Annotated in this window: 44 protein-coding genes and 1 riboswitch (1 of these 45 running past the window's edge); of the genes, 18 read left to right on the top strand and 26 right to left on the bottom strand. The window is 45.6% G+C overall.

Annotated elements, in window-relative coordinates:
• The 11 genes from H3V12_RS10895 to H3V12_RS10845 all read right to left on the bottom strand — a co-directional run.
• Positions 1-682: the 5' portion of an ABC transporter permease gene (locus H3V12_RS10895; RefSeq protein ID WP_075869152.1), read on the bottom strand. The gene continues 65 nt to the left of window position 1, outside the view; the window shows 682 of its 747 coding nt (coding positions 1-682); the start codon lies at positions 680-682; its stop codon lies off the left edge, out of view.
• A gap of 16 nt (positions 683-698) precedes the next feature.
• The gene (locus H3V12_RS10890) at positions 699-1886 is read right to left on the bottom strand and encodes an ABC transporter substrate-binding protein (protein WP_198214683.1); all 1188 of its coding nucleotides are present in this window, start codon (positions 1884-1886) and stop codon (positions 699-701) included.
• Positions 1883-2668 carry an ABC transporter ATP-binding protein gene (locus H3V12_RS10885; protein ID WP_198214682.1) on the bottom strand — a complete coding sequence of 262 codons (786 nt, stop codon included), beginning with the start codon at positions 2666-2668 and terminating at the stop codon, positions 1883-1885. The genes H3V12_RS10890 and H3V12_RS10885 overlap by 4 nt, the downstream gene beginning before the upstream one ends.
• Positions 2669-2693: 25 nt before the next feature.
• The gene (locus H3V12_RS10880) at positions 2694-3752 is read right to left on the bottom strand and encodes an acyl-CoA dehydrogenase family protein (RefSeq protein ID WP_198214681.1); all 1059 of its coding nucleotides are present in this window, start codon (positions 3750-3752) and stop codon (positions 2694-2696) included.
• A gap of 1015 nt (positions 3753-4767) precedes the next feature.
• On the bottom strand, positions 4768-5904 hold the full coding sequence (gene lldD, locus H3V12_RS10875) for an FMN-dependent L-lactate dehydrogenase LldD (protein ID WP_075869142.1): 1137 nt from the start codon (positions 5902-5904) through the stop codon (positions 4768-4770).
• A gap of 251 nt (positions 5905-6155) precedes the next feature.
• The gene (locus tag H3V12_RS10870) at positions 6156-7799 is read right to left on the bottom strand and encodes a lactate permease LctP family transporter (RefSeq protein ID WP_198214680.1); all 1644 of its coding nucleotides are present in this window, start codon (positions 7797-7799) and stop codon (positions 6156-6158) included.
• 680 nt (positions 7800-8479) lie between these two features.
• A complete protein-coding gene (locus H3V12_RS10865; protein WP_198214679.1) occupies positions 8480-9334 on the bottom strand; it encodes a siderophore-interacting protein in 855 nt (284 codons plus the stop codon).
• A gap of 446 nt (positions 9335-9780) precedes the next feature.
• A complete protein-coding gene (locus H3V12_RS10860; RefSeq protein ID WP_198214678.1) occupies positions 9781-11583 on the bottom strand; it encodes an ABC transporter ATP-binding protein in 1803 nt (600 codons plus the stop codon).
• Entirely contained in the window at positions 11580-13454 is a 1875-nt protein-coding gene (locus H3V12_RS10855) for an ABC transporter ATP-binding protein (protein ID WP_198214677.1), read from the bottom strand. Before H3V12_RS10855 ends, H3V12_RS10860 begins: the two co-directional genes overlap by 4 nt.
• A gap of 533 nt (positions 13455-13987) precedes the next feature.
• Positions 13988-16108, bottom strand: coding sequence for a TonB-dependent copper receptor (locus H3V12_RS10850; RefSeq protein WP_246787567.1), 2121 nt, complete (start codon positions 16106-16108; stop codon positions 13988-13990).
• A 494-nt stretch (positions 16109-16602) separates the two neighbouring features.
• Positions 16603-17046 carry a hypothetical protein gene (locus H3V12_RS10845; RefSeq protein WP_198214675.1) on the bottom strand — a complete coding sequence of 148 codons (444 nt, stop codon included), beginning with the start codon at positions 17044-17046 and terminating at the stop codon, positions 16603-16605.
• 505 nt (positions 17047-17551) lie between these two features.
• On the opposite strand from H3V12_RS10845, the gene H3V12_RS10840 reads away from it, so the two are divergent.
• On the top strand, positions 17552-18313 hold the full coding sequence (locus tag H3V12_RS10840) for a dihydrofolate reductase family protein (RefSeq protein ID WP_198214674.1): 762 nt from the start codon (positions 17552-17554) through the stop codon (positions 18311-18313).
• A gap of 313 nt (positions 18314-18626) precedes the next feature.
• On the opposite strand, the gene H3V12_RS10835 is transcribed toward H3V12_RS10840, so the two are convergent.
• From H3V12_RS10835 to H3V12_RS10825, 3 genes are all read right to left on the bottom strand, one after another.
• Positions 18627-19457 carry an SDR family oxidoreductase gene (locus tag H3V12_RS10835; RefSeq protein WP_198214673.1) on the bottom strand — a complete coding sequence of 277 codons (831 nt, stop codon included), beginning with the start codon at positions 19455-19457 and terminating at the stop codon, positions 18627-18629.
• Positions 19458-19869: 412 nt separating this feature from the next.
• Entirely contained in the window at positions 19870-20766 is an 897-nt protein-coding gene (locus tag H3V12_RS10830; protein ID WP_198214672.1) for a LysR family transcriptional regulator, read from the bottom strand.
• A 407-nt stretch (positions 20767-21173) separates the two neighbouring features.
• Entirely contained in the window at positions 21174-21938 is a 765-nt protein-coding gene (locus H3V12_RS10825; protein WP_198215820.1) for a GntR family transcriptional regulator, read from the bottom strand.
• A 123-nt stretch (positions 21939-22061) separates the two neighbouring features.
• Here H3V12_RS10825 and H3V12_RS10820 point away from each other — a divergent pair, with 123 nt between their 5' ends.
• From H3V12_RS10820 to H3V12_RS10770, 11 genes are all read left to right on the top strand, one after another.
• Positions 22062-22823: a 5-oxoprolinase subunit PxpA gene (locus H3V12_RS10820; protein ID WP_198214670.1), complete on the top strand. Its 762-nt coding sequence runs from the start codon at positions 22062-22064 to the stop codon at positions 22821-22823.
• A gap of 17 nt (positions 22824-22840) precedes the next feature.
• On the top strand, positions 22841-24811 hold the full coding sequence (gene pxpB, locus H3V12_RS10815) for a 5-oxoprolinase subunit PxpB (RefSeq protein ID WP_198214669.1): 1971 nt from the start codon (positions 22841-22843) through the stop codon (positions 24809-24811).
• 114 nt (positions 24812-24925) lie between these two features.
• Complete coding sequence (locus tag H3V12_RS10810) at positions 24926-26674, top strand: biotin carboxylase N-terminal domain-containing protein (protein WP_198214698.1); 1749 nt, start codon at positions 24926-24928, stop codon at positions 26672-26674.
• 272 nt (positions 26675-26946) lie between these two features.
• Positions 26947-27234: a DeoR/GlpR transcriptional regulator gene (locus H3V12_RS10805; RefSeq protein WP_198214668.1), complete on the top strand. Its 288-nt coding sequence runs from the start codon at positions 26947-26949 to the stop codon at positions 27232-27234.
• A 147-nt stretch (positions 27235-27381) separates the two neighbouring features.
• Positions 27382-28398, top strand: coding sequence for a P1 family peptidase (locus H3V12_RS10800; RefSeq protein ID WP_343211718.1), 1017 nt, complete (start codon positions 27382-27384; stop codon positions 28396-28398).
• A gap of 410 nt (positions 28399-28808) precedes the next feature.
• Positions 28809-30710: a dipeptide ABC transporter ATP-binding protein gene (locus H3V12_RS10795; RefSeq protein ID WP_075869121.1), complete on the top strand. Its 1902-nt coding sequence runs from the start codon at positions 28809-28811 to the stop codon at positions 30708-30710.
• Positions 30707-32239, top strand: a complete 1533-nt coding sequence (locus H3V12_RS10790; RefSeq protein ID WP_198214667.1) for a glutathione ABC transporter substrate-binding protein — start codon at positions 30707-30709, stop codon at positions 32237-32239. Before H3V12_RS10795 ends, H3V12_RS10790 begins: the two co-directional genes overlap by 4 nt.
• 88 nt (positions 32240-32327) lie before the next feature.
• Positions 32328-33857: a glutathione ABC transporter substrate-binding protein gene (locus H3V12_RS10785; protein ID WP_198214666.1), complete on the top strand. Its 1530-nt coding sequence runs from the start codon at positions 32328-32330 to the stop codon at positions 33855-33857.
• Positions 33858-33974: 117 nt separating this feature from the next.
• A complete protein-coding gene (gene gsiC, locus H3V12_RS10780) occupies positions 33975-34895 on the top strand; it encodes a glutathione ABC transporter permease GsiC (RefSeq protein WP_198214665.1) in 921 nt (306 codons plus the stop codon).
• A complete protein-coding gene (locus H3V12_RS10775) occupies positions 34892-35779 on the top strand; it encodes an ABC transporter permease subunit (protein ID WP_075869114.1) in 888 nt (295 codons plus the stop codon). Before gsiC ends, H3V12_RS10775 begins: the two co-directional genes overlap by 4 nt.
• Positions 35780-35838: 59 nt before the next feature.
• Entirely contained in the window at positions 35839-36768 is a 930-nt protein-coding gene (locus tag H3V12_RS10770; RefSeq protein ID WP_198214664.1) for an isoaspartyl peptidase/L-asparaginase, read from the top strand.
• A gap of 354 nt (positions 36769-37122) precedes the next feature.
• On the opposite strand, the gene H3V12_RS10765 is transcribed toward H3V12_RS10770, so the two are convergent.
• The 3 genes from H3V12_RS10765 to H3V12_RS10755 all read right to left on the bottom strand — a co-directional run bounded on the left by H3V12_RS10765 (position 37123) and on the right by H3V12_RS10755 (position 39143).
• Positions 37123-37902, bottom strand: a complete 780-nt coding sequence (locus H3V12_RS10765; RefSeq protein ID WP_343211717.1) for a M55 family metallopeptidase — start codon at positions 37900-37902, stop codon at positions 37123-37125.
• Between the two features lie 281 nt (positions 37903-38183).
• Positions 38184-38912 (bottom strand): CbtA family protein, encoded by a 729-nt coding sequence (locus H3V12_RS10760; RefSeq protein WP_198214696.1) that lies wholly within the window; start codon positions 38910-38912, stop codon positions 38184-38186.
• 9 nt (positions 38913-38921) lie between these two features.
• Positions 38922-39143, bottom strand: coding sequence for a CbtB-domain containing protein (locus H3V12_RS10755; RefSeq protein WP_198214663.1), 222 nt, complete (start codon positions 39141-39143; stop codon positions 38922-38924).
• A gap of 57 nt (positions 39144-39200) precedes the next feature.
• Positions 39201-39271: riboswitch (cobalamin riboswitch) on the bottom strand.
• A 135-nt stretch (positions 39272-39406) separates the two neighbouring features.
• Between H3V12_RS10755 and H3V12_RS10750 the strand changes: the two genes are divergently transcribed.
• The 3 genes from H3V12_RS10750 (at position 39407) to H3V12_RS11235 (ending at position 40796) form a co-directional block, all read left to right on the top strand.
• The gene (locus H3V12_RS10750) at positions 39407-39961 is read left to right on the top strand and encodes a histidine phosphatase family protein (protein ID WP_198214662.1); all 555 of its coding nucleotides are present in this window, start codon (positions 39407-39409) and stop codon (positions 39959-39961) included.
• Positions 39962-40242: 281 nt separating this feature from the next.
• Positions 40243-40515, top strand: a complete 273-nt coding sequence (locus H3V12_RS11240) for an NAD(P)H-dependent oxidoreductase (RefSeq protein ID WP_246787563.1) — start codon at positions 40243-40245, stop codon at positions 40513-40515.
• On the top strand, positions 40458-40796 hold the full coding sequence (locus H3V12_RS11235) for a hypothetical protein (RefSeq protein WP_246787562.1): 339 nt from the start codon (positions 40458-40460) through the stop codon (positions 40794-40796). The genes H3V12_RS11240 and H3V12_RS11235 overlap by 58 nt, the downstream gene beginning before the upstream one ends.
• 392 nt (positions 40797-41188) lie before the next feature.
• Here the strand turns inward: H3V12_RS11235 and H3V12_RS10740 are convergent, their stop codons facing one another.
• From H3V12_RS10740 to H3V12_RS10700, 9 genes are all read right to left on the bottom strand, one after another.
• Positions 41189-45010 carry an SIR2 family protein gene (locus H3V12_RS10740; RefSeq protein ID WP_198214661.1) on the bottom strand — a complete coding sequence of 1274 codons (3822 nt, stop codon included), beginning with the start codon at positions 45008-45010 and terminating at the stop codon, positions 41189-41191.
• Between the two features lie 559 nt (positions 45011-45569).
• Positions 45570-46520 (bottom strand): cysteine synthase family protein, encoded by a 951-nt coding sequence (locus tag H3V12_RS10735; RefSeq protein WP_198214660.1) that lies wholly within the window; start codon positions 46518-46520, stop codon positions 45570-45572.
• A gap of 15 nt (positions 46521-46535) precedes the next feature.
• On the bottom strand, positions 46536-47420 hold the full coding sequence (locus H3V12_RS10730) for an ABC transporter substrate-binding protein (RefSeq protein WP_246787565.1): 885 nt from the start codon (positions 47418-47420) through the stop codon (positions 46536-46538).
• 154 nt (positions 47421-47574) lie between these two features.
• Positions 47575-48525: an ABC transporter substrate-binding protein gene (locus tag H3V12_RS10725; protein WP_198214658.1), complete on the bottom strand. Its 951-nt coding sequence runs from the start codon at positions 48523-48525 to the stop codon at positions 47575-47577.
• 49 nt (positions 48526-48574) lie between these two features.
• Positions 48575-50428 (bottom strand): amino acid ABC transporter permease/ATP-binding protein, encoded by a 1854-nt coding sequence (locus tag H3V12_RS11300; protein ID WP_198214657.1) that lies wholly within the window; start codon positions 50426-50428, stop codon positions 48575-48577.
• Positions 50429-50440: 12 nt separating this feature from the next.
• Positions 50441-51013 (bottom strand): GNAT family N-acetyltransferase, encoded by a 573-nt coding sequence (locus tag H3V12_RS10715; protein WP_198214656.1) that lies wholly within the window; start codon positions 51011-51013, stop codon positions 50441-50443.
• 13 nt (positions 51014-51026) lie between these two features.
• Positions 51027-51641 (bottom strand): FMN reductase, encoded by a 615-nt coding sequence (gene msuE, locus H3V12_RS10710; RefSeq protein WP_198214655.1) that lies wholly within the window; start codon positions 51639-51641, stop codon positions 51027-51029.
• 18 nt (positions 51642-51659) lie between these two features.
• Positions 51660-52991, bottom strand: a complete 1332-nt coding sequence (locus tag H3V12_RS10705; protein WP_198214654.1) for an LLM class flavin-dependent oxidoreductase — start codon at positions 52989-52991, stop codon at positions 51660-51662.
• A 21-nt stretch (positions 52992-53012) separates the two neighbouring features.
• The gene (locus H3V12_RS10700; protein ID WP_198214653.1) at positions 53013-54017 is read right to left on the bottom strand and encodes an MsnO8 family LLM class oxidoreductase; all 1005 of its coding nucleotides are present in this window, start codon (positions 54015-54017) and stop codon (positions 53013-53015) included.
• A gap of 231 nt (positions 54018-54248) precedes the next feature.
• Between H3V12_RS10700 and H3V12_RS10695 the strand changes: the two genes are divergently transcribed.
• The 3 genes from H3V12_RS10695 to H3V12_RS10685 form a co-directional block, all read left to right on the top strand.
• Complete coding sequence (locus H3V12_RS10695) at positions 54249-54593, top strand: DUF3088 domain-containing protein (protein WP_198214652.1); 345 nt, start codon at positions 54249-54251, stop codon at positions 54591-54593.
• A 1083-nt stretch (positions 54594-55676) separates the two neighbouring features.
• Positions 55677-56450: an acetoin reductase gene (locus tag H3V12_RS10690; RefSeq protein ID WP_246787561.1), complete on the top strand. Its 774-nt coding sequence runs from the start codon at positions 55677-55679 to the stop codon at positions 56448-56450.
• 668 nt (positions 56451-57118) lie between these two features.
• The coding region (locus H3V12_RS10685; protein WP_198214651.1) for a BapA prefix-like domain-containing protein at positions 57119-57671 on the top strand (553 nt) is incomplete at its 3' end.

The following is a 57671-nucleotide window of genomic DNA, read 5'->3' as shown; positions in this document are numbered from 1 at the left end:
GCAATATGGTTGACATCAGCTCAGGATAAGCAAGCCGGTCACGTGTATCAAGAATGAAATAGCCAAGGCCTGCCGAGACGCCCAACATTTCACAAGGGACAATGATAATCCACGCAATGCCGATCGCCAGCCGGATTCCCGTCATCATATGGCTCAAAATTCCCGGAAAAACCACATAGAGCAATGTTTCACTTTGTGTTGCAGCAAGGCTTTTTGCAACCAGCAGAAAATGCCGGTCAAGTTGTTTGACACCTGCTGCTGTGTTGAACATAATCGGCCAGACTGTTGCAAAGGTGAGAAGAAAGTAAATCGGCTTGTCGCCGATGCCGAAAACCATGACGGCAATCGGCATCCACGACAATGGCGAGATCATGCGCAGAAACTGGAATGCGGGACCAGTTGCTCTTTCCACCCACGGCTTGGCGCCGATCAAAAGTCCGACAGGCACACCGATGATGAGCGCAAAAAGCAAACCGACAACAATGCGTTTAAGGCTGATGAGAGCGTGAAGAGTCAAGTCGGAGCTGGTCAACAAGTGCCAGAAAGTGGGCAATGTTTCCTCAACCGAAAAGCGGCTTGCAAAGCTGTTTTTGGCACTCAAAACATCTGTTCCAAGCCACCAGAGGAAAAGAAGCACGACAAGTCCTGACAAACCGGACAAATGGCGAAGACAGCTTTTCATCACGCTCTTCTCCCCGTTAAACTTCAATCTCTTCATTGCGCACGAAACTGTCTTTCATGCCGAAAGCGGGAAGTCCGCCAACTGCGCTTAAGGCGCGTTTGACAAATTGGTCATCGACAAGGTCTTTGGCCGCAAAAGCCGGATCAAGTGTTTGAAGAAACGCGTTATCACCTTCGATCAAAGTGTCTTTCAGCCGTCTTACCAGTTCTTCCGTGTAGCTCGGATAGGGATAGGGTTGAAAATCTATGCGCTTCTCAAGCCAGTCGGGGTGGATAATTGCACCCGATTTTTCATAAAACCGGTTATCATCCTCGCTTGAAACAAGAACACGTTTGAGAACATCGGAACCGAAAGGCATATATTTGTTCGGATTTTCTTTGGAAAGGAGAAGCGCTGTTTCTTCGCGGTTCTTTGCTGTCCACAATTGTGCTTTGACCATGGCCGAAACCACTTTTTGCGACCATTCTGGGCGCTCTTTCAGGTCTTTTTCCTGCATACAGACAAGACAGCAGGCATGGTCACGCCAGACATCGGCCGTAAATCTTGCAAGCTTTGAAACTTTGGCAGCTTCACCTGCCGCATTGAAGGGTTCTGCAACGATAAAGCCCGAAACCTGACCATTGGCAACCGCCGGTATCATATCCGACGGGGCCATGATCACCATATTGACTTCATTTTTTTCAATTGTGCCGCTTTTTCTGGAAACCGGGGTCAGGCCGTTTTTGCGCAAGATCATTTGCAAAACGACAGTGTGGATTGAATACCAGAATGGAATAGCAACGTTTTTGCCGCCAAGATCGGAAATGGAATTGATGTCATTGGCAACAGAAAAACCGGAGCCGCTCATATGGTTCCATGCAACGACTTTAAGCGGCGCTTTGCTTGAATAGCGTGCCCAGATAGCGATTGGCGAAAGAACATGCATCACATTGATCTGGCCGGCAAAAAAAGCTTCTACAATTTGTGACCAGCTCCGAAAGAGAACCGGTTTTTCGGCTTTCAAACCTTCATTTTCAAAAAAACCTTTACCATGAGCCACAAGCAAAGCTGTTGCGTCGGTGATAGGCAAATAGCCGACTTTTACCGGCTCATCCTTTTCCTGTGACCGTGCTCTTCCGATATTTAAAAACGGCAAAGCGCCACTTGCCGTCAATAAAGCTGATAGCCGCAAAATGTCGCGGCGGGAAAAATACTCATCTTTCATATTTCATCTCTTTTTTTAAGTCCTGCATCTCTCAAAGCTGCAAGTATTTCGATACGGATTTTGCCAAGTTCTTCGACAAAATTATTGCGTGGCTTGGGGAAATTGATTGTCCACGTGCCGATAATGTTTGCCGGTTTTCCGCCAAGCAGAATAATGCGTTCGCTAACAAGCAATGCCTCGTCAATATCGTGAGTGACAAGAAGTGTTGAAGCGGAGAATTCTTTAACGAGTTTAATCAGCAGATTTTGCATATCCTGCCGCGTCAATTCATCAAGTGCGCCGAACGGTTCATCCAGAAAAAGCACTTCCGGATTTCTTGCAAAACAACGCGCTAATCCTGCCCGTTGTGCCATGCCGCCGGAAAGCTCGGATGGTCTCAATTTACGTGCATAATCAAGCCCAACTTCATGGATCGCTTTATTCACCCGATTTTGCCGTTCGCTTTTTTCAAGCTTCTCGCGGTTTTTGAAATCAAGGCCAAAGGCCACATTTTTTTCCAATGTCAGCCACGGCAATAAACCCGGATTTTGAAAGGCCACAGCAATATTCGGGTCAACACGGGTAAGCTCTTTGCCGTGAACAAAAATATGTCCGCCATTCGGCTTTTGCAGGCCGGAAAGCACACGTAAAAGGCTTGATTTTCCGACACCACTTGGCCCCAGAATGGAAACAGTTTCATTCTTTCCGATTGCAAGGTTGAAATTCTCAAGAATAGCGGGTGCATCGTCGCGATATCGCAAAACGATGTTTTTTGCTTCAAGAAGGGGGGCTTTTTCTGTCATGAATTTGAACGGATAAACGGGTTAATCATGCCAAGGCTTTTTTAAGCTGCGTGACACTGGGGGTAATAATGGGAACAAAACTTGCCTCGCGCAAACGACGGGGAAAACCTTCGGCAGTCTCAATGAGATAGGCACCACCGCCACGGGTTTCCAATTCAAGCAGAACCGCTTTCCAGAGCCAGTCGGTCAAGCTGATACGTAGCCTGAATAGGTCTTCGGGAGCGTCGACAAAATGGTGATTGTTTACTCCTTTGAAAAGTGCGTCGCGCAAGTTTGAAAGTTCTTTTTCTGTCTCGTCTATATCGCCTTTGAGCGACACTCTTCGGGCATTGAAATGTTTTTTGGCTTCGTCGATAAAGCGCGCTGCCAATCCTGAAAATAGCCCGCATTGAAGTGCGATAAAAGCCGGACGCAGTGTTTTTAACCATTCGGCAATATTGTCATGCAAAATCCGGTCAGCCGTCAAAGCAACTTTATCCATGGTGATCGCTTTTGTACCGCTTGAGCGCAAAGCCAATAAATCGAGCGATTGGACATTCACCCCTTTGTCGCTATTTTCGAGACTAAAAACTACGGCGCGTCCGTTATCAAGTTCCGCTGCACAGGCTGCAAAAAAGCCTTGGCAGTCGATATTGGTAATCCATGGCATTTTACCGGTAAGGTGATAAATGCCATTGTCAAGCGAGGCAAAATTTTCCATTTTTTCAAGGCCGCAAAGATGTTTCATCAAATTGGAAAGACCGGCAGAACCGGCCATTTTCCCTGATGTCAGTAACGGCAATTGACGGCTTTTGAGCGTTTCATTCGGGCTTTGCAAAACGCATTCGATATAAGCGCGGTGCGCCCATAAGACGAAGGCAGCAGTGAACGAGGAATAGGCAATGTCGGAAATTGTCAAAATAGCATGGGCAATAGTTTTGCCATCGCCACCGAATTTTTCCGGCACACCTACGCCGGTCAATTTTTCTTTTGCCAAGCGCTCCAATATAATTTTCGAGGATTGAAACGTGGTGTCCCATTCCTCTGCATGGGCTTCAGCCCATGGATAGAGCTTATTGAAGCCCTTCAAACAAGGGGATAACATTTTTAAAATTGCCTGTTGATGAGGTGGTAAGCAAAGGACAAGCACCGCTTTTTCTCGCCGCTCTTCAAGAAAGGCGCGATTGAAAAAACGTTGAATTGTAAAGGAAGAGACATTTTAATTCCCCGCAAACTTGCTATGGACAAGCCTAATATTTCTTCTTTTTACGAATTGTTCAACCTTTTATTTTTTTATTTGCAAAAAATATTTTTCTCTTTTTAAAAAATTTTAAATAAATTTTTTAACGAGTTTTTTGGGCATAATGTGAAAAATAACCGGTTTTCACTCAGGAAAACGAGCTGATTTCCCCTGATTTTTGAAGGCAGAATTTTTCTTTTGTTGAACAATTCTCGTTCAGTGACGTAAAAAATTTTAAAAAATAAATTTGTTTAAAAACTATTTGGATAAGGCATGAAATACAAATTTTCATAATTTATCACGAGTAGCATAAAAGGCGATAGTGACAGGCAAGATCGCCAAGAACAAAGCTGAAAACGCTTTTTCAGTTTATCATTCAAACGGGTGCAGGCAAATTGTGGTGAATAAATTGTGCAGGTCGAAGAGAGCGCCATAGTCGCTTGAATTTTGCCGTCTGCCATAATTTGAGGATAATGCTGCAAGGTTTAACATCTTCACCACTTGGAAGGTCGTGAAAGATAGATGAAAAAGGTCACAAAGAGGTGCGATCGGGGGAGTGAGATCGGGAAGCAGGCGAAAAGAATAACCAGCCTCCCAAAAATAGGCATGGCAGCAGTGGTAGGATTGGCATGGTGTGGGAGAGTTTCCGGACAACAGCCGGTAAGCGGTTTTATAAAGGGAATGAAGTTCGAAAATCTTGCAAGTCATTTTCGCAGGTCATGATAGCAAACTAAAGGGCTGCAAGCGTGATGTTGCCACACTCACAGTCCTTTTTATCAAAAGCATTTTTAAAACCCAAAAGAGAACAAGCCGCTTTGTGCGGTTCATGGAAAATCGACTTGTTTCATGCTTTTGCAATGTCGATTTTCAAGGCTGTTTTTCAATCTTTGACGAGCATATCCGCATTGATATCGGCAATTTTTTTGGCGCCTGTCAATGTCATTGCAACACGCATCTCCTTGGCTATGAGATCAAGCATATTGGCTACGCCTTTTTCACCATCGGTTGCCAAGGCATAAGCAAATGCACGGCCAAGCATAACTGTATCTGCTCCAAGTGCAATCATGCGCACAACATCAAGGCCTGAACGCACGCCGCTATCAACAAGAACTTTGAGATCGGGTTTTAAAACTTCTGCAATTTTTGGTAATGCCCTGACAGTTGAAGGCACACCATCAAGCTGACGCCCGCCATGGTTGGAAACAATAACGCCATCAGCACCGAAACGCACAGCATCGCGGGCATCTTCAACGTCGAGAATGCCTTTGATAAGCATTGGACCCTTCCAGAATTCACGAATCCATTCAAGATCTTTCCAGCTTATCGACGGGTCGAAATTGGCTCCTAGCCAACCGATATAATCTTCTAGATTGGTCGGTTTTCCGCGATAGGTGGAAATATTGCCGAGGTCGTGAGGCCGTCCCATGATGCCGACATCATAAGCCCAGGCAGGATGAAGAACAGCTTGTGTATATTGTCGCAATTTGGCAAACGGGCCTGACATACCGGAATGGCGGTCACGATAACGAGCCCCCGGAACCGGCATATCGACGGTGAAAACCAACGTTTTGATGCCTTGGGCGGCTGCCCGTTCAAGAACATTTTTCATGAAACCGCGGTCTTTAAGAACATAAAGCTGGAACCAGATGGGGTTTGGAACTTGCGCCTGAACTTCTTCAATCGGACACACTGAAACAGTCGAGAGTGTAAAGGGGATACCGCGTGATTGGGCGGCTTTGGCTGCCTGAACTTCACCACGGCGCGCATACATGCCGGTAAGCCCCACCGGTGAAAGTGCCACCGGCATTTTCATTTTTTCGCCGAAAAGCTCGGTTTCAAGACTGAGCTCCGACATGTTTTTCAAAATGCGTTGGCGAAGCGCAATATCGGAAAGATCTGTTGTATTGCGTTGCAGGGTACGCTCTGCATAAGCCCCGCCATCAATATAATGAAAGAGAAATGGAGGGAGTTTGCGTCGCGCACCTTCGCGATAGTCTGAAATAGAAGATATAATCATTTCTTTACCCGTCTTGTTAGTCGTGAGGATCAAAGTCCGTTACAAATCCGGCAAAGTGGTTGCCAAAAAAGTGCCTTATGAAAGAAATTATATTTCCAGTTAAACGCATTTTTGCGGAAGATCAGTCACATCTATTGTGCTTATTACTTCAGGAAATGCGAGTGAATATTCCACGGTGCCTGTTCTATTGGTGTGGAATATTTCACTCTTTTTATTTAAACAGGAAACATCCGGTAAAAGTAAAATCAATATTACGGGATCATCCACGGAAGAACATATCCCTGAAGCGTTGTCATAATACCGGCAATGGCACAAAGCCCCAGCGAATATTTGACAGTATAGCGGAAGAGGTCGGATTCTTTCCCGACAAGTCCGACAGCCGCACAGGCAATTGCAATCGACTGCGGCGAAATCATCTTGCCGGTAACGCCGCCCGTACTGTTGACTGCAACAAGCAGAACATCGGAAACGCCGATCTGATGGGCTGTTGTTGCTTGCAAGGCACCGAACAGAGCGTTGGAAGACGTATCCGAACCGGTCACAAAAACGCCAAGCCAGCCGAGAAATGGTGAGAAGAACGTAAAACTTTTGCCCGTCTGTGACAAAGCCAGTGCCAAAGTGGAAGAAAGCCCCGAATAATTGGCAATAAAAGCAAAAGCAAGAACAATACCGATCGAATAAATCGGAAGGGCAAGTTCTTTCAGCGTCATGCCGAAAACGCCAATGGCGCGAGCGGGACGCATTTTTAAAACAAAAGTACTGACGACAGCTGCAAGGATAATTGCGGTGCCTGTGGCTGAAAACCAGTCGAATTTATAAACAGCGCTGATTTTGGAATCGGTTGCAACAATAGGCGCGGTTTTGACTATAATATTATTGAGGAATGATACGTCGAAACTTAACACCCAGCTTTCGAGCGCCCCGCCTTTGGCAAAAAGTTTTTTGAAAGGCGCAATGCTCCAAACCATAACAAAAATTGTCAATATGATAAAAGGCGACCATGCCTTGATAATTTCTCCCGTTGAATAATGGGGAATTTCTTCTTTGGGGGCAGCTTCGCTTTCGTCAAAACGGAAAATGCGTTTTGGCTGCCAGAGGCGCAAGAAAAGCGGCAAAACAACGAGTGTTGCAATAGCAGCTGTAATATCAGGCAATTCGGGCCCGAAATAATTGGAAGTCAGGAATTGGACAATTGCAAATGTGCCACCACCAACAAGTACAGCTGGCCATGTTTCACGGACACCGCGCCAGCCATCCATGATAATTACGAGCATGAAGGGAACAAATACCGAAAGAAACGGCAATTGCCGTCCAGCCATCTGGCTTAACAAAAACGGATCGATATTTGAAACCTGTCCGGCAACAATAATCGGAATTCCCATAGCGCCGAAAGCAACCGGAGCAGTATTGGCAATAAGACAAAGACCGGCCGCATAAAGCGGGCGAAAGCCTAACCCTGCAAGAAGGGCAGCAGTAATGGCAACCGGTGCACCGAAACCGGCAGCGCCTTCAAGGAAAGCACCGAAAGCAAAACCCACCAGAATGAGCTGTAGGCGCTGGTCTTCGGTAATCCCCAAAATGGAATGTCGCACAATATTGAAGTCACCTGTGACAACCGAAATTTTATAAAGAAACACCGCGCCAACGATAATCCATGCAATCGGCCACAAACCGTAGAAAAACCCGTAGATGGCGGATGAAATTGCCGGTCCAATCGGCATGCCATAGACAAAAACGGCAATTAAAAATGACAGGATAACGGTAATTGTACCGGCGACATGTCCTTTCAAACGAAGAAGTGTCAAAGCCAGAAAGAAAAAGATTATCGGTATTGCGGCAATCAGTGCAGATAACCATAGATTGCCAACCGGAACATAATTCTGCATCCACGTCATTGTTTTCTCCTCCCAATACGTGTGCGGTAAATGTTGGTTGGTAAATAATAAGGCTGAAGAAAACTAAAACGTCAATTTATTTTAGATTAAAATTTGCATATATGAACTATAAATAGGCTTATAGTTGAAAATATGTGAGTAATTATTATAAAAATTATAAAAATGAATATTTTTAAAAGCAAATCCGGTTTTAAGGCATTTTCCATAATGTTTTATGATTTTTTGCGGCCAGAAGCCAAGCTTTCAAAAACAGGTTAAAAAATATCTGTGTTCCGCATTTGGCTAAGCAGACAGGCGCTCATCAACGCATAGCGCCAGTTTTTGAATAAAATACCGATCTACTCAAGAAGGAGTATGCTCTCGAAGAAAAGTCAGCTCTTGAAAAGTGATAGAGGCCGGTTTTTACGAGTGTGATTTTTGGGGGCTGGGTATGAGAATAAAAAGGGGACAAGAAAAATCCAATTCCTTTCACCTCTTTGACAGTCGATAAAAGCAGGGCAATTTTTAAAAACAGTTTAATAACTCAGTTTTTCAAGCCGGCACCGGCGACATACCGGCTTTTTTAAACTTATATTTGTTACCGCTCACCTTTCAAACGTCGGGGATTTATTATCGGTCGCTCTTCAGCGGCTGGGGAAATCTCGTGACTACAGGTGTTCCAGTGTTAGTCTCGCCACCGATCAAGCCGGAATGTCGAATTCATCAAAATCTTTTTCGGTTTTTCCCTGTGCAATAAGTTCGTTATAATATTTGCCGCGAATTTTCTCTATTTCCGAGCTGGCAAGCCCACGGCGCCAGTATCCGACGGCTTTGATATTCTGCTTTTTCACATTGCAGTTCTCCATGAAATGTTTCCTGATTGCACGGGCTTCTTCGCGTTCACAGGCAATCCAGATGGAGCAACCTTCTGCGGAGCTAATCTTTTCAGCCGAGTGAACAAGAAAACCGGTTTGCCCCGGATATTCTTCTTCCTTTCGCACATAGATATGTTTTTTGACCCCCTTTATATCGGGGAGTTCATCGGCTGCTTCTGCCGTTGCGGATTCGATATAGATTTCGGCTTCGGTATTTTCCGGCCAATGGGAAAGAATGGAAAAAATGGCCGGAATGGCGGTTTCATCAGCATAGAGCTTCAGCTTTTTATTTTTATATTCTTCCGTTGAAAATTGCGGGCGTGGACCAATCAAATAAGCATGAGATCCGGCTTTCAAACTTTGAAGCCAATTGATAGCGGGGCTTTCCCCTTCATGTTTGACAAAATCGACTTCGATTTCATGTGTCGCGGGATTAAAAGAACGGATTGTATAAATCCGGTAAACCTTGCGGCCTTGACCGGTTTCGCCTATCTCGAAACGCACGGCAACATTTGCCTGTTGCCATTCAATCGGGTTTGTCGGGTTGATTGTTCCGGTCAGGCGGACGAGGTGGGAAAAAGGTTCATAAATCCGGTTGACCGTTAGTTCAAGACGCTCCATCCCGTCCATGTGGTTTTCCGGCGTGAGTTCAGCCGCATTCCTGTTTTTTGTCTTTTCCATCTCTTAAGCTCCCGCACCGATTGTTTTTTTTGGTTTTAAAAGTATAGATGAATAATAATGAATATAATAGTCAAGTTTTTAGTAAACCGGTATTGAAGAAAATATTCATCTCTGTCAATCAGGTTTTCATGTCGTTTACCGGATTGCTGGAAGTTTGCCAGAATGAACAGTGCTTATCCTTGGATGACCGGCCATTCCAGGAAATAGTGAGTTCCTTCAAATTGCGCCTGTTGGCGGATAAGGTGACGTGTAATTTTTCTATACAAAGCGTGCTCTCCAATTTTCGCATAAAGGGCAAACTACCGCATTCTTTCCCGCAAAGAGCGTGCTGTTGCATTTGGCAATTCTCGGGAACGAGGCTTGAAGATCAGCTCTTCCAGCCGGAAAAGCGTGAAATTTCGAGTGTGATTGGCAGCTGCTGGTTTCGCTTTTTGTTTGCCTTAGGATCAATTCAGAATGGCTGCGTTATGAGGCGACACTCCACGCGCTTTATTCTGGTTGTTCCATAATTTTTGATAGAGGCCATCGGCTTTTACCAACGTATCATGGGTTCCTTCTTCAACAATTTTCCCATTTTTCAGAACGATGATATGGTCGGCCCGACGAATGCTGTTCAGCCGGTGGGCAATGACCACGACTGTGCGGGTTCTGGTCAATGCATTCATGGCACGTTGGATCTCTGCTTCCGCCGACGGGTCAAGGCTTGCGGTTGCTTCATCAAGAAGCAATATCGGGGCGTTTTTCAAGAAAGCGCGGGCAATGGATATGCGCTGCTGTTCGCCACCCGAAAGCGAGCTGCCATGCTCGTCAAGTACAGTGTCATAACCTTCCGGCAATGCCATGATAAATTGGTGCGCCTCGGCCTGTTTTGCCGCTTCGATGATTTCTTCACGGCTCGCATCTTCCTTGCCAATTTTGATATTGTCAGAGACCGTTCCGGAAAAGAGAAGCACATCCTGAAACACCATGCCGATCAACTGATGAAGATTTTCGGTCCCTATGTCTTTAAGGTCGATATTGCCGATGGTGATTTTACCTTCCGTTCTTTCCCAAAGACGTGCGATAAGGTGGACAAAACTTGTCTTGCCGGCGCCGCTCGGGCCAACGATTGCCGTCAATTCCTGCGGCCTGATCGTACATGAAATATCATCAAGGACTTTGTTATTCGCTTCTTTTGCGTTGCCCGCTTCTTCTTTGTTATTTGCTTCTTTTTTATCATAGCTGAACCCCACATGGTCGAAACGGATTTCATAGTTTTCCGGCATTTTGGGATGTTGGGGTTCGGGCAAAGTCGGCTCATGAAGCAGTGCTTCAATACGTATGAGCGAACGATTGGCCAGACGCAACATCAACATTGCCTGACCGACTTCATATAATTGGCGGTAGACGGGCAATGCAATGATAAGGAAAATCAACAATTGAGAGACAGTGAGCTTGTCGTTTGCCAACCAATAAATGCCGAAAATAACCAGACTGATATAGCTCATTTCCAGCACAAAACCAAAGCATGACAGGAAAGGCGAGGTTCTCGTTTCGGCGTGGAACCATGCATTGCGCTGGTTGTCGAGAATTTTTACAAGTCTCTTCCAGCTATTGCCGAAACGTCCGAAGCTGCGAATAACAGTGATACTTTGCACATATTCAAGCAAAGCCGATTGCACGGCACTATTGGCTTTTCCAAGTTTCAGACCTGCGCTTTTTCCCATAGCGAGCGTCCATAACAAGGCAAGCAAAGTCAAAGGAAAGCCGCAAAGCATGACAATTGCCAGACGAAAGTCGACAAAGAAAAGAAAAATGGTCAGGAAAACCGGCATTGAAAAACCGGCAACAAATGGCTGGATGAAATGCGACCACATATGTTCGACAAAAGTAATATCGGAAGTCAGTCTTCCTGCAAGGTCGCCGCTTCTTTGTTTATTGAACCACCCCATGGGAAGTTTGCGCAAATGTTCTGCCACATTAAGGCGCGCTTCGCCCATCATTGTGAAAGCACCATTATAGATTTTCGGTGCACCTATCGCACTTGCACCGATGCGCAACAAAAAGCTCAAAACCATGCCGACCCCGAAGAAAATAGCGGCTTTGAATGTCAGCTCTTTGGCAAAGGCCTGTGTCAACATCATAAAAAGGAAGACAAAGGGAAGAGCTGCAAAAAAACCTTCGACAATCGTCCATAAAATGCCGTGAACGAGTTGTTTGTCGCGCGTTTTCGACAGCCGGAAACCGGACGTTAAAATATCGATTATCATGACTGCCCGCCTTTTTCTGCCAAATTATCCTGTTTTTTTGAAAGGGTTTTATTGTCTTGCCCGTTGGTGCCGGTTTTTTCTTCGGCTTCTCCTGCCTCTTCTCCGAGCGACCACTCTCCTGCCGAAAGCTGGTCTTGCCATAAAATCCGGTAGGTCGGGCAATTTTTCAAAAGCTCTTCATGGCGGCCTTCGCCCGCTAGCCTGCCATGATCCATCACAATAATCTTGTCGGCAGAAACGAGATTTTGCAAATGATGGCCGACAATGAGAACTGTGCGATTTTTATAAAGTGTTTCGAGAGCTTCGTGGATGAGGTTTTCATTTTCCGGATCAAGACTTGAAGTCGGTTCATCAAGAAGCAGGATTGGCGCATTTTTCAAAAAAGCGCGGGCAATCGAAAGCCTTTGGCGTTCGCCGCCGGAAAGTTGCGAGCCGCGTTCCTGAAGAAGCGTATCATAACCTTGCGGCAGAGCTTCGATGAAACCGTCTGCTTTGGCAAGGCGGCAGGCTTCTTTAAGTTCTTCATCACTCGCATCGGGTTTGGCAATGCGCAAATTATCGGCAACAGTGCCATAAAGGAGAACGACATCTTGAAAAACAATGCTGGTTTTATCGAGAAGGTCGTCAAGTCGCCAGTCGCGCACATCAAGCCCACCTATTGTTAAATGTCCATGGTCGAATTCATAAAGTCGCGCAACAAGTTTCAGAAGTGTACTTTTACCCGAACTGCTTGGCCCCACCAATGCCGTAACTTTATCGGCTTTTGCGCTAAAACTGACATGGTCGATCGCGAGCCTTTTGCCGTAACTATAAGAGACATCGTCAAAAACAATTTCATAGGGGCCTTCAGGCGTTTTGCTGTTGTGACTTTCGATAAGCGGTTTTGCAGTCAAAACCTCGTTGATATGATCCATCGCTTCGATATGATTCATTTTTTCATGAAGTGCCCCTGAAAGGGTCAATAAAGGTTCAAGCACCAGTGGCGAAAGAAGCAAAAATAACACAAAAGTAGCCGCGTCAAGTGAACCGTTTACATAGAATATGGCTCCGATCGGGGCGACCAGAACAAGATTGCCGCGCAGTAAAATAGCAAATGTCATAAACGAGCGTGTCACTCTGGCAGCAAAACTATGCGCCCAGTCAACCGCATTATGGATTGTCTTTGAAAGATTGCCAAAAGACCGCGTATCGAGACCGAAACTTTTGATAACGTTAACACCACGGATAAATTCGCTGATTTCGCCTGAAATTTTTTGCTGTAAACCAATCCATTCACGCATGTCATCGCCCATGCCGCGTGTCATCCACCATTGGGCAAAAAAGGCAATCGGCAAGGGGATTAAAACAATAATGGCAAGCCGCCAATCGGCAAAAAACAAAAGGATAAGAGCCGAAAGCGATACAATGGGCGCAGAACTCAGATTTGGTAAAATATGGGCATAAAGGCTTTCGAGACTGTCAATATCATCGTAAAGCGTGCGCCTGAGTTTTCCCGAAGACTGGCTTGCAAAAAACGACAGTGGAACCTCACCCAGTTTTTGGGCTGCTCTTTTTCGAAGTGTAAAGAGAATGGTGAAGGCCCCTTTATGGGCAAGCATGTCACTTAAAGATACGAATATCCATCTAAGCAGAACAAGGCCGGTTGCAACACCTGCAAGATACCAGAGTCTCGTCGGGTTGACCGTCGGTTTCAAAAGCTCGCCGGCAATAAGCGAAATCACATAGAAGGGCGCAATGCTCAAAGCCGCTGCAATAATGGCCGTGATGATAGCGAAGCCGGTAAAAAAACGCGAATAGCGCAAAAGTCCCAAAAAAGTTGCAGGCTTTTCACTGTCATAAACTGTCGGATTCATGGATGGTTGTTGGCTCATCACGGCTACCGTAAAAATTGTTAAAAATGGACTATGACTTATTTTTGATAATTTTGGTATAGTTTTATTTGTTGACCCACGAAAAACTTTTTATCCGTTTTGTTGTCAGCGATTTTTCATGTATAAATTTTAGTGTTCTGTGCGGAAAACGGAAGTTAAACTGGGTAATTCTTTTAAAAAATGCGCATAAATTTTATGCGCTTTCCATCAGGCTTTTGCCGCACGTATCACAATCAATCGTAAATATCGGACAAAAATTATTCTCGTCATCCATGTTCTAAGTCGAGAAAGATATTTTGCAGTAGAAAGCTTCAAGGAATTTCCGGACAGGTGAAAGGCTATAAATTGCCGTTTCGGCAGTTAAAAAAGATTTTTGTGTCAAGCTTGAAACATCAATTGGCGGTTTTGATACCTGTGGCACTCAATTCTGTTGTTTGATGAGGCATAATTTTTAAAAAATTATGCCTCACAACATAAGCTCAAATATAATGGGCAAAGTTTGATATTATTTGCCTTAACTCTACAAATAGATTTCAGAACTTGAAATCGGCTTTTGCCCAGAAGGTGCGTCCGGGCTCTCGCACTTGATAATGGGCGGGAAAACCGAAACCGGCATCGCCATCACGGTTCAGATGTTCATAATAATCCTTGTTGAAGAGATTATCGACTCCGCCGGTCAAAGCCACATTTTTTGAAATCTTGTAGCTGCCATTTAAAGAAAAAACACCAAAGCCCGCACTTTTATCAAAGTCTTTCCCCACAACATTGCCTTTATTTTCGGCAATACGCGGTTGATCGGCAACAAGCCTTAAAAGGCCGCCAATGCTCCATTTTTCTTTTTGATAGGTGAGGCCGAGCCTTCCCTCCAAGGGGGGAATTTGCGGCAAAGCTTCATTGTCAGTGGTGTTTTTCCCCCACGAATAGGCAAGGCTTGAATCAAACTTCCAGACATCGAAGAACAGATGGGAAAGCCCCAATTCACCCCCCATAATGGTGGCATCGACATTCGATGCTTTTGACTGCCCGCTTGAATAGTCGAAGAGAATATAGTCATCAATCCGGCCGACATAAGCGGATGCCCAGATGTTGCTATTTTCGCTACTATATTGCGCACCGAAATCAAGCTGGGTGGTTTTTTCGGGCTTTATACCGTCAAATGCATTGAGTGAGTTAGCGTCGGATTGTTTGGGAGAAAACAATTCCCAATAATCAGGGAAACGCTCGGCATGTCCAAGCCCGATATAGGTTGTAAGCGGTATTTGATTGAGGTCGCGCTCATAACGAAGAAAACCGCTTGGCAATGTTCTGTCGCGCTTGTCGCCATCTGTCGGACTTGTGCTTCTCTCATCCTTCACAGAAGCCCGATCAAGCCTGCCGCCAAAAACAAGGCGTTGATTTTCGGCAAAGCTCCATGTTGCTTCGCTGAACAGCCCGTAATTGAAAAATACCGCATCCTTATCCCAACCGTTAATGCTCATCATATTGCGGCTTTTTCTTTTGCGGTGGGTGTTGGTTTGAATATCAAACCCGCTCACGAGTGATAAATCGCCAAAATCCCAATTGGTGGTAAAGTGGCCGCCCATGGTGCGCCGGTCAAGGCGCGATTCCATCGGTATAGACGACATATCCATTGCGCCCATGCCCCCCATTCCGCCCATGCCGTTCATGCCACCTATGCCGTTCATGCCACCCATGCCGGTCATCGGATTTCCGCCCCCGCTCATGGCATTTCCCATCATATGGTTCGTATCCATTGCCCCCATAGCCGACATATGCCCCATATGACCGGTGCCCGTTTTGCCTGTATTTGTCACACCGATTGGCAGTGGCAAAGCGTTGGTCGCAAGGTGACGCAAACGGAAATTATCCATAATGTGATCGGCATAATTATAGTAAAATTGCGCGTCGACCTTGGTGAGCCGGTCATTGATATTTTCTTTGATGAATTTGGCACCAAGCGATTCCCGCTTGAATTGGCTGCCATCCATAGCGCGGCCTGCATAGCGGGCTTCACCATCACCACCGCCGCCGGAAAGCTCGAACAATGTATTTTCGTCTGGAGTGAACCCCAAAAACATATCGCCATTCCATTTATCCCATTTTGAGGGAACAATATTGCCATCACCATCATGATAATCATGGGAAAGTGCTTTATTACCGATAATCCGGACATAGCCGGGGCGTGCCCCGACAGTGCCATCAAGGCGGGATTCAAAACGGCTATTGGAACCGATGACAATGCTGGAATCGCCTTTGACGGTCGGTTTGTCAAAATGCTGCGGGTCGCGTTCAAACAAAATTGTTGCCGCCGAACCGGTGGGGCCATAGCGCACGGTTTGAGGCCCCTTCACAACCGTCAGCCGGTCATAGCTTTCAGGCGAGATATAGGATGTCGGATTATCCATCCGCCCCGGACAGGCGCCCATAATCGTGCTGCCGTCATTGACAATATTAAGACGCGAGCCGAATTGGCCTCTAAAAACGGGGTCGCCATTGGTGCCGCCATTGCGAATGGTTGCAAAACCGGGAATAGTTTTAAGATAATCGGCACCATCCGAAGCGGGAATAGGCTGGCGTGGGTCTTTCGGATTGGTAACAACAGTGACCGGTGAAGACATGGCTGCCGATGTAACGATTACGGGTTTTAGAACCATGTTTTCTTTTTCTGCAGCCTTCGCTGCCTCTTTTTGTTCGGGACTTATTGGCAGGGTTTGAATCGGCGTTATCGTGCTATGCTCGTTATTTGCAACCGTTTCGGCTTTTGCGCCCGTCGGCATTATGATGAGCAAGGTGGAAAGAGAAGCAATGGCACCAATTGCGGCAGACGATGATTTTAATGCGTCCGAGCGCACGGAAAACTGCTTATAGGTTTGAAAGAGAGAATCCATTTTTTAAAAATCCATGAAAAAAAGTGGATTGAAACTTTGTCAGGCATGGAAAACAAACAGGAATTGCCATGAAAGGCATTCTCTGAGCCTCGTTTTTGTGAGGCTTTAAACCATGCGTTTTGACAGGTGAAAAAAACAGACTGACAGGTTTTACAATTACAATCGAATACTCAAAAAAAATAGCAGCAGTGACTTGCGCCACGTCGGCAAAAAACGCGGCCATTTTTTTAAAAATTCGATGTGATGATCTATTGAATTTGTCAGCTTATGAGTGACAATGGCGGGGAACGCGGCGAGGCGTTGGATTTTACAAAAAACGTGCCGAAGGTTACCGCATCATAGGGCAGTAAAATCTCGACCAAAAAAAGATTATGTTCGCCGATTTCAACACTATCGGGCGGGGTGAGCATTGATGCGCCGATGCGGCAGGCATGACATGCACCCAGTTCATGACATGAATTGTCATTATGGTGTTTTTTGCTTAATTTTTGCGGTTTTGAAGTTGCGTTTTTCGAGCAAATGTCGCCTTCAGAAACCATATGCGAATGGTTCTGCCAAACGCTTTCATGATGGTGAGACGAGTGGGCTTCAAAACTGTTTGGTAGAACCGGAAAATTGCGATTATGGGCGAAGGCGAGGTTGAGCAGTGCGAAAATGCACAACACCCTGATAACCACGGAAAATGGTTTGCTCGTCCCGATCATTTCGCAAAAACTTTCCCTTTTAAGGAAACTATTCTCCAGTTTTGTTTTTTTTGCAAGATAGGCCAAAACAACCAACGGGATTTTTTAAAAAAATGTCAAAGAAGAGGGGGATAGAAGACCATCGGGAAGGTCAGGAATGAGGCTGTCAGAGGGAAATCGCACGACAAACGGGAAAGGGAAGCGAAAGGAGTGAGAAGGGAAGGTAGACGTCGGACTGAGGAAGGTTAAGCAATTTTGAGAAAGAGAGAGGCTCATTCGCGGATTCAAAGCTTATGATGTGCTTTTTTCCCCATATATCCGTTCGCTTTTTATTTTTGCGCGTTTTTTAAAGAAGACGTATTTTCCGGCAAATCCGCTTTTCCATTAATGAATTTTTCTAATAGGCCTTGTGAAAAAAGGCCGGTTTATGAGGGGGCTTCACGCGTTTATAGCTGAAGAAGACATTTCAAAGAGCCTTCGCTTATCTCATTGCTCTTTCATGGCCGCTTTATGTTCAGGAGAAATCATGCGCCCTTTTATAATTTGCCATATGATGACATCGATTGACGGAAAAATCGTAGAAGATCATTGGTCCGCGCCTTATGACGGGAGCAAAAATGATGAGACGACCATTTCCTATTATGACCTTAGCGACAGTTTCAAGTGCGACGCGGAAAAGCTGGGGCGCGTTACCGTCCAAAGGCATTTTGCAAAGCAGGAATTCAATGACCCTCATCCTGTAAGAGTGATTGACCCGCAACCTTTTATTGGTAAGCGTGAAACAAAACGGTTATGCATTGTTGTCGATCGTCATGGGCGCATAAAATATGAGGGCGACAGAATTTGTGGCGAAAATATTATTGTCGTTTTGAGCCAAAAAATATCGCAAGCCTATCTGGAACATCTTCGTAGCTTGGGGATTTCCTATGTCTTCGCCGGTGAGGACGGAAATGACCTTGTGGAAGCCATGGAAAGTCTTGGGCGTTTCTTCAATATAAAACGAATTGTTTTGCAGGGTGGTGGCACAATTAACGGAGCATTTCTGGAAAACGGGCTTATCGATGAATTGAGTGTGATGATCTATCCCGGTATTGACGGGCGCAAAGCTGCACCTTCATTATTTGATTGGTCACCTCGCACGGATAATAGTGCAACGGGAGAAAAGGTTTTGGTGACAGAAAATCCGGCCGCCGGCCAGTCACTCGAATTGCTGGAGGCAAAAAACGCCGGTCAGGGTGTCATTGCACTACGCTATAAAATACACCACGAGAAAAATAGCAAACAATAGTGCTGAACGGAATAGATCGGGCTTTCGGCCAAGGATTTGCTAGTTGAGGGGTGAGAAAAACGTAATCATTTAACGGTTACAGCATGAAAAAAAAGACACGACAATTCAGCCGAACGCAATTGATCTTTTGGCTAAAAATGTTTCTTCTGACTGAAACGGCAGTTCTTTATAGTCGGCTTTGCCGGAGATTTAAGAAAATTGCGATGACAATCAGGAACGGGGGTATTTTATTCAAACACCCGTTTTATTATTCAGACACTGATTTTTATTGTCTTCAGTTACCCGTTTTATAAAAGGCGCTGTTTCATCCCGCTTAAAAATCAGTTGAAGCGGCGAGTTGTTCCTGCTCTTTGAAGTCTTCAAGCCGTTTTTTTAAAACCTCGATGGTGGTTTTTAAAGCACCTGAGCCGAGCACTACACGTAACGGTGCGGGCGTTATATCAACACTTTCGATAATGCGGGCAGCCATACGCTCCGGATCCCCTGCGGCTAAGCCATTTTTCCGATCAAGCATTTTCTGGAAAGCATGGGCGGGCGTGTTGTCATAAGCTTTTATAGGCTTGGCAATTTTTGCGCTTTTATAGCGAAATTCGGTTCTTGCTCCACCGGGTTCGACAATGGTCACGCCAATATTGAATGGCGCCATTTCTTGTGAAAGCGAGTCACAAAATCCTTCTATGCCCCATTTTGTCGCATGATAAAGCGAATTTCCGGCAAAAGCGACTTCGCCCCCATAGGAAGAAATCTGAATGATGCGCCCTTGTTGTTTTTTCCTCATAACGGGCAAGAAGGCACGTATAAAGTCGATCGAACCGGTGAGGTTGGTTGCGATAATATCGTCAATTTCTTCATCCGACAATTCTTCGGCAGCACCGAACAATCCATATCCGGCATTGCTGACAATCACATCAATTGTTGAAAACAATTCTTCCGCTTTTTGCCCAAGTTGTTTCACAGCCTTCCGGTCTCTCATATCTAAAATTTCGACATGAAATTGATCAGGATAACGGGCAATCAAGTCTTCGACAGGTGCCGTTTTGCGCACAGTTCCCAATATGTTATCGCCGTGGCTTAAAACCTGTTTGACCATTTCATAACCAAAACCGCTTGAGACACCGGTTATTACCCAGTTGCGTTTGACCATTTTTTGAAACCCTTTGACAAAAATGCATTTTCAAAGTTGCACTATCTTTGATCGACTATGCGCGGACGCTCATTATGATCGAGATTAATCCGAAAAGCACTTTTTTTGAAAGCGGGCGCAAGAAACTAGGCTTTATGCAAAATTTTCATAAAACAAGCTGATTTGCCAATTTTTGGCCCTCGAAGTTTATCGGTCAAAAAAATAGTTTAAGTCGTCAATATAAAAAAAGAGTCTCAGGCGGAGGTGGTAGAAATATCAGGGAAACAGGAAAACAAATCTGCAACAATGCAACACTGGGAGGTTTAGCGGACAGGATGAAAAACGCGATGGAAAAAACCGGAATCGTGCATGGAACGAACCTTTTTAGAGGCCTTCTCGGAAATTGAAATTCAAAATGTGTGGGCGCATAATCTTATAAAGCTTTATAGCGCAAACAATCGATAACCAGTTGAAAAGCGGCGGTATGTTGGCGCCGTGTCGGATAATAGAGATAATATCCCGGAAATGGCGGGCAATAATTTTCAAGAATGCGTTTAAGCCGCCCGCTTTCCACCCGTTCGACCACAGCATCTTCGGTTGTGTAGGCGATGCCGAAACCGGCTTCGGCAGCATCCAATGCCTGATCGATTGTGTTGAAGCTCAATTGCCCTTCGACCCTTATTTTACATTCATGGCCATTTTCTTCAAATTCCCAAACGTAAAAGCCGCCGGATGTCGGCAATCGAAGATTGATGCACTGATGTTCAAGAAGATCACGCGGCGTTTCCGGAATGGAATGGTTTTCAAGATATTGTGGTGAGGCGACAGCTGCCATGCGTAAATCCGGCCCGATTTTTAGCGCGATCATGTCCTTTTCGACCTGTTCACCAAGCCGCACACCGGCGTCGAAACGTTCGGCCACAATGTCGGTCAAGGCATAATCAATCGAAATTTCGAGATGAATATCGGGATATTTTGCAAGAAGCGGGTAAAGCTTGGGCCATAAAATGGCTTTTGCCGCATAATCGGGCGCGGTTATGCGGATTGTGCCGGATGGGTGGTCGATTGTCTCGCAAAGGTTTTTAAGCTCGCTTTCCATCTCCACAAGATGGGGCGTATAAAGTTCGAGAAGCCGTTCGCCAATATTGGTCGGTGCAACCGAACGTGTGGTGCGGCGCAACAATTGTAAATGGAGACGTTCTTCCAGATTTTTTATCGAATGGCTCAAAGCCGATTGCGAAATATTGAGCTTGCGGGCTGCCTTGGTAAAGCTTTTTTCTTCGGCAACAACCATAAAGGCCATAAGATCGGCGATATTTTCTCGAAGCATAGGTGCGCCCTTTATTATCATGATAAAACGGGTCTAGCATGAGTAACACATTGAGCTACTCCGTTTCGACAAAAGCAACATCCATATTTGCCTTGAAGCCGTTCCGGAAGCAGTGCTGAACAGTTTGAATAAAACAGAATATATAAAGGACAAAGGCAAAATTGAAGTGAAAACCATTGTCACATTATCCGGCAATGAGAGGCGATATTCTACAAAGCAATGTGACGTTCAATTTTTCATGCCGCAAATAATATGCACAGAATAACGGGTTGCGAAAATAACCGGCACTTGCGCGCAAAAACACGGTGAAGAATGCCGGTGTGAGATACACGACGTGAAATCACGAGCTGAAATACACTCAGCAAGAGATAAGCCAAAGATAACAATAGAACGGAGAGAAGGGGGAGTTATTTTTGCAGTGCTCTATAGGCTCTGACAATCATCCTTTCGGATTGTTTGAGATAGGCCTTGAGAAGGCGTGCAGCTTTTTTCGGCTTTTCTTTTTTTAAGCCTTCGACGATATCGCGGTTCATGGCAACAAAAGGCTGATGGAGCGATTGTAAATCGGTAACCAGACCGAAGATTAGCCGCAACTCGATTGTGATTTCGGAAAATAACCGGTCAAGCCGCGGACTGTTGCCAAGGCTTACCAGCAATTGGTGAAATTCCATATCGGCAGTACCGACATCCTGCCATTTTTCTTCTTCACAAAGTTTTTCTGCTTTTTCAACCACCTTGTCCATCAAAACGATAGAGGGATGAGGAAAATTCATGTTGCGCACCGCGCCCACTTCGATAATGCGGCGCGCATTGTAAACATCGACAATCGTATTGAAGTCGGGAACTGTCACAAAAACACCGCGATTGGCACGATATTCGGCAAGTCCGTTTTTGGTGAGTATCCGGAATGCTTCCCGCAATGTATTCCGTGAAACCGACAATTTTTTTGCAAGCATTGCTTCGCTTAAATGTTCGCCCGGATGATATTGGCCACTGATAATGCCTGTTTCAATCGCTTTGACTGTTTGGTCTGCAAGCGATATTTCGTCTTTGCCGGTTTTCATAATCCTTCCCACCCCTCGATTTTTAACCGAGCGCAAGCGCTCGCGCAAAGTCTTGAATTGAAATGCATAAAACCTGATAGCAAAATCGCAATCCTCCCGTTTCGACATCCTCCAAATATATTTACAAGTTTATTTGAGAAAGAACATGATTGCAATGTCTAACAATCAAAGTTAGATTGTTCAACAATATAAAATAAACAAAAATCTATATTCGGCAAAAGGGAGGTTAGAATGAAATCAATTGATTTGAACAGCGATCTGGGTGAAAGTTTTGGTCCATGGAAAATGGGCGAAGATAGCGAAATGTTGTCTATTGTTACCAGTGCCAATGTTGCTTGTGGTTTTCATGCTGGCGACCCTGCCGGTATTTTACGCACACTCGAGGCGGCCAAGAAGAATAATGTGCGCGTTGGTGCCCATATCGGCTATCGTGATCTTGTAGGCTTCGGGCGCCGCAATATGGACCCGACCGATAGTGAATTGACGGGCGACGCCATTTATCAGATCGGGGCGCTTATGGGGCTTGCCAAAGCGGCAGGAACCAAAGTTTCATATGTGAAGCCGCATGGCGCACTCTATAATACAATTGCCCATGATATGCGTCAGGCGAAAGCCATTATCAATGCGATCAAAGCGGTCGAGCCGTCACTCGTTCTTATGGCCTTGGCAGGGTCGCCTCTTATTCCTTTTGCGCGTGAAGCCGGACTTGTTGTGGTGGCTGAAGCTTTTGCCGACCGTGCCTATAAGAGTGATGGGACACTTTTATCCCGCCGCGAAAAAGGTGCTGTGCTGAGTGACCCCGCTAGCGTTGCCGAACGTATGGTGAAATTTGTCGAGATAGGAAAAATTACCGCGATTGATGGCAAAGAGATTAGCCTTGATGCACAGTCAATCTGCCTTCATGGCGACAGTCTGAGTGCCGTATTAATGGCCAAAGCTGTCAAAGCCGGTCTTGAAAAAGCCGGAGTTTCTTTAAAGCCATTTGTTGATTGAGGGAGTGTCTTTTTCCCATGCGCTTTCTTGGTGTCAATAATTCGGCTTTTCTGATCGAGCTTGCCGATCTTGAAGAAACATTGGCTTTGTTTGACCGCCTGCAGCAAGAAATTCGGCGCGGAGAGAAAGATCTGCAAGGCCAAGAAAATCTTCAAGTTCAAGAAAGTTTTCAAGCTATTGTCGAAATTATTCCGGCAGCGCGAACTTTGCTCGTCAGGTTTGATCCCGCTTTTGCCGATGAAAACACATTGGAGACACAAATTGCGGGATTGAAACTCGAAAAAGGACAACAAAAAAGCGGCAAACTTGTCGAAATACCGGTTGTCTATGACGGAGAAGATCTCGACGATGTTGCAGCTCATTTAAAAATTGACCGTGAAGAGGTTATCCGTCGTCATACGGAAAGTCATTATCAAGTTGCTTTTTGTGGCTTTGCTCCCGGTTTTGCCTATTTGACGGGTGGCGATCCCATTTTTAATGTTCCAAGACGCACATCACCACGAAAATCTATTCCCGCCGGTTCTGTTGCACTTGCAGGAAAATTCGGTGGTGTCTATCCACAACCGAGCCCCGGTGGCTGGCAATTGATCGGGCGGACAGATGTTAAAATGTTTGATCTCGACCGCGAACCGCCTTCACTTCTAAAACCAGGGGACAGAGTGCATTTTGTCGATGTGACAAAAGATTATTCTGCGCATTCCAAAGGGACGACAAGCTTTTCCTTATCCCGAAAGGGAAAAGTCGGAACTCTTTCCGAAAAACAAATGAAAAATGACAGGATTGAGATTGCCGAACAGGAAAAATCACAAAACTTTTTTTCGCCTGACGATGGAAAACTATTGCCGGATAGGTCGGGTAGCAAAGCTTTAAAGAGCATTGCTTCAACGAACGCCGCAGAGCAGAATGAAAAAGCCGGTGTAACAAAAACGGGTAGTGGAGCCGAAGCAACAGAAATCGGGAAAACAACGGGCATCGGGAAAACGGGTAGTCATGACAACGGAATATCAGCCACCGAAAGAACTCTAAAGCCTCAAGTAGATGCGGTTTTCAAATTGCTAACAACATTGATGCCGGTTACATTTCAAGATCGCGGGCGTTTGTTCCAATCTTCTCAAGGGCTTTCCCCTTCAGGGGCACTTGACCAGAAAGCAATGGCCAATGCCAACCGGCTTGTCGGTAATTCTCTTGAACAACCTGTGCTGGAGTTCACCTATGGGAATGCGCGTATAAAAGCATTGCAACCATCGGTTATTGCTTTTACCGGTGCGAACCTGCCAATTACTGTCAAAACAGCAAAAGGCACAGTTTTTGTTTTTGAAAAAAACACACCGCTCTCTATTGATGAAGGTGATGAAATCATTCTTGGGCGGCCATTCACAGGCTTTCGTAGCTATATGGCGTTGCGTGGTGGCTTTAAAGTTGAACCGGTTTTAAAAAGTGCGTCTTTTGACAGTCTTTCCAATTTGGGGCCGAAACCGCTCGTGGCAGGTGACAAGGTCTTTATAGCCAATGATAGCGCTTTGCAGCCGGTTTTATTGACGCTTGATGACCCTTATTCCTTGCCGGAAGCAGGCGATAAAGTGGTGCTTGATGTGGTTATGGGGCCGCGTACCGACTGGTTTACAGAGCAATCAATTGCAATGTTTCTTGAAAAAGACTGGCAAGTGACGGCAGCTTCCAACAGAATTGGCATAAGATTACAAAGTGACGCCCATCTTGAACGCTCGCGAAGCGATGAATTGCCGAGTGAAGGCACAGTAACGGGTGCAATCGAAGTTCCTGCAAATGGCGAGCCGGTTTTGTTTTTGCGTGATCGGCCTGTTACCGGCGGTTACCCGGTTATTGCCAATCTTGTTGAAGATCAGATCGACCTTGCAGCACAAATTCCGATAGGGGCTTTCATAAAATTTCGTGCCGTCAAAAATTTTTATGATAGCGAGCAGAAAAGCTTGAAGAGCGGTGCCAATAAAACTTCAATAACATCATGAAATCAAATGGAAATAGCAAGAACCGGAAAACATAAAGGCGAAATACCGGCTTTGCGAAAAACAAGAGACAGGCTCGGTCAGAAAAATTATAAATTTACAGTGATGGGGACGTTCATGAAAAAAATACTGATTGCCAATCGTGGAGAAATTGCATTGCGCATTGTTCGTGCGGCACGCGATTACGGTCTATCTTCGGTTGCAATTTATGCCGATATCGACAGTTCGGCACCTTTTGTCAAAGAAGCAGACGAGGCTTTTCGTCTTAAGAGTGACAGGCCGGAAGAAACCTATCTCGATGGTAACAAGATTATTGAAATTGCCAAACGTTCGGGGGCTGATGCTATTCATCCAGGCTATGGCTTTTTGTCGGAAAGTGCCGAATTTGCGAAAGCCGTGATTGATGCCGGTCTCATCTGGATTGGGCCCGATCCGGAAGTAATTGATCTTTTGGGCGACAAGCTCAAAGCCCGTGCAGTTGCTAAAGAGGTAGGCGCGCCACTCGTTGCCGGTAGCAACGGCATGGTTGAAAGCGGCAAAGATGTTATCACATTTGCCGAAGAATATGGCTTTCCTGTTGCAATCAAGGCAGCGCATGGCGGCGGCGGGCGCGGCATGAAGGTTGTATGGAAACGGGAAGAGGCTGAAGAGCTTTTCCAGTCGGCTGTTCGTGAAGCGGTTCAGGCTTTTGGCCGTGGCGAATGTTATGTGGAACAGTTTCTTGATCGTCCCCGCCATGTGGAAGCGCAGGTAATTGCCGACAAAATGGGACATGTTGTGGTTCTTGGAACGCGTGATTGTTCGTTGCAAAGGCGCAACCAGAAACTCGTCGAGGAGGCGCCGGCACCTTTTATTTCAGAGGCCGTTGAACAACGCTTGCGAGAAGCGGCTACGAATATTTGTCGCCATGTCAATTATAGCGGCGTCGGGACAGTCGAATTCCTGTTGGGGCGCAATGATGTTGTTTCGTTTCTCGAAGTCAATACGCGGTTGCAGGTCGAACATCCTGTGACAGAAGAAACAAGCGGGCTTGATGTGGTGGTTGAACAATTCCGTATTGCCGAAGGTTTGCCTTTGAGCATTAATAAAACGCCTTCCCCCATCGGCCATGCCATTGAATTTCGCATCAATGCCGAGGATGTTGGACGCGGATTTTTGCCGTGCCCTGGAAAAATTACAAAGTTTTCGCCACCGTCTGGTCCCGGTGTGCGGCTTGATAGTGGCGTTCGTGAAGGCGATGTTGTAGCCCCGCAATTTGACTCGATGATTGCAAAATTGATTATTACCGGAAGAACCCGCGAAGAAGCGTTAAAGCGTGCCGCACGAGCTTTGAAAGAGTTCACAATCGAAGGTGTTGCAACAGTCTTGCCGTTTGACCGGCTTGTTGTTCACCATCCTGATTTTATTGGAGAAAACGGCTTTAAAGTTTATACACGCTGGATCGAAAACGATTTTGCCGAAAAATTGGCTATGGAAAGCAGAGCCGATAAAATTGAGCCGCAAATTGAGCGTTTCGATATTGAAATCGACGGAAAGCGGGTGGAACTCGGTTTGCCCTTCCGGTTTTTGAAATTGCTTGAAGGGGCGGGAAGTGCAGTAAATGGTGCACAAAATCCGCAATTCGATAGTGGGAAACAAGTGAAGGTCGATAAGGGCGCTGGTGATATTGCTGCACCAATTCCCGGAACAATCAAGGCTTGGCTCAAAAAGCAAGGCGAAAAAATAGAAGAAGGCGCAACGGTTGCGGTGATGGAAGCCATGAAAATGGAGACTGAAATTAAAGCCGAAAAAAGCGGAACACTGGAAATTGTAAAACCGGCTGGCAGCATCACCAATGTCGGGGAAGTGATTGCCCGTATCCGCTAGGAATCGCAACCTTTAAAAAATCGGTACTCGGAATTTAAAACCGTTTTTAAAACGGAGAAGCCAAGAACGGGAAAACTGCCGGTTTGGTAGTTAGGACAAGCGTGCCGAGAGAAAGACCAGCCTATAGAAAGAGGCTGGTTTTCTTTAAGAATGATGATTGTTACAAAATCGAACAATGTTGCCGAAATTTTGGGTGTCCATCCGCACCATGATGTGTTTCGTGAGCATTAGTTACAAGTGCGAACGAAGCTCGAATATCGGCCTGCTTGCGCTTGAATAAATCAAAATTTCATGCCCGTTTTGCAGTTTTAACCGTTGCTGTTGTCAGCAACAGTGCGGTTTCCGGTTTTGACCTTTCGGCGACGGAAGTCGCCCGTGCAAAGACTGCTCATTCGAGAAAGTTAATCATACTTGCCGATCATTCAAAATTTTCCAAGCCGGAGCCATCCGCGGTTGCACCTATGGAAGATATTGATTATCTCGTAACTGATAAAAAGCCCGATATGATGTCGGATGAAAATTATAACAGTTTGGCGGCAAAGTTCTTGTGCGGCTCTTGATCCTTGTTGCCAAAACCGAATTGTTGTTTTGGCGTTCTTCGGGAACATTGACGTTTCCGAAACCTTCACCAACAATGCAGGAAAGAGTTGGAAAGGTTACCCGTGTTACCTAAAAATGATTGTTCTAACCCTTTGCCGGAACATTATGTGACCCGTTATTATAAAAGTGGTCCGCTCAATGCGCTCACAGATGTTGCCGGTGTCAAAGTAGGCCATGTGACGATCAAGGAGGGGGACGCAATCCGCACCGGCGTCACAGCAATTGTGCCGCATTCCGACAATATTTTCCAAAACAAAATACCGGCGAGTTTTAGTGCATTTAACGGTTATGGAAAATTTGCAGGCTCTGTTCAGGTGGAAGAACTTGGAGAGCTTGAAACACCGATATTGCTCACCAATACACTTGCAACCGGTCGCGCGATTGAAGCACTGATCTATTATACCTTGCACGAGAAGGGCAATGAAAACGCAACATCCATCAATGCTGTTGTCGGCGAAACCAATGATTCACGGCTGAATAATATACGGGCTTTGCGCCCGAGCTTTGATGAAATGCTCGAAGCTTTGAAAATTGCACGTCCCGGCCGGTTTGAAGAGGGGGCAGTGGGTGCTGGTACCGGCACAGTGGCCTTCGGTCTTAAAGGCGGTATCGGCACGGCCTCGCGCCTCGTAAAAATGGACGACAAAACCTATACAATCGGTATCCTTGTGCAGTCGAATTTTGGCGGGCATCTTGGAATTCTCGAAAAGAGCGACATAAATCACCCCGTACCGAGTGCGGATAAAGACGGGTCGATTATGATGATTGTTGCAACCGATGCGCCCCTTTGCCCAAGACAATTGAAGCGCCTTGCCAACCGGACATTCGGCGGGCTTGCCAAAAGCGGAGCAGCCTTGAGCAATGGCTCGGGCGATTTTGCACTTGCCTTTTCGACGGCAAAAGAACTTCGTCATAGGGAAGAAGAATCGCATTTGGTTGATGTTCCCCATATTGACGATCGCGCCCTTTCGCCCATGTTCGAGGCGGTCATAGAAGCAACCGAAGAAAGCATTTTACGGTCTTTATGGATGGCTGAAGATATGTCGGGCGTGAATGCCGCAACCATGAAACCTTCGCATTTTACCTCGCTTGCCACACTTATCAACAGTGCCGCAACAGACTGATTTTTAAAGGAAAACAGCAAGCCCCCGAGCAATTTACATGCCAGTTTTAAAAGTTTTTTAAAAAAACACTTGAACGACAAGTACGATTTAGGGAATAAAACCGGCTTTGACGGTTTTAAAAAAGGTAAAGCAGGAATGTGCCCGCAAAAGACATATTCGGCGGCATTTTTAATCGTGAGCGATCTTTTCTTGTGTCCTAAGGGTCAAGACAGCGAGATTCTGGTGAGTGTGTCATAGCAAGACAGTTTAAAGGCGCTGTCGATGACAACGGGTTGCTCTGTCCATGGTTTTGCCTAAAACAACCATAGTGAGTGGAAAGAATTTGAGAAAAAACCTTTCGTTGAAATTTGAGTACGTTAAAAAAGCGGGTGGAGTCAGCTTTTTCAAACGCGTTCCGGAAAGCGGTTGAAATGTCGGAAGAAAAGAGGTTGGTCAATTTGGATGCGCCGCTATTAAACGTAAAAGGCCTTGATGTCGATTTCAAAACCGAAGACGGTAATTTCCGTGCGGTGAAGTCGCTTGATTTTTCGGTCAATGCCGGTGAAACATTGGCAATAGTGGGCGAAAGCGGCTCCGGAAAATCGGTAACGTCGCTCTCTATTATGCGTCTTATCGAATTCGGCGGTGGTAAAATTTCTTCCGGCGAGGTGCTCTTCAACGACAAGAGTGCTGTGCGCGATCTTACAAAGCTTTCCCAATCGCAAATGAATAGCGTTCGCGGTAAAAATATTGCGATGATTTTTCAGGAACCGATGACATCGCTCAATCCTGTTTTCACTATAGGTGACCAGATTGGCGAGGCGATCCGCCTTCATCAGGGGGGCACGCACAAGGAAGTGCGTCAGGAAGCGCTTGCCATGCTTGAAAAGGTGCGTATTCCCGATGCCAAGGGGCTCCTCGATCGCCACCCCCACCAACTTTCCGGTGGTATGCGTCAAAGGGTGATGATTGCAATGGCGCTTGCCTGTCGCCCGCAACTTCTCATTGCCGACGAACCGACAACCGCCCTTGATGTGACAATTCAGGCGCAGATTTTGCGCCTTATCCGTATGTTGCAGGACGAGCTTGGCATGGGCGTGGTCTTTATCACCCATGATATGGGCGTGGTTGCCGAGGTTGCCGACCGCGTGCTTGTGATGTGCCGTGGCGACAAGATTGAAGAAGGCACGTCGAACGAAATTTTCAAGCATCCGAAACGGCCTTATACGCAAGCTTTGCTTGCCGCAGTTCCCCAACTTGGCGCACTCGCCAATGAAAAATTGCCACGTCCTTTCGATATACGCGAGCCTGGTAAAGATGCGGTTGAAGCACTGCCACAGGATACAGTAAAGCTTGATGATGTTGTGCTTGATGTCAAGAAACTCGTAACCCGTTACGATGTCAAAAAGAACTTTTTCGGCAAAGTGACAGGGCGGGTTCACGCCGCAGAGCAGGTGAGTTTTTCCATTAAAGCCGGTGAAACGCTGGCGCTTGTCGGGGAAAGCGGTTGCGGCAAATCCACAGTCGGGCGCACGATCATGCAATTGACCGAACCACGGAGCGGTGAAATCCTGCTTCACGGGCGCGACATTTTAAAAATGGATAATGCCGAACGCCACAAGATACGCCAGAACATCCAATATGTGTTTCAGGATCCGTTTGCCTCACTTGATCCGCGCTTGACTGTCGGCTTTTCCATTGCCGAACCTTTGTTGACGCACAAACTCGTTCCCTCAAACAAGGTTGACGAGCGTGTGCAGGAATTGTTGCAGGCGGTCGGACTGCCGCCACATGTGGCGCGCCGTTACCCGCATGAATTTTCAGGTGGCCAGCGCCAACGCCTTTGTATTGCCCGCGCGTTGGCCTGCGGGCCGGAACTCCTCATTGCCGACGAGGCAGTGGCAGCCCTTGATGTTTCCATTCAGGCGCAAATCGTCAATCTGCTGATGGACTTGCAAAGAAAATTGGGTCTATCCTATCTTTTTATCAGCCATGATATGGCTGTGGTGGAGCGTATCAGTCATCGTGTGGCGGTGATGTATCTTGGCCAGATTGTCGAAATTGGTCCAAGGCAAGCAGTGTTCAATCATCCGCTTCACCCTTATACGCAGCGTCTGCTTGCCGCCGTACCGATAGCCGATCCGGCGCGCCGTTTTATCAAGCGGCCGCTCATTGAAGGGGAAGTGCCAAGCCCTGTACGGGTACCCGGTGATGAACCTTTGGTCGAGCCGCTCGTTGAAGTGGAGCCGGAACATTTTGTTGCCTGTCATCCGGTGGGCATTTTTGAACGCGTTGAACAATCGGGTCTATTGTTTGAAGGAGAGGGAAAATGAAGCTTGTTAAACGATATTTTGCAGCCGGACTGGTTTCGGTATTGGCAGCAATGCCGGTTTGGGCAGAAGCCAAACCATTGGCTGTCGGTGTCGAATTCAACCTCACCAAACTTGACCCCACCAATATCAATGACACATTGACGATGACATCGCTGCGCACAGTCTATCAGGGGCTGTTGGGTTTCGACAAGGATTACAAGATTATTCCGCTTCTGGCTGAACGTTATGAAGCCTCTAGCGACGCCAAGGAATTTACCTTTTATCTCAGAAAAGGCGTCAAGTTCCACGATGGCACGGATTTTAACGCCGAGGCAGTGAAATTCAATCTTGACCGTTTAGCCAATCCGGAAAACAAATTGTCGCGGCGTGTGTTGATCTCGATGCTCGACCATGTCGACATTGTTGATGATTATACAATCAAAATTTATCTCAAAGAGCCTTATGGGGCGCTGCCATCTTCGCTTGCCCACCCCGGCACAATGATGATTTCTCCGGCCGCGATCAAGAAATATGGTAAGGATATCGACCGTCATCCTGTCGGAACCGGACCGTTCAAATTCAAAAGCTGGAGCGGTGATATTTTCGAGGTGACAAAAAACGAGAATTATTGGGGCAAAGTTGCCGATGTCGATGGCGTTGTCATCCGCTCGGTTCCCGAAAGTGGCGCCCGTTTTGCCATGTTGCAGGCTGGTGAATTGCAATTTGTTCCCGATTTTCCTTCCGAACTTGTTGAGGTTGCCAAAAAGATACCGACACTTGACGTAACAACAGCCCCGTCGATCTATGAATTCTATACGTCGATGAATGTCATGAAAAAACCTTTTGATGACATAAGGGTTCGCAAAGCCCTGAATTATGCCGTCAATAAGGAAGCTTTCTGCAAGGTTGTCCTGAACGGTTATTGTGAACCGGCAACATCGTCGATTCCGCCGCTATTACGCTTTTATACCAATGTCGGACAATATGAATATAACCCCGAAAAAGCCAAACAATTGCTGGCCGAGGCAGGCTATGCAAACGGTTTTGAAACGGAGGTTTTTTCAAGAAACAGCACGGCTGTTATTCGCGCCATGCAGTTTTTGCAACAGGAACTTGCCAAGGTCAATGTCAAGGTTACGGTAACCCCGCTTGAAGCCGGTGTGGAGGCTGACCGTGTCTGGGGTGCCGAGACACCTGAAAAATCCGACGTGCAATTGCTTTATAGCGGCTGGTCGGCTTCAACGGGTGATGCCGATTATGGCCTGCGTCCGCTTTTTGCCAGCGAAAGCTTTCCGCCCAATCTTTATAACACCTCTTATTATAAAAATGAAAAGGTCGATCAGGCTCTCGCTGAAGGGGTAAAGACGGCGGACGATACAAAACGGGCGGAAGCTTATAAAATTGTCCAGCAAACGGTGTTTGAAGATGCACCGTGGATTTTTATGGGTGAAAAGCAGAATATTTCTGTAAAAACCAAGAAATTGTCAGGCGTTTACATGTTGCCGGATGGCGGTTTCTCGGTTGATGGCGCCAAATTTACCGGTGAATGAAAATAAGGGTGGCAGCCTTGCTGCCACTTTTTGAAAACTTTTATCAACAAACCGATAAATCTCGACAAACCAACGAAATGGATGATTGATGTTGAATTTGAAACGATTGCTTGCTGCGGGGCTCGTCTGTACCACCATGTTGATGCCGGCTCTGTCAGAAGCCAAAACGTTGACGGTTGCCGTTCCTGTCAATCTGACAAAGCTCGACCCGACCAATATCAATGATACATTGACCATGACTTCGCTCAGGACGATTTATGAAGGCTTGCTGGGGTTTGACAAGGATTTGAAAATTGTACCGCTTCTGGCCGAACGTTATGAAGCTTCAGAAGACGCCAAAGAATTTACCTTCTATTTGCGCAAAGGTGTGAAGTTTCATGACGGGACAGACTTTAACGCAGAAGCAGTCAAAATCAATCTTGAGCGGCTCGCCAATCCGGAAAACAAATTGTCGCGTCGCGTTCTTGTCTCCATGCTCGACCATGTCGAAGTCGTGGACAATCATACCGTCAAGGTTATCCTCAAAGAACCATATGGGGCTTTTCCATCTTCCATGGCGCATACCGGAACCATGATGATTTCACCGGCGGCTATAGAAAAATATGGTCGCGATATTGACCGCCACCCTGTTGGCACCGGTCCGTTTATTTTCAAAAACCGTTCAAGCGACACGCTTGAAGTCATAAAAAACGACCATTACTGGAATGGCACTGTCGGCGTTGATGGTGTCACCATCCGTTCGGTTCCGGAAAATGGCGCGCGTTTTGCCATGTTGCAGGCGCAAGAAGTGCAATTTGTTCCCGATTTTCCGCCGGAACTTTTTGCTGTTGCACAAAAGATGCCCAATCTGGTGGTGACGAAAGAACCGTCGATTTCCGAATATTATGTGGCAATCAATACAATGAAAAAGCCGTTTGACGATGTGCGTGTGCGTCAGGCAATGAATTATGCGGTTGACAAAAATGCCTTTTGCAAAGTTGTGTTGAACGGTTTTTGCGAACCGGCGACTTCACCTATTCCGCCACTCCTGAAATATTACACCAATGTCGGTGAGTATAAATATAATATCGAAAAAGCCAAAGAGCTTTTGACAGACGCCGGTTACCCGAATGGTTTCAGTACCGAAATTTTCGGCAAAAACAGCACGATGGTCATTCGTGGTTTGCAATTTTTGCAACAGCAACTGGCTGCGGTGAATATCAAGGTCAATGTTACACCGCTTGAAGCCGGTGTCGAGGCTGACCGCGTCTGGGGGGCAAGAACACCTGAAGAATCGACGGTGCAAATGCAGTTTGGCGGCTGGTCGGCATCAACTGCCGATGCCGATTATGGAATGCGCCCGCTTTTTTCGAGCGAAAGCTTTCCGCCCAATCTCTTCAATGTTGCCTATTATAAAAATGCCGAGGTCGACAAGGATCTTTCAGATGCGGTCAAAACGGCAGATGACACAAAACGCGCCGAGCTTTACGGCAAAGCACAAAAGATCATCTTTCAGGATGCACCATGGATATTCCTTGGACAGAAAGACATGCTTTCCGGCAAAACAAAAAACCTTGAAGGCGTTTACGCATTGCCGGATGGCGGTTTTCTTTTGAAAGATGCAAAGTTTACCGATTGAGACGGAGTTTTTTGAATTGAACCCGTGGTTAGCAATTGGAACACGGGTTTTTAAACTGGATAATAACGGAGAATAGGCGCGTGTTCGCGCCGTTCACTCTAAAGTTCGGGATTTTCGATGTTTGCTTTTATTATCAAACGCCTGCTTTCCATCATACCGGTGATTTTTGTTATATCACTCATCGTATTCGGTTTTGTCCGGCTTTTGCCAGGCGATCCTGCCCGCCTTGCGGCCGGTGTTGATGCCGATGCCGAAACGGTGGAAGCCATGCGCTCGCAACTTGGTCTTGATCGTCCGGTATGGGCGCAATATGTGACCTTTGTGGAAAATGCTGTTCATGGTGATTTTGGCGAATCCTTGAAAACCCGCAAACCCGTTTCCTCGGAAATTGGCGAACGTTTTATGCCAACTGTCTGGCTCACCGTTTTTTCGATGATCTGGTCAACCATATTGGGGCTACTCATCGGTGTTTTTTCGGCGGTCAAAAGAGGGCGTTGGCAGGATTATGTCGGTATGGTCGTGGCGGTTTCCGGCATTTCATTTCCGGTTTTCTGGCTTGGTCTTCTCTTGATCAATCTCTTTTCTGTGCGGCTTGGCCTTCTTCCAACCGGCGGTTATGGAACAGCACTTCATTTTATCATGCCGTCATTTACACTCGGCGTCGGGGTTGCCGCCGTGATGGCGCGCTTCTCGCGTTCGGCCTTTATCGAAATATCACGTGAGGATTATATCCGCACAGCGCGCGCCAAGGGGGTTCCCGAACGTCTGGTGACATGGAAACACACATTGCGCAATGCGCTTATTCCGGTCATCACCATGGTGGGCTTGCAATTCGGCTTTTTGCTTGGTGGCTCGATTGTTGTCGAAACAGTGTTTTCGTGGCCGGGGCTTGGAAGACTGTTGATCGATTCTGTGTCCTATCGCGACTATCCGGTTCTTCAGGCACTGATCTTGCTCTTTTCACTAGAGTTCATCCTTATCAATCTTCTGGTTGATGTTCTCTATGCTTTTGTTAATCCGGAGATCCGTTACTCATGAGTGCGAACACTTCATCCGATACACTTGTTGCCGAGGCAACGCGCAAGCCCTTTGGCGAATTTTTGCGCCGTTTCGCGCGCCAGAAAGCGGCAATTGTGGCGCTTGTTTTTCTGCTTTTGTTGATCGGCTCGGCTATTTTCGCTCCCTTATTCATGACGCTTGATCCCAATAGTGCCGATTATAATGCCATTTTGCAGGGGTCATCTGCTGCCCATTGGGCGGGAACCGATGAATATGGCCGCGATATATTTACCCGCATCATTTATGGCGGGCGTATTTCTCTGGCAGTCGGTTTTCTGTCGGTTACGCTTGGCGGTCTTATAGGGGTGTTTCTGGGAATTCTTGCAGGCTTTTATGGCGGCTTTCTTGACTCGCTTATTATGCGCATTTCGGATGTGCTGTTTGCCTTCCCCGGCATTTTGCTTGCCATTGCCGTGATTGCCATTCTGGGACCGGGAATTGACAATGTGATTTATGCAGTTGCAGTGTTTTCTGTACCGGTTTTTGCCCGTCTTTCGCGCGGTACCACGCTTTCGATGAAAAAGGCTGTTTATATTGATGCGGCGCGTGCCATCGGTGTTTCCGATCATATGATCGTATTGCGCCATTTGCTGCCCGGAACATTGCCCAATGTGATTGTTTATTTTTCCATGCGTATCGGCACGTCTATTTTAACCGCTGCAAGCCTTTCCTTTATCGGCCTTGGTGCCCAACCACCAAGCTCCGAATGGGGGGCAATGCTTGCAGCAGGGCGCAGCTATATGGGGGTTGCCGACCACCTCACCCTTTATCCGGGTATTGCAATTTTCGTTACGGTTTTGGCCTTCAATGTTTTCGGCGATGGCTTGCGTGACGCGCTTGATCCCAAAATCGACGTCAATTGACCGGCGTCGAAACGCTATTTTTTAAAATAGCCTGAAATGTTTTTTGAAAGGACTTTGAAATGTCGTCTCCTGTAAAACCGGTTATCGCCATTCATGGTGGCGCCGGCACAATGCGCTCGAAAGATATGACGGAAGAAAAGGAAAGAGCCTATCGTCATGGATTGACATTGGCACTCGAGGCAGGGCGGGCAGTGCTAAAGTCGAATGGCTCGGCCGTTGATGCGGTCACCGCTTCCGTTATGGCACTGGAAGACGATCCACTTTTCAATGCCGGTCGTGGCGCTGTTTATACCACCAAACGTACACAGGAAATGGATGCGGCCATTATGGATGGCCGCGACCGGAATGCCGGTGCCGTTGCCGGAATTTTCGGGCCGCGTCATCCGGTTCTTGCAGCCCGCGCGGTTATGGAAAAAACCGAACATGTTTTCCTTGCCGGTGAAGGGGCCAATGAATTTTGCCGCGAGATCGGGCTCGAGATAAAACCGGCCGAATGGTTTTATACCGAACGGCGCATGAAAGCGCTTGAACAGGAAATGGAGCGGCGTCGCAATGGTGGGGAAGAAAATGATCCCTCACGTCGCCACGGCACAGTCGGCGCTGTTGCCTGTGACGTTTTCGGCCATGTGGCTGCGGCAACCTCCACCGGCGGAATGACTGCCAAGTTCCCCGGCCGTGTCGGCGATAGTCCGGTTATCGGTGCCGGTACATGGGCAGATGACAAAACCTGTGCAGTTTCGGCAACCGGACATGGCGAATATTTTATCCGCTATGCCGCAGCGCACGAAATTGACGCCCGTATCCGCTGGGGAAAAGAAACACTTGAAGAAGCCGCGCAATCGGTTGTCAAAGATCTCGCAAAAATTGGCGGCGAGGGTGGGCTTATTGCCGTTAATGCCAAGGGCGAAGTCTGTCTGCCTTTCAATAGCGAGGGAATGTATCGCGCATGGATGGGCCAAGATGGTGAAATCCATACTGGCATCTATTGATTTTCCGGCAATCGGTGATCGTTCGTTAAGTTTGTTAAGCGAAGGGAAAAATGGTTCCCATTGCTTAGCATCGCTGCTTTGAAGTTGGTTTCAGAATTTCATTAAAATATTGGTTTGTCAGCTTTCTTTTCCGGAAGATTTTTAAGCCGGAAAAACCGTAAGGCTGCTTTTGTAAAGTATGCCAAGATCAATGCCGAAATTTGAAGCGTCATAATCGAAAAGCCAGTCATGGTTGACTATTGAAAACCGGTTATATCCCATAGTGTATTGAATGCGAAACCGGTCGCCTCAAAAAGAAGAAAAAGCGGGCTAAAGCCCGCTTTCATATTTTTAAAAAAAAGTTTAAGCCTTCTCTCATATGACCGAAGCGGCAAGTGCAGAAACAGCGCTCATCCAACCGATTGCATCGCGAACCGAATTGCAGTCAAAGCCGATTGTTACCGCATCAATACGCTTGGCCGGAGGTAGATGTGCGGCCTGATCGGCAAGTGCCGGCCAAAGAACCACGAATTTCACCATAAAAGGTGGGCGTATCATAAAGGGCTTCATTTCATGCTTGTTTTTGACAGCTTCGAAGGCGGCTGCTTTTATTTTTTCGCACGATTTTGTGGGCGAAAGAGAACGCGCAGCACGATTGGCATAAGCATGTTTGACTGTTGCAAATCTCGCTTTGGGGAAAAATTCCCTGTTTTGTTCTTCAAGGCAATTGTCGCCGGTTAAAAGCCCGACAGGGATGCCAAGTTCGCCCGCATAGGCGCCATAAATGCCGGGTTCTCCCAATCGTTTGTCACCAAGATAGACAGCACGGAAAGCGCGGCTGTTGGTGGTGTGGGCGAGCACACCTTCAAGACTTGCACCGGCGTGGTGGCCAACAAGAAAAACCATATCGAAACCGCCATCGGCAAGGCCGCAAGCCATATTTTGCGGTTTCGGTTTTCCCTGAATAAGCTCGGCATCGGGATGGAGGAGTTCGGGAACGAGATTGACCATTGCACCATGGGAATCGTTCACAACAACTTCTTTTGCACCGGCTTCAAATGCACCGGTAACGGCAGCATTGACTTCGTTGGTCATCAGGCGGCGCGCCCGCTCATATTCGGCATTGCCGGATGAACATTGCTGAGGGATAACCACACCGGCTACCCCCCTCTATATCGGCTGAAATATAAATTTTCATAAAATTCTCATTGTCCTGTTTTTTAAAAATCCGCGACCGGTCGAAAGCCGCGCCAAAACAAACAAAAGGCTAAAACCTTCTGTTATAGAGACAAAGAGTATGACAGAAACCGAATTGGTGATGCAAGGAATAGAAGCGGAAAGTTGGATAAATTCCCCGTCGAAGATAGGAAATTCCTATTCGAAGACAAAAAGTTTTTCGTGAAATTTCCGCTTTAACTATTCCTTGCGATCCCCCGCTAAAGTTTTTTCATATGTCTTTCGGCAAGATAACCGAAACCGACACCGAGTATCAGCCACAATATGGCTTGAATACCGAAAGTCGCCATGCGGAAATGCCACAAGACATCAGCCGAAAAGTCGGCCGGAATTTCGTTGACAACCGGCATAATGAAATAGACGATCCCCATGAATACGGCATAGCCGATCATGGCGATAATCGCCGCATTCAGCCCGCCGAATTTGGCTTTAAGCCGGTTTGCCGCAACATAAACCAGAACCATGGCAAAGAGCGACACCAGAATAAGCGCAAAATAGTCTTCGGTACGGGAAACAATGGTTTCGGGTTGGCCGACCGCTGGCGGGTTGGATGGATATTTCAACTGCGGCACCAGTACCACAGAGATAAAGGCAGAAGCCGAAATGACGAGACTTGTAGCCATGATGCCTAATTTTCCCAAACGTCCGAAGGCATAGCTGCAAAAACAGGAAAAAAGCCCGCCGGCACCGGCACCAAAAACCACAAGTGCAGTTAAAAGGCCAAAACCGGCTTGTGTTTTTCGGCTGACAACTTCTTCTTCAGCTCCATGGGAATGGCCGCTTTGTGCTTCCTCTGCCGCTTCATGGGATTCTTCAAAAGCAATGGCACGATCAACATAAGGCTCGCCGTAAAGGCGGGCAAATCCGAACGCAATAAGACCGGCAACGAGGCCGACAAGCATGCCCCGATAAAGGAGTGAACCCATTATTCTATCTCCTCAGTGACATGGAAAACCGAGAAGATGGCGCCCATCATGAACGAATTCATGAATGGTGGTGCCGCTGAAAAGCGACAATGCACCTTGCTCTGTGGTGATGAAATAAAGTGCGATGAGACAGATAAGACCGCCAAAAATAGCCCACGGCAAAATGGCTTTGACCGGAATGGTTTTGACCGGAACAAATATTGTTTGCGGCGCATGCGCCGTTTTAATAGACATGAAACCTCCTTCAGGATAACGCGTCCTTGAGTTTAAGGGAAAAGCATCCAAATCGAAGTTCTGGCTTCTGTCCCATGATTGGTAGACAGTCACAGTGGCGCGACCGCCCCGGATTGACACCGGGTTCCACGAAGTTGAATGTGAGGCTCACCATAGTCTCAAGCAAAATCCCTGTCAAATTCTGTTTGAAAATACTAGATTACTGTCTGTGACAATTTAGAAATTCATCGTGTTTGGATGAAATAAAAAGATCGGGAAGCGAAATGGCGGAAATTATTATGATGACTCATGGCATGACACGCGCCGAACAGCGCGGCATTTTTCCCGGAAATGAAAGTCTTGATAGCGATGTCCTTTTGCCCGAAAATTTTTCAATTCAAAAGAGCATGAATATCGTTTGCGCCAATCTCACCTCGTCTATCCGTACGGTTGAATTATTGGGGCTTGATTTCAAAATAGATTTCTCAATTCCTGTTATCGATTACGGGCATTGGCAAAGAAAAGCTTTGAAAGAACTCGCAAATGAAGAGGAAGACGAGCTTGAACAATGGTTGAGCGACCCTTATTCTGCCCCACATGGGGGAACCTCTTTCAAAACCCTTTATGACAAGACCGTAGACTGGCTTGAACATGCGAATTATTCCGAACCGACATTGATTGTGGCCGACGCCAATTTTTTGCGAATGGTTATGCTTGATGTGTTGAAAGCACCACTTGCATCTTTGTTCAAAATTGATATTGCTCCGCTCACATCTATAAAATTTGTAAAACGTCACGATCATTCAAAGATTTCATTGTTCCCCTCAAATATAGAGTGATTGACAGATCAATTCCGATTGCTCGTTTTGTGCAGCCTGAGCGGGAAAACAGATTGTTCATAGAGACCCATTTGCGCCGGCGATTTTGCTTGTGTCGTTCTCCAGATTTTTCCCGTTTATGCAGCCGTTACTTTTACTATTCATGAATATCAATCATATCTTTAACAAAAAATTTAATGAAAACAGAACGATAAAATGTTGGTAAAAGTAGATTTTCGATGACTGGAAGATAGCGTTTTTCTTTTCCCATCAGTCGCGAGTTTTTAGAGGTTTTGTCGAACATGAAAACAGCGATTGTTTATCATAGCGGTTTCGGGCACACGGAAAAATTGGCACACTATGTCGAAGAGGGAGCAAGAGAAGTACAAAATGCCGAAACGTTTTTGATCGGGCTTGATGAAAAACCGGTCGATTGGACCCTTCTTGAAAAAGTCGATGCCATTATTTTCGGCTCGCCCACCTATAATGGTACGGTGAGTGCACGTTTCAAACAATCATGGAAGATTCAACCGGTCCGGCTTTTGTCGAACAGAAATGGCGAAACAAGATTTTAGCAGGTTTTACCAATTCGGGAGCCGAACATGGCGACAAGCTCAACAGTTTGATGACAATGAGCCTTTTTGCCGCCCAACATGCGATGATATGGGTCAATCTCGGTCTGCTTTCCGGTAAAACACGCAATGATCTTAATGGTATCGGAAGCTGGCTCGGCGCTATGGCGCAGTCTGATAATGCGTCACCGGATGTCACACGAAAAATAGAAGATTTGAACACAGCCAAATATCTCGGACATCATGTTGCGGAAATTACCAAACAATTTTGTAACGGCAAATAAACAGTTCATTGTATAGGCGCGCGTGAAACCACGCGAAAAGCTTCACGCTTTTTAAACTAGCTTACTTGCGCATTCGTTTGGCATTTGTTTTTTCAAACTTGACGGGCAGGCGTTTCAGTTTAAAAAGCCAATGCGCGTTTGAGCTGGAAAACGGGTCTAGCAGGAAAATGCGCGGCTTAAAAATGCCATTTCATATTTCAAACTTTCTGCCGTTTGATCAATCGTTCTGATCTCTGACCAGAGCGAAGCGGTAGTTATTCGCTTTTCTTCGACTTGTACAATCAAGCCCAGCGAAATAAACGGCAAGACGAGAAATTGTGCTGGATTAAGCTTTGTTTTCAACAAACCGAAGCTTTAAAAACATTCCTCTGATCACTCATGGCTTGCAAAGGTTAGATGGAATAACGTCGTTTTAATTCTATGTAACGAGCATTCCTTTTAAGGCTGCTATCGGCATCGACTATATTTTTCAGAATTTTATCTATTCTATAAGGTCGTTGACGAGTATCATTCGGCAACACTGTAAATAGTAATTCCAACAATTCTTTTGGGTAGTCTTGAATAATTTTGTTGTTGGAATCCATTATGGCTGGCGTATAAAAATCAACTGAGTTAGAGATATCTATTTTGCTTAAATGATTAATGACATATTTTAGTAGAACAGGAAATTGCTCACCACTCCAAATAAGTAAGTTGAAAAAACCGCCTGACACTTCAGGTGACCAGGCTTTCATCTGCTTTGGCCAGATTGCAAAAAGTTCAGGTAAGCGTGGTTTCCATTGATCGGGGGGATTGTTTTTATTTATAATTTTTAACTTAAGATGATCTAAAATTACTTTTCGGAATTTATCATCGGATTTTAATAGTAATTCATGTAATTCTTCATCTGTAACACGTTTCGCGCCCGTGGCATTATCCGTCTCGGTCCATAATGCCAGAATAAGTTCGGCAAAATTATCAATATTTTTTAAATAAAAAGATGGACGGTTTTTAAGAATTTTGAACAGAGTGTCTTTCATAGTTTTAAATATTTCTGAACATGGAAGCACACGAGCTCTTAAAAAGCCTGCCCATGCAGCGTCGCGGTCGATAGATTTGCTGCTGTGGAAAATTGGTAGCAAATTTTTTTGGGTCCAATCTTTATTGATCTTAAAAAACCAATTAATTTCCCTGAACAACATAACCAGAACATATTGGCGGGAAATATCTGGCAGCTTCAATAGAGATTCGATCAATGCAAACCATTTTTTATAAAAATATTTATCATCAACGTCTTGTATAAAAGCTTCGTTCAAAAGTGCTAACGTCATCATTCCTGCAGGCGCATTGATTGCTTCTGTAATCTTGTCAATACTTTGATTGATATTCGATTGGCCTTTAACAGGCTGTGTTTGCAATATTCCTACGAGTCTGTTTGCAAGACGAAAGAAAACGGGAATATATGTCTGATCATGTGTTTTTGTACTATTGGAGAGCCAATCAACAACAGGTGTGATAATTGTTCCAATCTGCTCATCCGGATAATTAAGAAGACAATTGGTAATTAAAAGATTGAAGCGGTTTCGATCCTCTCTGCGAGCTTTTGAATAAAAAAATGTTTGCCATGCCCATTCTCGAAAAATACCTTTTTTGGCTTCAAGGCGCAATGCGGAAAAAGCACGTACCGGCTTATCTACTACCAATCCCTCGAACGGCCTATAAATAGCGTGGATATCATCCCAATTTTGTTGAATTCTATCTGCTTCAGGCAATAGCTCTGAAAGTGGAATATTTAACAAAGCAGTATAATCCGTATTGGTGGCGACAAATCCGCTAGTTATGCGCCGAGTCGCATTACGAGCTTGTTCTTCAGTCCAATCAGGCGCAACAGAACGAAGTTTTTGAGCTTTTTTTTGTGTTGCGGTTGATAATTCACATCCCTCATCTATTAAGCGTTGCAAACGATTTAAGCTTAACCACGCCCGCCATTTTCTTCGGATGAGTTGATCTTTTCCAGTAAAATGAGGTGTATTTTCAAGTAACCTCTTTTCAATCATCGAGCGGGTGGAACTATCCTGTTTTACCCAGCGTTTTGTCAAAATTGTCAACAAGTCTTCTTCATGTTGGCAATTACTAATTGTTTCATCTGAAAGGGATAAGATAAACTGCCCGAATTCATTGTCGGCAACGATTTCTTCCTTTCCGGCTGCCCATATCCTTAAATGAGCAAAGACAATATCGTCATTTCGCGGCCAGGATAAGAATTCAAATTTTGCAGCCGAAGGATCAATTTTACATAGTTGATCAAAAAGTTTCGCAAAATATATGATCATGCCGGAAAGATGATGTGTTCTTTCAATATCATTATCAGATCCGTTGACGCAAATGATTGGTTGAAGAACGATGCCACCGTAAATGTCTATTTCTTTCTCGCACGAGATTGCAATTTCCAAATTTCTCCGGAGTGCTTTTACTGCCGCAGAACACCACTTACCGGGAATATCAAGTGGCTGATCAAATTGCGGATATTTAATATCAACCGGTGCGAATTGGTTTATATTTTTTCTGTTAATCTCGAGTTTTTGTGGAATTGGTTGCAGATATATGGAAGATTTTACGGAAAGATAAGGACGTGTCAATTTTTCGAATTGTTCAACAACTGTCGCATTCCAATCGTTGTTTTTCGTCGGTAAAAAACATAAATCATCGGTAAAATAAATTCTATTTTTCCACTTTTCTATCAATAATTGCCATCGCTTACGAATAAGGGGATGAATTGGTCGCGAATGATACAGCAATTCGCGCGAAATTATGTCTATAACGATGTGGCTTAGCGAAAATCTAATTGCAGCCCAACATAAAGCAGCAGGTTGATCAAGGACTTCCATAAGCCAAAACGTAAGTTGCTCAAAACGATTAACAAGCTGCGAAGCATTGTTGTCTAATGTAATGATATTTCCAGCGTCTATCTCCGCATAATCGCGCTGATTAATATCAAAAGCACCCCATTCTTTCGAAAGGAATGCAGGCGTCATCTGATCTTTATAATCGAGATCGGAATCCTGAGGTAGTCTATCTGAATCAAGGCAGTATAGAGAAAATAGATCAACTAAATCCCCTTTCGAGAAGGATGAATGAGATTGATCGGGTATTGCATAACGACAAAACTTATCAAAAACATAAAGCCATTCTGCCGAAGGAACCGGTTTTGCATGTGCAAATTTTTTTGCTCCCTCACTTGATGAAACAATATGTGCAATCTGCCCTCGTTCAAAAGGTTGAAGTGCGCGAGGGTTGCGCGCAAATTTTTTTATGACCTGTTCATACCACTTGTCGGGATTGCGCGCTCTTTGTGCCCAGGCTTCAAGCGTTTTCCATAAAATATCGTAACTCCCCGCAGGAAAACAAATTGGCATAACACCTTTGAATTTCCAGCGATTGATGACATCTTCTCCATCATCCGACTGGAAAGCATAGATTTTATTATGCGTTCCTTTCATTTTGAATAAAGCTTCAAGCAAATATTGCACCGGCGGGTCGTCGGCACTGTAGCCGACAAAAACGATTGTGTAATTGTCGAGAATTTGGCGAATGAACTGCGTTGCCCAACCTTCGGCAAGATAAGCTTTCCCGAACTGGGATGTGGAAAGAATAAATCCGTCGCCTTCTGCACCTTTATAATCTTTTGTTGCGAGGCCGTGGAGATAAACAACTCCATCCATCTCGTCGACGCGTGAAGGATCAGGCAATTTCGGCGGCTGCCAGATTTTGAGCCCTTTCCGGCATTGTTCAAACAGGCGGTCAAAATTCGTCGTAACCAACCTGACTTTCCCATCTACACCGGTTGCGAGATCCAATAAAATTTGATGCGCTTCCAAGTAATTAGGCTTTTTGGGAGAATATTGTTTTTCGGGATCCAGTGCTGATGCAACAGCCTCTTCAATATCTCCAGCACGAAAATCTCTTTCTAACAGGCCAAAAATACGATCAGCCGAGATCAAGCCGCTAATGCCTGCATTTTTTTCTATTTCATGCGCCGAGTGTATAAGCCTATAAGCATCGCTATCCTTACCAATTCCAAGATGTTTGGCTACAACATTTGCAAGGCCAAAAAAATCGGGCAAGTTTGCATATGCCCTTGATACGCCTGCACCACAGAAAAAGACCACTTTGCCTTCATCTCTCTCCCACAATAATTCATCGGGAATAGATGGTCCGTCGGCAAAGAATCGCACTGCAAGGTCTCCTTTTTGTTTTTTTGTGTATTACTATAGACACCTTAAAGTCGTAAAGGAAAACGAATTTTCCTTAAAGTGGTAGTTTGTTTTTTACTCTTTTAAAGGGGGTATGGAGACATGAGCTACTAAAGCCAAGAAGTGCAAAACAAAATAGCGGTGACGCATTTCAGCTTATGTTTTTAAACTTTTAATATTCAACTTCGGCAAGCTTGCATGTGCGCTCCGATGATGAGTACTTAAAAACACCCGTCAATTTTATGGAAAAATTACCCCCGAAATTTTACAAAAAAATTTAAACACATGGCAATAATACCTTGAAAAGGCCGATCTTCGTTGAGTTGAAGAAGGGAGGAAGCTGTTCAGCGTCATTCATACCAGCGACATTCATAAAAACCGGCAATCCAACCCCTTTTTCCGACTTAGGACCATATGTTTTCGACTTTAGAAAAATGTGGTGAACAAATAAAATGGGGCGGGGAAGAAAAGTTGAGGTCGCTAAAATGTTCTTAAAAAAATTGCGGGCAGAAGCTCATCTGTCCGCAACTATGCAATTGTTTTAATTCCTTGTTGCAGCGCTCAAATAACGTTCGCCACTATCTGGAAAAATTGCAACAATCATTTTGCCCTCATTTTCTTCCCGTTCGGCAAGGCGGGTGGCTGTCCATAAAATGGCAGCGGCTGAAACACCGGGGAATATTCCCTCGGTTGTTAAGAGATCACGTTGAACATCCCGAGCATCCGCAGTGTCGAGTGAAAAAATTTCATCAACCACTTCTGCCGCATAGTTCTTTGGCAGAGACTCTGGCGGCACTTCACTTACCTTGTGCACTCCGTCAATTTCATCCGGATAGGGATTTTCTTCACTTGGAAGCGAGGTTTCTGCCGGTTCTGCAATAACAACTTTGATTTTTGGATTTTTCGATTTCAAATATTTTCCGGTTCCAGACACTGTTCCGCCTGTACCCATGGCACAGACCAGAATATCCACTTGGCCGTCTGTATCTTCCCAGATTTCAGGGCCGGTCGAGACAATATGAACCTTCGGATTATCGGGATTGGACAATTGGTCGATAAAAAAGGCGTCCGGATTTTCCGAAACGATGCGGGCAGCCATTTTTTCCAATGCTTCCGGATCCATAAAAAAAGCATTTTCAACCGCAATCACTTCTGCACCATAAAGCTTGAGAAGTTTTATTTTGTCGGCACTGATATTATCGCTTACATAGAATTTGGTTGCATAGCCTTTGGCTGCCGCCACAGCGGCAAGCGCAATGCCTGTATTGCCGCTTGTAACGTCGACAATGGTATCGCCCTTTTTCAGCTTGCCGGATTTTTCTGCTTCATTAATCATATTCAAAGCGGCACGGTCTTTTATACTGCCTGCCGGATTGAGATATTCCAGTTTGGCAATAATACGCGATTTCAAATGATGTTTTTTACCGTAATGATGAAGCTCGACAAGCGGGGTCTTGCCAATAAGATCGGTGATATTGTGATGGATTTTCATGGGGATAATTCTCCACTATTCGTCAGCCATGCCTTCGGGATTGGTTATTGAAACGTTGAGTGCCTCATCTTCCAGATGCCATCTGGCGAGGATTTTTCCGTAAGCGCCCGACTTTATAAGTCCGTTGATGGCAATAGTTACCGGTTCTGCAAGGCCACTTGATTTTCCGGTCACAACCGAAACATCCGACCGATTTGGCCAACCGGCAATAAGGGTTCCGACTTTGCGCAAATTATGGTCGCGCAATGCAAAATAGACCAATTGCGCATGCGGGCCGACAATCACATCTGCCCGCCCTGACTGGAGAGCAAGAAGTCTTGCAGCACTATCATCATAGTCCTGAAGTGTAATTGGCTTCAGCTTTTCATGAGTAACAATATCATTCCAGTGTAACATGATACGTTCCTGATTGGTGCCGCCACCGACGACAACCCGATATCCGGCGAGATCTTCAGGCTTTTCAATTTTTTTAATCGGACTATCGCTTTTTACATAAAAACCGTGAATGCCTTGCCGGTAAGTCGAGAAATCGAACTTTTTCTTGCGCGCTTCGGTGACACCGATATTGGCAAGAACGGCGTCATATTTCCCCGATGACAGGCCAAGTGACCAATCAATCCACGGGATGGGAACAAGCTCGAGCCGTTTTCCCAAACTTTCAGCTATCGCCGAGGCAAAGTCCGCTTCCGAACCGATGGGCGTTTTTGCGTCACTTGCGTAAAACGATAATGGCGGGTCACTCGGGGCAACAGCAACGGTCAGTTTGTCTTGATTGACGAAATGAAAATCTTGCGGAATAGCCTTGATTGCATCGTCATTTTTGTCTACGTGAATGCGTCCCTTCTGTTCGGCAGAAGTGTCAAAAAAAGGCTTCTGGTCAAGCGCTGAAGCGTTAAGCATCGTTTCGGCGAGGAAGACGATGAAAAATAACGAAACGAAAATTTTGGTCTTCTTCATGGGAGGCCTTACGGTTAGGATGAAAACTCTATCTCTTTTGACCAGAGTTCGACTTGCGCCGAACTTTCTTTGGCCGGACTTTCATTTTGCCTTACTTTTATTTCGCTTCCGGTTTCGGCAAACCGGGGGGATTGATTTGCGATTGCGAAATGCCTTCTTCCCAGAGGTTCCAACGTTTCAGGATTTTTTCATAGGTACCATCGGCGATAAGGTCGTTGATGCAATCTGCAACCGGTTTGGTAAGCGCGCTGTTTTTAGGCAAACCGACGGCAATATCGGCGGTTAATGGCCAGCCACCGTTGATAGTGCCGACGAGCCTTGTTTTACCGGTTGTGGCCGCTACGAGTGATTGCATGGCGTTGACACTGAAAATGGCATCGGCGCGGTCGCTATCCAAAGCCAGTGTTTGTAGGGCACGGTCGTCGTAATATTGTACTTCAACCGGTTTTAAGCCGGCTTTCACATTTTGGTCGTTCCATTGCAAAAGCAGTTTTTCCTGATTTGTACCGGCATCGGTAATTACCCGCAAACCGGCAATATCTTTTGCTTCCTTGACTTCTTTTATGGGGCTCGATTTCTTGACATAGATGCCGATGACGTCGTGGCGGTAGGTAGCAAAATCGAATTTTTCTTTGCGCTCTTCGGTCACTGTCAGATTGGCAATAACACCATCATATTTGCCGCTTGATAGACCCAAAGGCCAATCGGCCCAATTGATATTGATGATTTCGAGTTTTTTGCCCATACGCTCAGCGATGGCTGAAATAATATCGGCATCCGATCCTATCCATGTTTTTGCGTCGCTTGCATAGTCGTGCAAGGGAAGGCTGCTGTTCGTGCTGAATGCGATTGTCAATGTATCCTTTTTCACGAAAGGCACATTGGCAACTTCGTTGGCGCGTTCCTGACTAAAAGTCGTATGCGGGCGACCGGGCTGTTCCACGGATAGATCAAGTGGCACAGTTTCAGACCAAGACGCTTGCGAAAATGTCAAACTGGCCGCAATAAGAATGGCTCTGACGCCGAAATTATGACCGAATAAACTCATAAAAAACCTCATGATATTTGGCAAATTGCCGATTTTGCAAATTGTCGTATTATTTCAAAACCTTGTTCAAAAAGGCTTTTGTTCTTGCCTGTTTTGTGTGGTTGAAGACCTCGTCGGGTGTTCCGATTTCGTTTATTTTTCCATGTTCCATGAAAACAATTGTATCTGCGACATCACGGGCAAAGCCGATTTCATGAGTGACAACAATGAGCGTCGAACCGGAGCGAGCCAATTCTTTGATAACATCGAGAACCTCTCCGACAAGCTCGGGATCAAGCGCAGATGTCGGTTCATCAAAAAGCAGAACTTTAGGGCGAAGTGCCAATGCACGGGCAATGGCGACACGTTGCTGTTGCCCACCTGAAAGCTGCCGGGGATAGACACCGGCTTTGTCTTTCAAGCCTACCCGTTCCAGAAGATCGAGCGCTTCCTGAACAGCGATTTTATAGGGAGTGTGTTTGACTTGTGTCGGCGCTTCGATAATGTTTTCAAGAACAGTCAAATGCGGAAACAGATTGAAATTCTGGAACACCATGGCGATCTCTGCGCGCTGTTTCAGAATATCTTTTTCTTTCAGTTCATAAAGCGTATTTTGTTCTCTGCGATAGCCGATCAATTCGCCATCAACATCGATAAAACCGCTATCAACACGCTCAAGGTGATTGATTGTTCTAAGCAGTGTGGATTTGCCCGAGCCTGAGGGCCCAAGAATAACGGTTACACTCCCTGCCGGCACTCTAAGACTGACATTGTCCAACACCTTGTTGGAGCCGAAATATTTCGACACATTGTGAACATTGACTTCTGCACCTTCACCCGAATAAAGATTGCCGAAAGCAGGATGCTGGCACTCGTCAAGCGAGGGAACTTCGCCCTCTGCCAAGCCTTCAATTTGATCGCTTGACGTCAATTTGTCTTTCGCTGCCGACGGGGTTTTGAAAAACGGAAAATGACGGGCAAGGTTACCGAGGCCACGTTCAATCCGTGAAAAAGCAAGTTCTGACGGATTGCGCACGGCACCTTTGGCGTAAATGCTTTCAATATAATATTGAACAATTGAAAGCACGGTCATAATGACAAGGTACCAGACGGTTGCAACCATCAAAAGAGGTATCACTTCGAGATTGCGCCGATAGATAACCTGAACGGTATAAAAAAGCTCCGGCAGCGCCAAGACGTACACCATAGAGGTTCCTTTGGCCAAACCGATAATTTCGTTGAAGCCGGTCGGCAAAATCGTGCGCATGGCTTGCGGCAATACAATGCGCAAGACTTGGCGTTTTTTTGATAAGCCGAGGGAAGCGGCGGCTTCGTGCTGTCCGTTATCGACCGACAGAATTCCGCCGCGAACGATTTCGGCAAAAAATGCCGACTGGTTAAGCGTCAATCCGATGAAAGCGGCAAGAAAAGGCGTCAATAGTGACACCATCGGGTAATTGACGAGTACTTCACCATTCAACGGATTGGTAAGGCGGACGCTTTCGTAAAGATAACCCAGATTGTTGAGAATAAGCAAAAGCACGATGAGCGGTATAGAACGCAACAACCAGATATAGCTCCATGATAGGCCGGAAAGCAGTGGCGATTTTGAAACACGGGCCAATGCCAGACATGTCCCGAGTAACGAACCGGCAATCGTTGCAAGGATTGTGAGTAAAATTGTCCGCCCAAGGCCGGCAAGAACCGGTTCGGATAAAAACCATGTCGCGAAAACAGACCAGCCCCATTTTTCATTCGTGAAAACCGAATATAGAATGGCCCCGATAACGAGAACAGAAAACACCGTACCAAGCATTCGCAACGGATAACGTGCGGGAACAACCTTGCAATCCGAATATTGCTTTTCTTCAAAGTTGAAATTGGCAGATAGATCGGGGGTGTGAATATCTGTTGTTGATGACATGGTTGCTCCTTTTCAAAGGCTCTTTGGCGACAATGCGCTTTGCGCTTTGACAGGCGAAAATGAACGAAGCCGGTTATCGCGTTCGTTGTTGTTTTCGGGGTGTTTATCGCTAATGTCTTTTTCAAACGGCAAATGCCGGTAGGCTTCCCAATCGCCATTCAAATCGAACAGATTGGTATAGCCGTTTTTCAAATAAAGATTGACAGCTTCGGGCTGGCGGAAACCCGTGGTGAGATAAAGCCGGCGATAGCCTTGTCGGCGCGCTTGCAATTCAAGTTGTTCGAGAATGAGCGCGGCAAGCCCTTGGCGGCGATAACCGTTATCAATCCAGATACGCTTGAGTTCGGCAGTCGTTTCATCGTAAAATTTGAAAGCACCGCCACCGATTGTCTCTTCTCCGTCAATCAAGAGAAGGAAATTTCCCCTTGGCGGAGAAAAATCTTCGGCCGGATAGCGATCAAGCTCGGCTTTTGCACCTTCTTCATCATAAAAATTGCCGTAACGGCTGTCATATTCTTCTATCAGGGCTGCGCGCAGCCGCGCTGCTCGCGGATCCTTAAGGCTGGTAAAGATAAATTGTTTCATTTTCTTTTCCCCCTCAAGAATTGGCCGCAAGGGGAAGAACATCGTTATTTTCCCTTGCCAGTTGAATGGTTGTTTTTTGATTAGCACTATCGGCTGGTTGTTTTTTGATGAAGGGCGTGAATTGGTTGACGGCTTTTTCAATACGGGCAATAAGATCCTGCGAGCGGATTTCATTATCCGGCCCGAAATCACGTGCTGCGGCATAAATTGCTGTCGGCAGACTATGAGCCATGAAGAAACCGAAAAGCGGACGCAATTGATGTTCAACCATCAACGCATGACGGTCGCCGCCACCGGTTGCAGAAAGCAGTACAGGTTTTCCATAAAGTCTTTCAGGCTCGATAAGATCGATGAAATGTTTGAACAATCCCGGATAACTGCCTTTATAGACGGGACTGCCGATAACAAGTGCGTCTGCCAATGTTAGTTCTTCGATAATTTGCTGGCCTTTCGGCTCAAGCTTATCGGCGCGTTGGGCAAGACCGAGCGTGTTTCCGACATCAAGAAGGTCGTATGTTACAACCTCTGTGCCGAATTTTTTAGCAACTTCTTTGCCAATATAATTGACAAGAGCGGTGGTTTTTGATGGCCGGTTGAAACTGCCGGAAAAAACAATCACTTTACCCATTTTCTTATCCTTCCGGCTTCAAGCCGCAACAATTTGCTGTTTTTCGGCATAACGGTTCGAGGGAATGGCAAGGCCGAGATTTTCGCGCAATGTGTTGTGATGGAGCTTGCGATCGAAATAGCCGCGTTCTTCAAGACGAGGCAGAATTTCGCCAGAAAAGTCGTCAAAGCCTTGGCCGCTTACTTGCATGGTCAGAATGAACCCGTCGGCCGCGCCTTTATCGAACCATTCGATGATGCGGTTGGTGACCTCGTCATAACTGCCGATAAAATCACCGTGCTGGGTGGTTTCATTAAGCGCCACTTCGCGTAAAGTCAGGCCTTTTTCTTTTGCCTCTTGCTTGATGCGATCGCTCGTTGAACGGAAGCTGTTTTTACCTATGTCACCAAGTTCGGGGAAAGGTTTGTCAAGGTCATATTGAGTGAAATCATGATGGTCGAAATAACGGCCAAGATAGGCAAGCGCATCTTCAATGTTGACGAGATTGCGTATCGCACGGAACTTTTCTTCTGCCTCTTCTTTGGTGCGGCCGACAATCGGGTTGATGCCGGGGAAAATTTTCACATCATTGAGTGAGCGGCCATGTGCAACCGCGCCATCTTTGACAAGTTTGGCATAGTTTTTTGCCCCTTCAATATCCTGAATGTGGGTAAAGACTGCCTCGGCATATCTGGAGGCAAAATGGATGCCGGATTCGGAAGCGCCGGCCTGGAAAATGACCGGTTCACCTTGTGGAGAACGTTGGATATTGAGCGGTCCTTCAACCGAAAAAAACTTGCCGTGGTGATTGACGCGGTGCATTTTTTTCGGGTCGAAAAACTGGCCGGTTTCACGGTTGCGAACAAATGCATCTTCTTCCCATGAAGACCATAACCCTTTGACAACATCAATATATTCACTGGCAATTTCATAACGCAATGTATGATCGGGGTGAGGGCGGCCATAGTTTTTGGCGGTCCCTTCAAGCGGAGTTGTTACAATGTTCCATGCAGCCCGCCCGCCACTTAAAAGGTCAAGGGAAGCAAATTGGCGAGCAACCGTGAACGGGTCGCTGTAAGAGGTTGAAACAGTGCCACCAAGACCGATTTTTGATGTATGTGCGGCAAGAAACGACAGCAGAGTGAGCGGTTCGAAACGGTTCAAAAAATGCGGGATCGATTTTTCATTGATATAAAGCCCGTCAGCAACAAAAACGAAGGCTAGTCCTTCGGCTTCGGCGCGTTTTGCAAGATTGACATTGTAAGCAATATTGACACTTGCATCTGCCGGAACAGAAGGATGGCGCCATGAATTCATATGGCCGCCTGCACCATGAAGCATGATGCCGAAATTGATTTTATTATGCGTCATCTTATATCTCCTCGATAGGGTTCAGGCTGCAATTTTTTCTTGCTCGAAAGCAAGTGCGCCTATTGCATCAATTCGTTCTTCAACACTGCTTGCGGGCAACTCCAACATGAATTCTCCGATACCGAATTGATGATGAAGGGCTTGAAGCTCTTTGTTTACTGTAGCTGCTGTGCCGGCGATAATTTGTGTATGGTGTTCTTCGATCGTGTAATCGGAACGGCCGGACAAACGCCCGAAATCTTCTGCCGCTTCCAAAGTGGTGAGGGAGAACACTTTGCCATCGGAAAAATGGATTTTATAAATGGAAATGGCATTGGCACGCTCTTTCGCGCGCTTGTCGGACTGGTCGATAACAGCTGCAAGTGCCAATTGGGGCACGCCCCCCGACGTCGCACGACGAAAAGTGGAAACAGTATTTTTCAACTTTTCTTCGTTGCCATTCAAATGTCCGGCATAGCTGAATTGCCAGCCGAGACGTGCAGCCAATTTTGCACTTTCTGCACTTGCTCCAAGCAGAAATGTGCTTGCACGGACTTCCGGCTTGGGTGTTGCGGCCAACCCTTTGAAGCGGCCTTCCTTTATTTCTTCCCCGCCAAGGAGTCTATCCAGAAGTTCCAACTTCTCTTCGAAACCGATGCGTTTGTCATCGGAAAATTCGGCTTGCAAAGCTGCGGTTGTGTGTGGCAAGCCCCCCGGTGTTTTGCCTATGCCGATATCGACGCGCCCCGGTTCGATCGCTGAAAGCACATTGAAAACTTCCGCTATTTTGTAGGGGCTATAATGCTGTAGCATGACGCCCCCCGAACCGATACGGATTTTCCGTGTCGCTGCCAAGAGATAGGCAACAAGTATTTCCGGTGCGCTTGACGCGAATTCTTTGGAATGATGATGTTCGGCAACCCAGAAGCGGCGAAAGCCTGCGGCTTCTGCAGCACGAGCTGTTTCAACAGCGTTTCTTAAAGCTTGACCGGCATTGCGGTTGACATCAAGCGGGCATTTATCCAAAAGGCTTAAATCATAGACCATTATATAATCTCCTGCCGGTTAAACTGTGTTCGAAGTCCTTTTTCTTTCGGACATCGTGTCGACATTTATAATCGGCGGAGATTTTTGATTTTGGTAGCCTAACTATTCTATAGATTCTGATAATGTTGAAAAACATTTCCCGCTTTTATTGATTATTTAAATTCCGATAATCATGAAGAGGTCAAACAAAGTCGTATAACTCTCTCACCCAAAATTTTATGTGAGGTCATCATGTCAAAAGACATTCTTTTTCTATTGCCAAAAGCGTTCAAAGACGCAAAACAGCCCGACAAACTTTTTTATTGCCCGCATTGCCTACCGATAGAAGGCGCGCTTTCCTCTTATAAAAATAAGCTTCACGAGCTTGATGTGCGTTATGCAGATTTTCCGCGCCCGCGTGAAGAAGTTATTGCCATTGCCGGTGAAGATAACCAGTCCCTACCACTTCTGGTTCTGGGAAAAGGTCGCACAACCAGCCATAAGACAGGTGAATATAACGGCCGCCAGCTTGTTGCCGGATCTGCCCCGATATTGGCGGCTTTAGCGGAGCTTTACAGCATTCCGATCAGCCATTGAGGTTGGCTCGCCAAGATTTAATAGCCGCATGACCTGATGTTTATGCCCCGGAATAGATATTCTAATAGAAATTAAAAATGACGGGACAGTAAAATTTGTCGAAGATAAAAAGTGGTGGCAACAAGAAGTTTTGAATTGCCACCATATTCCGTTAATAAATCGCCAATCCGATTTTTATGGTATGTTATTCTTGCAGCATGTTTCTGGTCTTACGTGGCCGCCCTTTTTAATTTTTTCGTTGCGACTTTGTTATCCAAGAAATGATGATGTTTGAACAACGGGCAGAGGAAACGGGCAATATTTCTTGCATCATTTATAAAACCCGAACGCTTTTTCAGGATGATCGGCCGGAAAATGACGAATGTGTTTTTCACGCTTTCTACCTCTTTATTCGAATAAATTTTTTGAAGCAGAGTGCCGGTTCATCATGATGATAAGATGGTTTTCAAAATCACGCTCGTAAAAATATATCAAATGGTTGGCCTTTTTTTTAAGCTGTTCAAAACAGAATAAATGCACTGTTGCTTTCCATGGATTTATCAGCCATTTTGATAGAATAACAACGATCATTATCGTTTCGGTTTTGCCATAACACATATGTTTTAACCGGTAGCGATAAAAGTTGGAGTGCCACAATGAATGATGAACGGACAATGGCAAACTGTGAGTTGCAAACGGGACATTGTGCACGAGGATGCGGTTGCGATCACAAACGGGTGGCGGATAATCTATCATTCCCTTTGGGCTTGTGAAAATGATTAGCCTTTAGAACACAGATTTTGAAATGTTCTATATTATTGCGGACAAGTTGAAAAATAAACGTTCGGGAAAATAAAACGCTTTTCTGCCAAGCTTTGGTCTGCTATTATGATAAAAGATTTCCGTTTCCGTTGCAACGGATAGATATTGAAATATTGTTTTGAATTTACAGAAGGTATTTCTTTTGTAAATAATGTAAAATTGTTATTATAATTGTTTTAAATAAAAATATACTATTTTTTTACTGCGTCATTTTTTCATCTTGTTTTGTTTCCTTCTAAACACTAACTGAAAAAGAAATCTCGAATGAAAGGGAGAATTTTCATGACGAATAAAGTAGCTGTAGTCACAGGTTCCGGACAGGGGATTGGTCGGGCAATTGCTTTGCATCTGGCAAAAGACGGTTTCAATATCGGTCTTGTTGATGTCAAGAAAGACAAGATTGCGGCTGTCAAAAAAGAAATCGAAGCTTTGGGACAAAAGGCCACCACAATCACTGGCGATATTTCCGTGCGTGAAGAGGTTTATGGAGCGATCGAGCAAGCCGAAAAAGACCTCGGTGGTTTTGACGTTATGGTCAATAATGCCGGTATTGCACAGGTCAATGCTTTGGCCGATGTAACGCCTGAAGAAGTCGAGAAAATTTTCAAGGTCAATGTTCAGGGAGCGTTGTGGGGCATTCAGGCGGCAGCTAAAAAATTCATTGCCCGTAAACAAAAAGGTAAAATCATCAGTGCTTCTTCTATCGCCGGCCATGAAGGCTATGCAATGCTGGGCATCTATTCGGCAACGAAATTTGCTGTGCGTGCTTTGACGCAGGCGGCTGCAAAGGAATATGCTTCCCATGGCATCACAGTTAACGCTTATTGCCCGGGTGTTGTCGGCACAGATATGTGGGTTGAAATTGACAAACGTTTCCATGAAACGACGGGTGCGCCGCTTGGAGAAACCTATAAGAAATTTGTTGGCGGTATTGCGCTTGGTCGCGCAGAAACACCGGACGATGTGGCAAACCTCGTTTCATTCCTCGCAAGTCCTGCTTCCGACTATATTACAGGTCAGGCTATCTTGACCGATGGCGGTATGGTTTATCGTTAAGAAATCGGAATATGTGTGTTTTTGAATAGTTTTTAATAGAGGCCGTGAATATTTCACGGCCTTTTCTTTTTAAAAAAGCTATTTTTGGAATATTCGGTGAATAAAAATAACGAATTTTATTAGCACACTAAGAAATTATTTAAAGTAAATTTTAATTTAAACATTATTTGTAATTCAAATAGATAATTTAATATTACTATATTGATATGTTTATAAATGCTAATATATAAATAAAAAATAAATATATTAAATAGATGATACTTATATTTATTTAAAAAAACGGAATCTAATTGATAAATGTCTAATAAAGTATAGAAATAAGAAAATAAAACTAATAATAATAAATATAAGCATTTTTAATAACGTAATTTTATAAAATTTTATAAAAATTTTCTCTTATTTTTTAAATTAGAGAAATTGGATTTCCAAATATGGCTAAACAACCGATAATTGTAATCTTGAAAACACATTTATAAGTTGTATATTATAAAATTCTGCTGACAGTATAAAAGCCTATTGGAAACTTGGTAGGCGACATACGGGATTTGTCTTTTCGGCGGCAGGTTCCTTCAAGTGTTTTCTGCGGGGTAAATCACGAAATATTGGGTGCTGAAAGCGTGGCGCATCAATGCCACAGCATATCAATTTAGTGGTGTAGGAAACAGAATATGACAAAGTCGGATATCATCAAGCAGCATCCAGTCGTCAAGTTGACCGAGGGGAGCGGGTCTGTTGATAGCGGCGGCAAGCCGCATAATTTTGTTCTCACCGCGGACAAGGAAAGCATCACCAATTATACCCGTTCCGGTAATGATCTGGTTATTGATTTTGCAGACGGGAAGACTGTCCGGATCAACAATTTTTTCAGTGCGGGACATCCGATTTGCAATCTGATTTTCATTGATGATGGCACGACATGGCTGACCGACTTCAGTCAGGCGCTTACAGATAATGGCGACGGCATTCTTGACACCAATGTTTATTATGAAGAGATAAAAGACAAAAGCGGTTTTTCTCAGAATGTATTGTTAGGAATTCTGGGTGCAGCTGCCGGAGCGGGCGGCATTGCAGCGGCAGTTTCAGGTGGTGGTGATGACCATGACGAACCGGATAGAACGCCGCCGGCAGCACCGACTTATTTTGTTGTAAACAATAATGACCCGAAAAATTTGCTTGCGGTCAGGAATGGCGGTTATCTGAACGATAGTACGCCACTTTTAT

Source organism: Bartonella sp. W8167, assembly GCF_016100335.1.
GTDB classification, from domain to species: Bacteria; Pseudomonadota; Alphaproteobacteria; order Rhizobiales; family Rhizobiaceae; genus Bartonella; species Bartonella apis.
The sequence above is the reverse complement of the archived record's forward strand: the minus strand, read 5'-3'. Positions and strand labels throughout refer to the sequence as shown.

Coding starts and splice junctions, on each gene's coding strand:
- H3V12_RS10890 (WP_198214683.1), bottom strand. CDS start 1,886: ATGAAAGATGAGTATTTTTCCCGCCGCGACATTTTGCGGCTATCAGCT.
- H3V12_RS10885 (WP_198214682.1), bottom strand. CDS start 2,668: ATGACAGAAAAAGCCCCCCTTCTTGAAGCAAAAAACATCGTTTTGCGA.
- H3V12_RS10880 (WP_198214681.1), bottom strand. CDS start 3,752: ATGTTATCCCCTTGTTTGAAGGGCTTCAATAAGCTCTATCCATGGGCT.
- lldD (WP_075869142.1), bottom strand. CDS start 5,904: ATGATTATATCTTCTATTTCAGACTATCGCGAAGGTGCGCGACGCAAA.
- H3V12_RS10870 (WP_198214680.1), bottom strand. CDS start 7,799: ATGACGTGGATGCAGAATTATGTTCCGGTTGGCAATCTATGGTTATCT.
- H3V12_RS10865 (WP_198214679.1), bottom strand. CDS start 9,334: ATGGAAAAGACAAAAAACAGGAATGCGGCTGAACTCACGCCGGAAAAC.
- H3V12_RS10860 (WP_198214678.1), bottom strand. CDS start 11,583: ATGATAATCGATATTTTAACGTCCGGTTTCCGGCTGTCGAAAACGCGC.
- H3V12_RS10855 (WP_198214677.1), bottom strand. CDS start 13,454: ATGAGCCAACAACCATCCATGAATCCGACAGTTTATGACAGTGAAAAG.
- H3V12_RS10850 (WP_246787567.1), bottom strand. CDS start 16,108: ATGGTTCTAAAACCCGTAATCGTTACATCGGCAGCCATGTCTTCACCG.
- H3V12_RS10845 (WP_198214675.1), bottom strand. CDS start 17,046: ATGATCGGGACGAGCAAACCATTTTCCGTGGTTATCAGGGTGTTGTGC.
- H3V12_RS10840 (WP_198214674.1), top strand. CDS start 17,552: ATGCGCCCTTTTATAATTTGCCATATGATGACATCGATTGACGGAAAA.
- H3V12_RS10835 (WP_198214673.1), bottom strand. CDS start 19,457: ATGGTCAAACGCAACTGGGTAATAACCGGTGTCTCAAGCGGTTTTGGT.
- H3V12_RS10830 (WP_198214672.1), bottom strand. CDS start 20,766: ATGCTTCGAGAAAATATCGCCGATCTTATGGCCTTTATGGTTGTTGCC.
- H3V12_RS10825 (WP_198215820.1), bottom strand. CDS start 21,938: ATGTCGAAACGGGAGGATTGCGATTTTGCTATCAGGTTTTATGCATTT.
- H3V12_RS10820 (WP_198214670.1), top strand. CDS start 22,062: ATGAAATCAATTGATTTGAACAGCGATCTGGGTGAAAGTTTTGGTCCA.
- pxpB (WP_198214669.1), top strand. CDS start 22,841: ATGCGCTTTCTTGGTGTCAATAATTCGGCTTTTCTGATCGAGCTTGCC.
- H3V12_RS10810 (WP_198214698.1), top strand. CDS start 24,926: ATGAAAAAAATACTGATTGCCAATCGTGGAGAAATTGCATTGCGCATT.
- H3V12_RS10795 (WP_075869121.1), top strand. CDS start 28,809: ATGTCGGAAGAAAAGAGGTTGGTCAATTTGGATGCGCCGCTATTAAAC.
- H3V12_RS10790 (WP_198214667.1), top strand. CDS start 30,707: ATGAAGCTTGTTAAACGATATTTTGCAGCCGGACTGGTTTCGGTATTG.
- H3V12_RS10785 (WP_198214666.1), top strand. CDS start 32,328: ATGTTGAATTTGAAACGATTGCTTGCTGCGGGGCTCGTCTGTACCACC.
- gsiC (WP_198214665.1), top strand. CDS start 33,975: ATGTTTGCTTTTATTATCAAACGCCTGCTTTCCATCATACCGGTGATT.
- H3V12_RS10775 (WP_075869114.1), top strand. CDS start 34,892: ATGAGTGCGAACACTTCATCCGATACACTTGTTGCCGAGGCAACGCGC.
- H3V12_RS10770 (WP_198214664.1), top strand. CDS start 35,839: ATGTCGTCTCCTGTAAAACCGGTTATCGCCATTCATGGTGGCGCCGGC.
- H3V12_RS10755 (WP_198214663.1), bottom strand. CDS start 39,143: ATGTCTATTAAAACGGCGCATGCGCCGCAAACAATATTTGTTCCGGTC.
- H3V12_RS10750 (WP_198214662.1), top strand. CDS start 39,407: ATGGCGGAAATTATTATGATGACTCATGGCATGACACGCGCCGAACAG.
- H3V12_RS11240 (WP_246787563.1), top strand. CDS start 40,243: ATGAAAACAGCGATTGTTTATCATAGCGGTTTCGGGCACACGGAAAAA.
- H3V12_RS11235 (WP_246787562.1), top strand. CDS start 40,458: ATGGAAGATTCAACCGGTCCGGCTTTTGTCGAACAGAAATGGCGAAAC.
- H3V12_RS10735 (WP_198214660.1), bottom strand. CDS start 46,520: ATGAAAATCCATCACAATATCACCGATCTTATTGGCAAGACCCCGCTT.
- H3V12_RS10730 (WP_246787565.1), bottom strand. CDS start 47,420: ATGCTTAACGCTTCAGCGCTTGACCAGAAGCCTTTTTTTGACACTTCT.
- H3V12_RS10725 (WP_198214658.1), bottom strand. CDS start 48,525: ATGAGTTTATTCGGTCATAATTTCGGCGTCAGAGCCATTCTTATTGCG.
- H3V12_RS11300 (WP_198214657.1), bottom strand. CDS start 50,428: ATGTCATCAACAACAGATATTCACACCCCCGATCTATCTGCCAATTTC.
- H3V12_RS10715 (WP_198214656.1), bottom strand. CDS start 51,013: ATGAAACAATTTATCTTTACCAGCCTTAAGGATCCGCGAGCAGCGCGG.
- msuE (WP_198214655.1), bottom strand. CDS start 51,641: ATGGGTAAAGTGATTGTTTTTTCCGGCAGTTTCAACCGGCCATCAAAA.
- H3V12_RS10705 (WP_198214654.1), bottom strand. CDS start 52,991: ATGACGCATAATAAAATCAATTTCGGCATCATGCTTCATGGTGCAGGC.
- H3V12_RS10700 (WP_198214653.1), bottom strand. CDS start 54,017: ATGGTCTATGATTTAAGCCTTTTGGATAAATGCCCGCTTGATGTCAAC.
- H3V12_RS10695 (WP_198214652.1), top strand. CDS start 54,249: ATGTCAAAAGACATTCTTTTTCTATTGCCAAAAGCGTTCAAAGACGCA.
- H3V12_RS10690 (WP_246787561.1), top strand. CDS start 55,677: ATGACGAATAAAGTAGCTGTAGTCACAGGTTCCGGACAGGGGATTGGT.